At 55.5% G+C, this 57671-nt stretch carries 52 protein-coding genes and 1 pseudogene (2 of these 53 running past the window's edge); 23 read left to right on the forward strand and 30 right to left on the reverse strand.

Annotation, left to right across the window (positions count from 1 at the left end):
* From ACR3E4_RS03745 to ACR3E4_RS03765, 5 genes are all read right to left on the reverse strand, one after another.
* Positions 1–341 carry the 5' end (the start) of a GMC oxidoreductase gene (locus ACR3E4_RS03745; protein ID WP_480534107.1) on the reverse strand. 1165 nt of this gene lie to the left of the window's left edge, so 341 of the gene's 1506 nt are visible here — the first part of the coding sequence; the start codon lies at positions 339–341; its stop codon lies beyond the left edge, outside the window.
* A gap of 24 nt (positions 342–365) precedes the next feature.
* On the reverse strand, positions 366–1475 hold the full coding sequence (locus tag ACR3E4_RS03750) for an ABC transporter ATP-binding protein (protein ID WP_480534109.1): 1110 nt from the start codon (positions 1473–1475) through the stop codon (positions 366–368).
* A gap of 3 nt (positions 1476–1478) precedes the next feature.
* Positions 1479–2351, reverse strand: a complete 873-nt coding sequence (locus ACR3E4_RS03755) for a carbohydrate ABC transporter permease (RefSeq protein ID WP_480534111.1) — start codon at positions 2349–2351, stop codon at positions 1479–1481.
* The gene (locus ACR3E4_RS03760; protein WP_170381932.1) at positions 2348–3217 is read right to left on the reverse strand and encodes a carbohydrate ABC transporter permease; all 870 of its coding nucleotides are present in this window, start codon (positions 3215–3217) and stop codon (positions 2348–2350) included. Before ACR3E4_RS03760 ends, ACR3E4_RS03755 begins: the two co-directional genes overlap by 4 nt.
* A gap of 123 nt (positions 3218–3340) precedes the next feature.
* A complete protein-coding gene (locus ACR3E4_RS03765) occupies positions 3341–4591 on the reverse strand; it encodes an ABC transporter substrate-binding protein (RefSeq protein WP_170381931.1) in 1251 nt (416 codons plus the stop codon).
* 178 nt (positions 4592–4769) lie between these two features.
* Between ACR3E4_RS03765 and ACR3E4_RS03770 the strand changes: the two genes are divergently transcribed.
* Positions 4770–5561 (forward strand): helix-turn-helix domain-containing protein, encoded by a 792-nt coding sequence (locus tag ACR3E4_RS03770; RefSeq protein ID WP_170381930.1) that lies wholly within the window; start codon positions 4770–4772, stop codon positions 5559–5561.
* Here ACR3E4_RS03770 and hisD read toward each other — a convergent pair.
* Together hisD and ACR3E4_RS03780 are read right to left on the reverse strand one after the other, a co-directional pair.
* A complete protein-coding gene (gene hisD / locus ACR3E4_RS03775) occupies positions 5558–6874 on the reverse strand; it encodes a histidinol dehydrogenase (protein WP_480534114.1) in 1317 nt (438 codons plus the stop codon). The genes ACR3E4_RS03770 and hisD overlap by 4 nt on opposite strands.
* 65 nt (positions 6875–6939) lie before the next feature.
* Entirely contained in the window at positions 6940–8742 is a 1803-nt protein-coding gene (locus tag ACR3E4_RS03780; protein WP_480534116.1) for a thiamine pyrophosphate-binding protein, read from the reverse strand.
* Between the two features lie 250 nt (positions 8743–8992).
* Between ACR3E4_RS03780 and ACR3E4_RS03785 the strand changes: the two genes are divergently transcribed.
* The 4 genes from ACR3E4_RS03785 to ACR3E4_RS03800 are packed head-to-tail and all read left to right on the forward strand — an operon-like array spanning position 8993 to position 12832.
* On the forward strand, positions 8993–9694 hold the full coding sequence (locus tag ACR3E4_RS03785; RefSeq protein WP_480534118.1) for a hypothetical protein: 702 nt from the start codon (positions 8993–8995) through the stop codon (positions 9692–9694).
* Between the two features lie 41 nt (positions 9695–9735).
* Positions 9736–11109 (forward strand): aspartate ammonia-lyase, encoded by a 1374-nt coding sequence (locus tag ACR3E4_RS03790; protein ID WP_480534120.1) that lies wholly within the window; start codon positions 9736–9738, stop codon positions 11107–11109.
* A gap of 22 nt (positions 11110–11131) precedes the next feature.
* The gene (locus ACR3E4_RS03795; protein WP_480534122.1) at positions 11132–12151 is read left to right on the forward strand and encodes a glycoside hydrolase family 3 N-terminal domain-containing protein; all 1020 of its coding nucleotides are present in this window, start codon (positions 11132–11134) and stop codon (positions 12149–12151) included.
* Positions 12152–12199: 48 nt separating this feature from the next.
* Positions 12200–12832: an HAD family hydrolase gene (locus ACR3E4_RS03800; RefSeq protein WP_480534124.1), complete on the forward strand. Its 633-nt coding sequence runs from the start codon at positions 12200–12202 to the stop codon at positions 12830–12832.
* Positions 12833–12872: 40 nt separating this feature from the next.
* Here the strand turns inward: ACR3E4_RS03800 and ACR3E4_RS03805 are convergent, their stop codons facing one another.
* Positions 12873–13406, reverse strand: a complete 534-nt coding sequence (locus ACR3E4_RS03805) for a hypothetical protein (protein WP_480534126.1) — start codon at positions 13404–13406, stop codon at positions 12873–12875.
* Between the two features lie 749 nt (positions 13407–14155).
* On the opposite strand from ACR3E4_RS03805, the gene ACR3E4_RS03810 reads away from it, so the two are divergent.
* From ACR3E4_RS03810 to ACR3E4_RS03835, 6 genes and pseudogenes are all read left to right on the forward strand, one after another.
* Complete coding sequence (locus ACR3E4_RS03810) at positions 14156–21145, forward strand: GAF domain-containing protein (RefSeq protein ID WP_480534128.1); 6990 nt, start codon at positions 14156–14158, stop codon at positions 21143–21145.
* Between the two features lie 3 nt (positions 21146–21148).
* Positions 21149–21490 (forward strand): Hpt domain-containing protein, encoded by a 342-nt coding sequence (locus ACR3E4_RS03815; RefSeq protein WP_480534129.1) that lies wholly within the window; start codon positions 21149–21151, stop codon positions 21488–21490.
* On the forward strand, positions 21483–22508 hold the full coding sequence (locus tag ACR3E4_RS03820; RefSeq protein WP_480534131.1) for an adenylate/guanylate cyclase domain-containing protein: 1026 nt from the start codon (positions 21483–21485) through the stop codon (positions 22506–22508). The genes ACR3E4_RS03815 and ACR3E4_RS03820 overlap by 8 nt, the downstream gene beginning before the upstream one ends.
* A gap of 297 nt (positions 22509–22805) precedes the next feature.
* Positions 22806–23693 (forward strand): tyrosine-type recombinase/integrase, encoded by an 888-nt coding sequence (locus ACR3E4_RS03825; protein ID WP_480536669.1) that lies wholly within the window; start codon positions 22806–22808, stop codon positions 23691–23693.
* Between the two features lie 12 nt (positions 23694–23705).
* Positions 23706–24904: pseudogene (locus tag ACR3E4_RS03830) on the forward strand (IS91 family transposase).
* A gap of 494 nt (positions 24905–25398) precedes the next feature.
* Positions 25399–27312, forward strand: a complete 1914-nt coding sequence (locus ACR3E4_RS03835) for an adenylate/guanylate cyclase domain-containing protein (protein WP_480536642.1) — start codon at positions 25399–25401, stop codon at positions 27310–27312.
* Positions 27313–27363: 51 nt separating this feature from the next.
* On the opposite strand, the gene ACR3E4_RS03840 is transcribed toward ACR3E4_RS03835, so the two are convergent.
* Positions 27364–28998, reverse strand: a complete 1635-nt coding sequence (locus tag ACR3E4_RS03840) for a winged helix-turn-helix domain-containing tetratricopeptide repeat protein (RefSeq protein ID WP_480536643.1) — start codon at positions 28996–28998, stop codon at positions 27364–27366.
* Positions 28999–29164: 166 nt separating this feature from the next.
* Between ACR3E4_RS03840 and ACR3E4_RS03845 the strand changes: the two genes are divergently transcribed.
* From ACR3E4_RS03845 to ACR3E4_RS03860, 4 genes are all read left to right on the forward strand, one after another.
* Positions 29165–29581: a hypothetical protein gene (locus ACR3E4_RS03845; RefSeq protein WP_480536644.1), complete on the forward strand. Its 417-nt coding sequence runs from the start codon at positions 29165–29167 to the stop codon at positions 29579–29581.
* A gap of 409 nt (positions 29582–29990) precedes the next feature.
* Positions 29991–30878 (forward strand): tyrosine-type recombinase/integrase, encoded by an 888-nt coding sequence (locus tag ACR3E4_RS03850; protein WP_480536669.1) that lies wholly within the window; start codon positions 29991–29993, stop codon positions 30876–30878.
* Positions 30879–30890: 12 nt separating this feature from the next.
* A complete protein-coding gene (locus ACR3E4_RS03855; RefSeq protein WP_480567055.1) occupies positions 30891–32090 on the forward strand; it encodes an IS91 family transposase in 1200 nt (399 codons plus the stop codon).
* A gap of 647 nt (positions 32091–32737) precedes the next feature.
* Entirely contained in the window at positions 32738–33370 is a 633-nt protein-coding gene (locus ACR3E4_RS03860; RefSeq protein WP_480535675.1) for a glutathione S-transferase family protein, read from the forward strand.
* A gap of 513 nt (positions 33371–33883) precedes the next feature.
* Here the strand turns inward: ACR3E4_RS03860 and ACR3E4_RS03865 are convergent.
* The 8 genes from ACR3E4_RS03865 to ACR3E4_RS03900 form a co-directional block, all read right to left on the reverse strand.
* Entirely contained in the window at positions 33884–35581 is a 1698-nt protein-coding gene (locus tag ACR3E4_RS03865) for an adenylate/guanylate cyclase domain-containing protein (RefSeq protein WP_170694764.1), read from the reverse strand.
* A gap of 164 nt (positions 35582–35745) precedes the next feature.
* Positions 35746–36624: a CopD family protein gene (locus ACR3E4_RS03870; protein ID WP_480535674.1), complete on the reverse strand. Its 879-nt coding sequence runs from the start codon at positions 36622–36624 to the stop codon at positions 35746–35748.
* A complete protein-coding gene (locus tag ACR3E4_RS03875; protein WP_480535673.1) occupies positions 36621–36965 on the reverse strand; it encodes a copper resistance CopC family protein in 345 nt (114 codons plus the stop codon). Before ACR3E4_RS03875 ends, ACR3E4_RS03870 begins: the two co-directional genes overlap by 4 nt.
* Before the next feature lie 12 nt (positions 36966–36977).
* Positions 36978–37442: a c-type cytochrome gene (locus tag ACR3E4_RS03880; RefSeq protein WP_480535671.1), complete on the reverse strand. Its 465-nt coding sequence runs from the start codon at positions 37440–37442 to the stop codon at positions 36978–36980.
* Positions 37442–37777 (reverse strand): DUF411 domain-containing protein, encoded by a 336-nt coding sequence (locus tag ACR3E4_RS03885; protein WP_480535670.1) that lies wholly within the window; start codon positions 37775–37777, stop codon positions 37442–37444. The genes ACR3E4_RS03880 and ACR3E4_RS03885 overlap by 1 nt, the downstream gene beginning before the upstream one ends.
* A gap of 190 nt (positions 37778–37967) precedes the next feature.
* Positions 37968–38303 (reverse strand): hypothetical protein, encoded by a 336-nt coding sequence (locus ACR3E4_RS03890; RefSeq protein ID WP_480535669.1) that lies wholly within the window; start codon positions 38301–38303, stop codon positions 37968–37970.
* A gap of 210 nt (positions 38304–38513) precedes the next feature.
* Entirely contained in the window at positions 38514–39065 is a 552-nt protein-coding gene (locus ACR3E4_RS03895) for a luciferase domain-containing protein (protein ID WP_170494991.1), read from the reverse strand.
* Between the two features lie 53 nt (positions 39066–39118).
* On the reverse strand, positions 39119–39709 hold the full coding sequence (locus ACR3E4_RS03900) for a YceI family protein (protein WP_170494988.1): 591 nt from the start codon (positions 39707–39709) through the stop codon (positions 39119–39121).
* A 124-nt stretch (positions 39710–39833) separates the two neighbouring features.
* Here ACR3E4_RS03900 and ACR3E4_RS03905 point away from each other — a divergent pair, with 124 nt between their 5' ends.
* A complete protein-coding gene (locus ACR3E4_RS03905; protein WP_480535667.1) occupies positions 39834–40415 on the forward strand; it encodes a TetR-like C-terminal domain-containing protein in 582 nt (193 codons plus the stop codon).
* A 463-nt stretch (positions 40416–40878) separates the two neighbouring features.
* On the opposite strand, the gene ACR3E4_RS03910 is transcribed toward ACR3E4_RS03905, so the two are convergent.
* Positions 40879–41577: a hypothetical protein gene (locus ACR3E4_RS03910; RefSeq protein WP_480535666.1), complete on the reverse strand. Its 699-nt coding sequence runs from the start codon at positions 41575–41577 to the stop codon at positions 40879–40881.
* A gap of 223 nt (positions 41578–41800) precedes the next feature.
* Between ACR3E4_RS03910 and ACR3E4_RS03915 the strand changes: the two genes are divergently transcribed.
* Both ACR3E4_RS03915 and ACR3E4_RS03920 read left to right on the forward strand, forming a co-directional pair.
* On the forward strand, positions 41801–42682 hold the full coding sequence (locus tag ACR3E4_RS03915) for a cation diffusion facilitator family transporter (protein ID WP_480535665.1): 882 nt from the start codon (positions 41801–41803) through the stop codon (positions 42680–42682).
* Between the two features lie 160 nt (positions 42683–42842).
* A complete protein-coding gene (locus tag ACR3E4_RS03920; RefSeq protein ID WP_480535664.1) occupies positions 42843–43706 on the forward strand; it encodes a hypothetical protein in 864 nt (287 codons plus the stop codon).
* A gap of 75 nt (positions 43707–43781) precedes the next feature.
* Here the strand turns inward: ACR3E4_RS03920 and ACR3E4_RS03925 are convergent, their stop codons facing one another.
* The 3 genes from ACR3E4_RS03925 to ACR3E4_RS03935 form a co-directional block, all read right to left on the reverse strand.
* Positions 43782–44429: a response regulator gene (locus tag ACR3E4_RS03925; RefSeq protein WP_480535663.1), complete on the reverse strand. Its 648-nt coding sequence runs from the start codon at positions 44427–44429 to the stop codon at positions 43782–43784.
* Complete coding sequence (locus tag ACR3E4_RS03930) at positions 44426–45829, reverse strand: sensor histidine kinase (protein ID WP_480535661.1); 1404 nt, start codon at positions 45827–45829, stop codon at positions 44426–44428. The genes ACR3E4_RS03925 and ACR3E4_RS03930 overlap by 4 nt, the downstream gene beginning before the upstream one ends.
* Positions 45830–45932: 103 nt before the next feature.
* Entirely contained in the window at positions 45933–46331 is a 399-nt protein-coding gene (locus ACR3E4_RS03935; protein ID WP_480535659.1) for a MerR family transcriptional regulator, read from the reverse strand.
* Positions 46332–46430: 99 nt separating this feature from the next.
* Here ACR3E4_RS03935 and ACR3E4_RS03940 point away from each other — a divergent pair, with 99 nt between their 5' ends.
* Positions 46431–46754: a hypothetical protein gene (locus tag ACR3E4_RS03940; RefSeq protein ID WP_480535657.1), complete on the forward strand. Its 324-nt coding sequence runs from the start codon at positions 46431–46433 to the stop codon at positions 46752–46754.
* Between the two features lie 4 nt (positions 46755–46758).
* Positions 46759–46977 (forward strand): GDCCVxC domain-containing (seleno)protein, encoded by a 219-nt coding sequence (locus ACR3E4_RS03945; protein ID WP_254429233.1) that lies wholly within the window; start codon positions 46759–46761, stop codon positions 46975–46977.
* 22 nt (positions 46978–46999) lie between these two features.
* Here ACR3E4_RS03945 and ACR3E4_RS03950 read toward each other — a convergent pair whose 3' ends face one another.
* A complete protein-coding gene (locus ACR3E4_RS03950) occupies positions 47000–47398 on the reverse strand; it encodes a MerR family transcriptional regulator (RefSeq protein WP_480535655.1) in 399 nt (132 codons plus the stop codon).
* Positions 47399–47497: 99 nt separating this feature from the next.
* Between ACR3E4_RS03950 and ACR3E4_RS03955 the strand changes: the two genes are divergently transcribed.
* Positions 47498–48859: a UvrD-helicase domain-containing protein gene (locus ACR3E4_RS03955; RefSeq protein WP_480535653.1), complete on the forward strand. Its 1362-nt coding sequence runs from the start codon at positions 47498–47500 to the stop codon at positions 48857–48859.
* A 424-nt stretch (positions 48860–49283) separates the two neighbouring features.
* Here the strand turns inward: ACR3E4_RS03955 and ACR3E4_RS03960 are convergent, their stop codons facing one another.
* Positions 49284–51566, reverse strand: coding sequence for an adenosylcobalamin-dependent ribonucleoside-diphosphate reductase (locus ACR3E4_RS03960; RefSeq protein ID WP_480535652.1), 2283 nt, complete (start codon positions 51564–51566; stop codon positions 49284–49286).
* Positions 51567–51694: 128 nt separating this feature from the next.
* Between ACR3E4_RS03960 and ACR3E4_RS03965 the strand changes: the two genes are divergently transcribed.
* Positions 51695–52126 (forward strand): DUF1489 family protein, encoded by a 432-nt coding sequence (locus tag ACR3E4_RS03965; RefSeq protein WP_480535651.1) that lies wholly within the window; start codon positions 51695–51697, stop codon positions 52124–52126.
* Here the strand turns inward: ACR3E4_RS03965 and hisG are convergent, their stop codons facing one another.
* From hisG to hisS, 3 genes are read right to left on the reverse strand one after another with little or no spacing between them, the layout of a single operon-like run.
* Positions 52127–52816, reverse strand: coding sequence for an ATP phosphoribosyltransferase (gene hisG / locus ACR3E4_RS03970; protein WP_480535650.1), 690 nt, complete (start codon positions 52814–52816; stop codon positions 52127–52129).
* Complete coding sequence (locus tag ACR3E4_RS03975; RefSeq protein WP_480535649.1) at positions 52813–53901, reverse strand: ATP phosphoribosyltransferase regulatory subunit; 1089 nt, start codon at positions 53899–53901, stop codon at positions 52813–52815. Before ACR3E4_RS03975 ends, hisG begins: the two co-directional genes overlap by 4 nt.
* Positions 53902–53904: 3 nt before the next feature.
* Positions 53905–55392: a histidine--tRNA ligase gene (gene hisS, locus ACR3E4_RS03980; protein WP_480535648.1), complete on the reverse strand. Its 1488-nt coding sequence runs from the start codon at positions 55390–55392 to the stop codon at positions 53905–53907.
* Between the two features lie 128 nt (positions 55393–55520).
* Here hisS and ACR3E4_RS03985 point away from each other — a divergent pair, with 128 nt between their 5' ends.
* Positions 55521–55715, forward strand: a complete 195-nt coding sequence (locus ACR3E4_RS03985) for a SlyX family protein (RefSeq protein ID WP_480535647.1) — start codon at positions 55521–55523, stop codon at positions 55713–55715.
* Between the two features lie 10 nt (positions 55716–55725).
* Here ACR3E4_RS03985 and ACR3E4_RS03990 read toward each other — a convergent pair whose 3' ends face one another.
* From ACR3E4_RS03990 to dnaE, 4 genes are all read right to left on the reverse strand, one after another.
* The gene (locus tag ACR3E4_RS03990) at positions 55726–56631 is read right to left on the reverse strand and encodes a hypothetical protein (protein ID WP_480535646.1); all 906 of its coding nucleotides are present in this window, start codon (positions 56629–56631) and stop codon (positions 55726–55728) included.
* 125 nt (positions 56632–56756) lie between these two features.
* Positions 56757–57125 carry a hypothetical protein gene (locus tag ACR3E4_RS03995; RefSeq protein ID WP_480535644.1) on the reverse strand — a complete coding sequence of 123 codons (369 nt, stop codon included), beginning with the start codon at positions 57123–57125 and terminating at the stop codon, positions 56757–56759.
* Positions 57126–57130: 5 nt separating this feature from the next.
* The gene (locus tag ACR3E4_RS04000; protein WP_480535643.1) at positions 57131–57340 is read right to left on the reverse strand and encodes a YMGG-like glycine zipper-containing protein; all 210 of its coding nucleotides are present in this window, start codon (positions 57338–57340) and stop codon (positions 57131–57133) included.
* Positions 57341–57425: 85 nt separating this feature from the next.
* Positions 57426–57671: the 3' end of a DNA polymerase III subunit alpha gene (gene dnaE, locus ACR3E4_RS04005; protein WP_480535641.1), read on the reverse strand. 3255 nt of this gene lie beyond the right edge of the window; 246 of the gene's 3501 nt are visible here — the last part of the coding sequence; its start codon lies beyond the right edge, outside the window — the gene reads right to left on this strand; the stop codon is at positions 57426–57428.

The raw sequence follows: 57671 nt of genomic DNA on the forward strand, positions 1-57671 counted from the left end.
TAGCCAAAGGGCCATGCCACTGTTTCGCCTTCCGGCAATGCGCGAGCAGTGAAGTCGCTTTCGCGATATCGATACATCACGCAGCCAAAGAACTTCGAATTGCCTCCTACATTGTAGAAGTTGCCCGGAGAGAAGGACTGACCTTGTGCGTCAAACCACCTTTCATCCGAACGGAAGAATCCCTTCTTGAAGATCGCCGTCAAATCGCGCGCCTCTGGGCAATCTTTCAGGTGCTCACCTCGTTCAAGGATCACGATGTTCGCGCCGGAAGGCGCAAGGGCATAGGCAAGGGTCGCCCCACCTATGCCGGAACCGACAATGATATAGTCGAACGAGCTCATCTTGGATTCTCCAGCAAGTCAGGCTTAGCAGTCCAGCCTTGCACCGCTCTCTGGATCAAACACGCAAGCGGCGCCAACCTCAAAATGTAGTTCTACCTGATCGCCTGTATCAGCTTTTGACCCAGGCTTGAGTTTACAGATCGCCTCGAGCCCGCTCAGATCAATCGCGCCAAACGTATCCGCACCAGTTGGTTCAGTCAGGTCAAGCGTGCAGGTCGTCGTGTAATAGGCGTCCTCCGCGGCATCACGCGGGTACTCTTCGACAATCTGCTCAGGTCGCATGCCCAACGTCACAACCTTGTTGTCATAGCCGTCGGGCAGATTGCGGGGATACGGCAGAGTGATGGATTCCAACCCGTGGCTGATCGTCAGCTCCCACCCATCAGCACTTTTGCGTGCCCGCGCCTTCATAAGATTCATTGGAGGGGATCCCATGAAGCCCGCGACAAACGCATTTGCCGGATTGTTATAGATCTCGTCTGGGGTGCCCTGCTGCTGGATGTCGCCGCCTTCCAAGACACAGATGCGCGTCGCCATTGTCATGGCTTCGATCTGGTCGTGGGTCACGTAAACGATTGTCTTGCCGGTCTTCTTGTGCAGTTTTTTGATTTCGGTCCTCATCTCGACCCGCAGCTTGGCGTCGAGGTTGGATAACGGTTCGTCAAAGAGGAACAGTTTCGGATCACGAACCAGCGCTCGACCCATCGCAACGCGCTGGCGCTGACCGCCGGAAAGTTGGCTGGGCTTGCGGTCCAGCAGGTGGCCGATCTGCAGAAGATCAGCGACTTTGGCCACGGCTGCTTCACGCTCGGCTTTGGGAACACGGCGAATTTCCAGTCCGAAACTGATGTTTCCGGCGACGGTCATCGTCGGGTAAAGCGCGTAGGACTGGAACACCATCGCGATGTCACGCTCGGACGGTTCAAGATCGTTGACCACATTGCCTGCGATCGAAATCTCACCTTCCGAGATTTCCTCGAGCCCCGCGATCATGTTCAGCAGGGTGGATTTCCCGCAGCCTGAGGGGCCGACAAGAACAAGGAACTCGCCCTCGTCAATGTCGATATTGATATCTTGAAGGACGCGGACACTTCCATAAAGCTTGCCCGCCTTTTTGATAGAAAGACCAGTCATGATTTATCCTTTCACGGAGCCGCCCATAAGTCCGCGAACAAAGTAGCGGCCGGCGAAGATGTAGATGAGAAGTGTCGGAACAGCGGCGATGAATGCCCCTGCGAAGTGAACGTTATATTCCTTCACCCCGGTCGACGAGTTTACGAGGTTGTTCAGCGCAACGGTCATCGGGAAGCTGTCATAGTCAGCGAAAGACACACCAAACAGGAAGTCATTCCAGATGTTGGTGAACTGCCAGATGACGGTCACGATAATGATCGGCGTCGACGCTGGCAGCATGATCCGGAAGAAGATCCGGAAAAGACCCGCGCCATCCACTTTTGCGGCCTTCATCAGATCCGACGGAAAGGCGACATAGTAGTTGCGGAAGAACAGCGTGGTGAAGCCGATGCCATAAAGCGTGTGGACGACAACCAGCCCCGGAATAGTTCCAGCAAGTCCGAAGAAGCCAAGCATGCGCGCCATCGGGATCAAGATGATCTGGTGCGGGATGAACACCGCGCCAAGCATCATCAGGAAGATGATCTTGTGCCCGCGAAAGACCCATTGGGTCAGCACGTAGCCATTCACAGCGCCCAGCAGGGTGGACACGGTTACCGCAGGCACAACCATCAGAATCGAGTTCCAGAAGTAGGGCCGAAGACCTGTCGGCTCGACGCCGATCTGTGCTGTCGACCATGCTTTGAACCAGGGTTCAAAGGTCCATGTTTGCGGCAGGAACATCATTCCGCCTGATTGGATCTCTTCCAGCGGTTTGACCGAGTTCACCAGCATGACGTACATCGGCATGAGGAACAGGAATGCGAACATAAGCAGGCTTGCATACAGGACAATCTTGGGAAGCACTGCCGAGAAGGTTTTCTTTTTCCGGGTCATTTCTGTTTCCCCTGACTTTTGAGCTCCCACCAGAAATACGGGATCACGAAGACTGCAATCAGGGCGAGCATCATGATCGCGCTTGCCGCACCGATCCCCATCTGGTTTCGGGTGAACGTGTATTGGTACATGAAGACAGACGGCAGCCAGGTTGCACGGCCGGGACCGCCGTTGGTCATGACGACAATCAGGTCGTAGGTCCGGATCGCGTTGAACACGAGGATGACCATCACGCTGACAAAGGTGTAACCAAGCTGCGGGATGATGATGCGCCAATATACCTGAAACGTGTTTGCACCATCTACTCGAGCCGCCTTCAACATCTCGCTATCGATGCCGCGCAGACCTGCAAGGAACAGGGCCATAGCGAAACCAACGGTCTGCCATACGGCGGCGATCACGATGGTATAGAGCGCGAACTCGCGATCTTTGATCCACGAGAACTGGAAGCTTTCCCAACCGAACTGGTGCATAACGCTTTCCAGCCCAATGCCCGGATCCAGAAACCACTTCCACGCCGTCCCTGTCACGATGAAGCTCAGCGCCATCGGATACAGATAGATCGAGCGGAACGCCGATTCTGCGCGGATTTTCTGGTCGATCAGGATCGCCAGGAGCAGGCCGAGCGCGCAGCAGATGACGATGTAAAGAAGCGAATAGATGATCAGGTTCGAAACCGCGATATCCCAAGCTTTCAGCTTGAACAAGTTCTCGTAGTTGCGCAGCCCGACGAAGTTGTAGCTGGGCAGGATTTTGCTGTCCGTGAACGAGATTGCCGCTGTGAAGGCAATGAAGCCATATACGCCAGCAAGGACCAAAAGGGTTCCAGGGGTTATTACGATCTGCGGTAAATAGCGTTTCAACATTTCGCAGCCTTCCCGTTGGTTTAGTTATTCTTCAAGGGCCAAGCCAATTGCGCTTGGAGAGACGCAATTGGCTGGCCGGCTTTATGCCCCGCCTGGGAGGTCGCGGGGCATAGTTTGGTCTGCTTACTGCTGCGCGATGGCAACCGTATCGGCCATTTCCTCGGCTGCTTCTTCGGCGGTCAGTTCACCGTTGAAGAAGGCCGTGATGGCGTCAGAGAAGGCCGTCTTGACCGCCGGGCGGTTGGCGTGGCCCTGAGCTTGTGAACCAACCAGCGTACCGCCAGCGTTTGCAGCTTTCAGGTCGGCCATACCTTTCTTACCGCAGGCATCAAACTCGGCGTCAGACACGTCGATACGCGCCGGGGCAGAGCCTTTCACGATGTTGAAGGCGACCTGGAATTCAGGCGACATCACCGACGATGCCATTTCAGCCTGAGCGTTCTTGCGATCATCACCGACGTTGAACATGGCAAACTGGTCAGCGTTGAATGTTACGACGCCCTCGGTGCCTGGCACGCGCCAGCACTGGAAGTCTTCGCCAGCAACTTCACCAGCGTTCACGAACTCGCCTTTGGCCCAGTCGCCCATGATCTGGAATGCAGCCTGGTCATTGATGACCATCGCCGTCGCCAGGTTCCAGTCACGACCCGAGAAGTTGTCATCGACCAGAGCGCGGTATTCACCAAGGTTGTTCAGCGCCTCGATCATGGTCGGAGAGTTGATCGCGTCTTGGTCCAGCTCGACGAAGACTTTCTTGTACCAGTCCAGACCACCGGTTGCGATGGCTACCGAGTCGAACACGGTGGCTTCCTGCCACGGCTGACCGCCATGGGCGATACCAATATAACCAGCATCCTGAGCGCGTTTAGCGATGTCCAGCAGGCCCGCAAAGTCAGCAGGCGCTTCGGTAACGCCCAGCTCTTCCATGATCTTGCCCGAGGTCCAGACCCAGTTGGTCGAGTGCACGTTCACCGGAGCCGATACCCAGTGTCCGTCGCTTTTGGCGAAGAACTGCAGAGCTTGCGGAACAACGTCGTCCCAGCCCTCGGCTTTGGCGGTAGCGTCAAGGTTGCTCAGCGCGCCTTGGTCGGCCCATTCCAGAATATCATAGCCCAGCATTTGGACCGAGGTCGGCGGGTTGCCGGCCGTTACGCGCGAACGCACAACGGTCATGGCAGCTTCGCCGCTGCCGCCAGCAACCGGCATGTCATTCCAGGTTACGCCTTTGGCTTGCAGCGCATCTTTCAGAACTGAAACTGCGGCAGCTTCGCCACCCGAAGTCCACCAGTGCAGAACTTCAACCGAGTCCTCAGCCTTGGCCGGCGCAGTCAGTGCAGTCGCTGAAAGAAGTGCCAGTGTCATAAGCTTTTTCATTCATCTCTCTCCCTTTTTGGAATTGGCATCCCGAGGCCCGTTTGGGGTCAGGAATTTATTTGACGGGCTAATGTTGGGCCCAGTTGTCACAGGGGACAATTTCGCAACGGAGAATTCAGTTGCGCAATCTGACGCACATAATGCATAATGATGCGACATTTGATGGAGGGGGAACGCCGTGGATGACCAAAGCAGAGAGACTATCGCCATCAACATTGGTCGGCTCGTCAAAGCGCGCGGAAATATCTCCGCCGTGTGCCGTCGTCTTGGCATCAACAGACAGCAGTTCAACAAGTACCTGACCGGGCAACACATGCCGTCACAGGTGAACCTGAACGCAATCTGTGATTATTTCGGCGTCACTTTCTCGGACCTCATCACGCCAGATATGGAGATCCCCGAACGCAAGCACCCATCCGAGTTGCTTGCCGGGTATCAGGCGTTTACCAAGTCAAACTTGCTCCAAACCGTAATACGAACTTCGGAAACGGATCGGCTGAAGCAGTTTTGTGGAACCTACTACAAGTACCATTACTCTTCGATTTACCGTGGGGACATCGTTCGCGCTGTGACGTCAATCTATCCACTTGATGAGGACGTGTTTGGGTATACCAACCTTGAGCGGTTCCCGAACAAGAATAACCCCGAGAAACATGACTATGTTTTCAAGTATCACGGGTTTGTCTTCATGCTTGATGGACGCATGTTCATGGCTGATCTGGAGTCGCTTCAGCAAAATGAAATCACATTCTCGATCTATACGCCGATCGCGCGCAATCCCGTTAAGTTCTTCTTTGGGGTCACGTCAGGTGTCGCGTCCAACCTGTACCGCGAACCCTATACATCAAAGAGTGTGCTGGACTTTCGAGCTCCGACCAAACCAGCGAAGTCAGATTGGAAGGCGGCAACAGTGCTTCCACCGGACGACGAACGCCTGCCGGTGGAAGCAATGGAATACCTGGATAATTAACCTCGAACTGGTGCAGCGCCCGCGTAGGGGACATTCACTCCACCATACCGCCTGACGCGAATGTTGGCCTGCTCTCCATGTCCGACAAAACCTTCAAGCATGCATAGGCGAGATCCGTAGCTTCCGATCTCTGCCGACGCTTCATCGGTGGTGACGCGCTGATAGGTACATGTTTTCAGAAACTTCCCGACCCACAGCCCGCCAGTATAACGTGCGGCGCCGTTCGTAGGCAGCGTGTGGTTCGTGCCGATTACCTTGTCTCCATAGGCTACGTTGGTGCGCGGTCCGATGAACAACGCACCATAGTTCTTCATGTTGTCGACGAAGTAGTCATCATCGTCCGTCATGATCTGCACGTGCTCGGATGCGATCCGATCAGCTTCGGCGAGCATCTCTTCGCGACTTTCGCAGACGATGATCTCGCCATAGTCTTCCCAAGACGCCGACGCGATCTCGGCAGTGGGCAAGACCTTCAACAGCCGCTCAATCTCGGCAAGCGTGCCTCGTCCCAGCGCTTCTGAATCCGTGATCATAACGCATGGTGAGTTATACCCGTGTTCAGCCTGCCCAAGCAGGTCGGTCGCGCACATTTCACCATCGACGGTTTCGTCGGCAATCACGAGCGTTTCGGTAGGTCCGGCAAACAGGTCAATCCCAACCCGCCCGAAAAGCTGTCGTTTGGCTTCCGCCACAAACGCATTCCCCGGCCCCACGAGCATATCGACGGGATCAATAGTTTCCGTCCCGACCGCCATGGCCGCAATGCCCTGAACGCCACCCATGACATAGATTTCATCTGCGCCGTCAATGGCCTGCGCCGCGACGATGTATTGCGCCGGCACACCTTGGAACGGCGGGGCGCAGGTGATCACGCGGTCGCAACCAGCAACCTTCGCGGTCAAGACCGACATGTGGGCCGACGCAAGAAGGGGATACTTGCCACCGGGGACGTAACACCCGACGTTCCCAATCGGCAAATGCTTGTGGCCAAGCACCACACCCGGGCGTGTCTCGACTTCAAGCGGCAACATGGTTGCCAGCTGGTGCTCGGCAAAAACGCGCACCTGTTCGCTTGCGAACTCGATGTCGTGCCGTTCTTGCGCACTCAGCCCATCAAGGCAGGATTGGATTTCTGCCTTATCCAGGCGGTAGCTTTTGCGATCAAGCCCGTCAAACTTGATAGAATAGTCGCGCAACGCCGCATCACCACGTTTCTCCACATCAAGGATGATGTCAGAGACGGTTTTCTGAAGCGTTTCACTGGCAGCTTCGATCGCTGCCGACTTTCGGGCGGATTTGAGTTTCCAGGGCATTCGTTGAGCCTTCGAAAAAAGAAGCCGCACGCATTCTTAGACATGTGCGGCTCCTTAGTTGGGGATTACATGTGCTGTTCTTTGGCACGCATTTCGGCGTAGGCTTCCTGCTCTTTCTCGTAATAAGCAGGCGACGGGAAGTCCCACCAACCGGGAGTGAACGGGCCTGCAGCGTCACGCGATGTGATGACCTCGACCAGAGCGGGTTTGCCGAGGTTTAGCGCTTCTTCAAGCGCCGCACGCAGGTCTTCGCTCTTTTCGACTTTCACTGCGTGCATGCCAAAGCTCTTGGCCATGTCGGTGATGTCAGCCGAATAGGGTTCGCCATTGCCCGCATAGTTGTTGAACTCGGAAGCTACATGGCGACCTTGGAACTTACGCTGACCACCGCGGATCGACATGTAGCCGCTATTGTTCTGAACCAGAGCGACGACAGGGATGTTGTGCATCATGGCGACACCCATTTCCGGGGCGCACATCATGAAGTCACCGTCACCCATGATCGCAACAACTTGCTTGTCAGGACATGCAAGCTTCGCACCAAGCGCAGCAGGATACGCCCACCCCATCGGCGAGAACGAGCCCGAGGTCAGGTGTGTGCGCGGTTCATACACGGGGAAGGACTGCTTCACTGCACCTTGCGTGTTGCCGGACCCTACGGTCACGATGCCATCACGGTCCAAGACCTCGCGCAGAATCTTCAGCGGGTGCTGCGACGTGAAAGGCGTCTCAGTGGAATCCCGACGCGGCGCAAGCTGGGCTTCCCAGCGGTCCTTGGCATCCTGAACATCCTTCAGGAAGGCTTCGCGTTTGGTCAGCGCTTTCGAGGATTGCAGATCGGTAATCTGATCCAGCATGGCTTCCAACGTCACGCGCGCATCTGCGACGATACCAACCTCGGTCGGGTAGTTCTTACCAATCTCATGCGGGTCCAGATCGATGTGGATCAACTTGGCCGGTGGGAACGAGAAGGTCACGCCTTTGGCATAGGAAGAGGCCGACCAGTCGGTGAAACGGCATCCGACCGAGATCACAACGTCTGCACCGGCGGTGATTTCGTTGCCCGAGCTTGTACCCGTCTGCCCGATCGCGCCAACGCACATTTCGTGATCTTCCGAGATGGCGCCCTTACCGTTCCAGGTAAAGGACACAGCGGCACCGACACGTTCGGCAAGCTTGGTCAAAACTTTCGAGGCATTTGCAGTAATAGCACCACCACCGGCGACGATCACGGGGCGCTCGGCGCTCAGCAGCAGCTCGACGGCACGTTTGATCGATTCCGGATCCGGGTGAGCCACACCAACCGGCATGCGTTTGTCCAGATCGTGGATCTCGACCTCTGCCGTTTCACACTGAAGATCCATCGGCAGTTCCACATGCACCGGACCCGGACGGCCCGTCAGCATGGTGTTGAACGCGCGGTGCATCAGGAAGGGCACTTCCTCGACACGAATAGCCGAATACGAGCGCTTGGTGACTTCTTCCATGATCCGCGGAAACGCGTTGTCTTGCTGGCGCTCGATTTCTTGCATGACGCCGTGGCCCTTCATATGGGTCGAAGGCGAGCCGTTGATATAGAAGACCGAGGTGGAGTCCGCATAGCAGGTCGCAAGGCCAATTACGGTGTTCGTTGCACCCGGGCCAACCGACGTAGTGGCCGCCATTGGCTTTCCGGAAGCACGGAAATAGCCATCGGCCATGTGAATTGCGCTTTGCTCGTGCATGACTTGGATAACTTTGACGTTGCAGTCGTCCTGCAAGAACGCATCTGTCAGGCTCCAGTTCCCGTGACCCGGAATTCCGGCAATGTACTCAATGCCGTATTTCGTCAGGGCCTGCGCTACAATTTCGCCGCCAGTTAGTTTCATTCTTTCCTCCTGTCAGAAGCACACAGATGTGCATCAGTTCATTTATCCGGCGTGTCAGGTGACAAAGCGGGATAAGTCTGACTTCACGATCAGCGCTGGGATCGAATGAATCAATTTCGCAGACGCAGGAACGGCGTCGCGAATTTACGCTCTTATCGCGTCACAGTGCGTCAGCTTAAAAGAGCGGTGCGAAATTGTGGTTAGGTTTGTTTTCACAGAAACTCGAACGCGAAAACACATGGAGTGAGACATGACCGAGGCCACAAACACTCAGCGCGACCTTTGCTTTGCCGACGCATACATGTCCGCAATTCTTGTCGAGAACGTCGACAACTACATCGCAGACGGAATTGTCGTGAACTTATCCACCGACGTCATCTATGTCGAAGGCGAAGTTGATACACCGATCCAACCGTGGCGCTCGGCCACCTTGCGCGGCAAGGCTGTTCGCAAAGCGGACCGTATTGCGGTTTTGAAGATCGAAAACCTTGAACAGCTTGGCGGCGTCATGCTGCGTGGATGGGATTGGTTTGGTGACATCTATGATGGGTTCCCCCGCGAGACACCGTTGTTCATGTCTTCGATCGACTCCGTTGGCTTTGTCACCGAAGACCCGTTCGTTTTCACACGCGAGCGCACCGATGTTCGGAAACCGCAGCAGTTCGAGATCAAGCTGAAATGCTGGTGGTCGCCCAACGAAACGGATTGCTTCATCCACAATGAGCACCCGTTCCTTGAGGTTCACACCCAGATCCACGGATATGGCCGCATGCAGAAGTTCCGCGAGCGGGATGCTGCAACCGTCTATGAAGACGTGATCATGGCACCGGGCTTCACCCATGAACCGTTCTGCATCGTGACCGGCGAGAACAAGTGGACCTATCCGTGGCACCGTTATTACACGGATCTGGAAAGCATTTGGCTGGCCATCGAGCTACACCCGGTCAATTGACCGGAACCTCGCATTCCACCCCCCCCTCGAAGGCCTCACGCATGACCGATGCCAGAACTGAAACCGATTCAATTGGGGCGCTCGATATCCCCGCGAGCGCCCTTTTTGGGGTTCACACACAACGGGCTGTGAACAATTTCCCGATCACAGGAACGACGCTGTCTGCTTACCCCGAGCTGGTGCGCGGCATCGTGCAGGTGAAGAAGGCCGCCGCCCTCACCAATATGAAGCTTGGCAGTCTACCGGAAGAGATTGGCGCAGCGATCATAGATGCCTGCGACGAGATACTGTCCGGGAAGCACCTCGACAGCTTTGTCGTTGATATGGTGCAGGGCGGGGCAGGAACCTCGACCAACATGAATGCGAACGAGGTCATCGCCAATCTTGGCAATCTGAAGCTTGGCCACAAGGCTGGCGACACGCATGTCGTCCACCCGATCGACCACGTAAACCTATCTCAGTCGACCAACGACACCTACCCATCGGCCATTCGCCTGGCGATCCTTGATCAAGTTGAATCTTTGGTTTTGGCTCAGGGCCTACTAATCGAGTCCTTTCGCAACAAGGCCGATGCGTTCGCGACGATCCCCAAAGTTGGGCGAACTCAGCTACAAGACGCCGTTCCCATGACACTTGGCGCCGAGTTCAAAGCCTTTGCCACGACGATCAGCGAAGATGTGGGACGGATAAACGAGATCTCGCAATTACTGGTCGAGGTGAACATCGGCGGCACGGCAATTGGAACAGGCTTAAACACGCCCAACGGGTATCAAGAAACCGTTGCATCCGAGCTTGCCAAGATCTCCGGGTATCCTCTGGTCACCGCAGCGGACCTGATCGAAGCCTCTTCTGACACCGGTGCCTTGATGACGTTTTCGGGCATTCTGAAACGCGCCTCGGTCAAGCTTTCTAAGATCTGCAACGACCTGCGCTTGCTCAGCAGCGGTCCACGCGCCGGTATAGGAGAGATCAATCTGCCCGCCGTTCAGGCCGGTTCATCCATCATGCCCGGCAAAGTGAACCCGGTCATTCCCGAAGTCGTCAATCAAGTTGCCTATCTGGTGATCGGCAACGATTTGACGGTCACAATGGCCGCTGAATCTGGTCAGTTTCAGTTAAATGCAATGGAGCCGATCTTGGCCTTCAAGGTCTTGGAATCCATACGCGCTTTGACAAATGCGATGAATGTCCTTCGGACGCGTTGCATTGATGGCATCACAGCGAACGAAGACCGCTGTCGTGAATTTTTGTCAGATAGCCTTTGCCTGTCTGCTTCACTGGTTCCGCTCGTCGGGTACGAAAAGGCCGCGAAGATCGCCAAACAGGCAACGGCGGAAAATCGTCAGTTACGCGATGTCGCCAAAGAAATGAGCGGGCTTACCGACGAACAGCTCGCAACGATCTTCGCCTATTAAACACACCCAAAGAGGAAATCACATGTCCTACACGCTTCAGGAAGACGCAAACGCCATCATCTTCCCGGCCTTCGCCTCAACCGAGTTAAGCGATGCCTGCAAACGCTTCCTTGATGAAGGCGGCATTTCGATCCTCGTCGGGGAAAGCCGCGAAGAATATGTTGCACGGAAGATGACCGATGAGCGCCGTGCCAAAGAAACACCCGAGACATTCACATCACTGGTGGGCAGCGCGAAAGCGCTGACCAGCGATCTGCTGGTCGCGGTGGATCAAGAGCTGGGCGGGATCTGCCGAATGCACGATCTTGTTCCGCAGTTCCCCTCGAACAGTGCCCTCATTGAAATGAGCAGCGACGAGGTGGAAGAGAACGCCTATGAAGTTGCAAAAGCCAGCCAAGAGCTTGGCGTGAACGTCTTTCTGGCACCGATCGTTGACCTGCTGACGGGCGTGAACCCCTGGCTCGAAGGCCGCACTTACTCGACCGATCCAGAAATTGTTGGCCGTGTATCCGCCGCGTACGTGCGCGGCGTGCAGAGAGCAGGTGTCGCCGCGACGGCAAAACACTTCCCCGGCTTCCACAACATCACCGGCGATCCAGCCATTGATCCCGAGGCGATTGTCAAAGACGACGCGAACAGCTATCTGCCGGGCTTTGGTCCGTTCAACAACGTGATCGCTGCGGATGTGGAAATGATCATGGTTGGGCCCGCCATCAACAAAGCGCTCGATCCATCGCGCGCGGCTCTGCGGTCGAAGCCAGTGGTGGATATCCTCAAACTTGACCTTCGCTACAAAGGGATCGTGATGGCGGACGATCTGGATTCCAAGGCCACGATGCGCGGCGACAGCATTGAAGAGGTGGCCCTTGACGCCGTGAAGGCGGGCTGCGATTTCCTGCTTCTCGCAGACATCGACACGCAGCTAAGCGATGTGTCCAAAGCCTTGGTAAGCGCCGCAGAAACCGGTGAGATCTCGCGTGAGATGCTGGCAAGCTCTGCGCAGAAGATGCGTGATCTGGCGAACCGATACGCGACTGATTGATCTCGCTCTGGTGCCGCATTCAATAACTCATTGAGGAGCCTCGAGCCAATGGTAAAGCGCATTTCGTTCGATGATACATCCGTGGATTTCAGCTCGTTCGATGCCGCCATTTTCGATCTGGATGGAACGCTGGTGCATTCCGAACATGTGTGGGAACGCGCCAAGCGAGAGGTTCTTGCATCTTACGATATCCAGGTCGATCCATCCCTATTTCATGCACATATTGGCCGGGGCTTAAAGGGGTTTCTTGATGACGCATTTGGTCGGTCATTGAATGCTCAGGAGCACGAGGAAATCGGCAACAAAATTGGTGCCTGGGCAGATCTGCTTCTGCCTGGGCATCGCACGCCCGTTGAAGGTGCCGCAGATTTCCTACGATCCCTACACGACAGCGGCGTGCGTATTGCGATCTGTTCCTCATCACCGATGCGCCACATTCATAGCGCGATCGAGTTTCTGTCCATTCAGCAGCAAGTGGAGCTTTGCGTGTCGGGTGCAGATCTGCCACGAGGCAAACCTGATCCCCTCCCATACAATGAGACACTTCGAAGGCTTGACGTCGTAGCCAAACGTGCATGCGCCTTCGAAGATTCTGTTTCCGGTATTCAATCCGCCTTGTCGGCGAAATTGGCGGTGTTCGAAGTGGTTGAACCGTCGAGGATACAGAAAAAACCTGAGTGAATTATACCTCACCATGTGCTGACTACTATTCAGGTACCTTCTATGTCATTGGCAGCGAATGACCCCTCTCGTCTCGGGCCGCTTCCTCGACTGTAAAAGCGGCCTGTATCTCAGCGATTGCACACAGTACATCATCCGGGCTTGCCCTGAGTTCTGGGATGTTCGCCTCAATATCATGGGCTGATGCAGCATCTGAAAAAATCGTATCAACCCCAATTCTGATGGCGTTTCGGTGTTGCAGTAGGTGCTCAAAAAACCGCACGTAAATCATCTCCTCGTACGGAGAATGACCATCCGCTTCAGAGATCAAGCCCAATTCTGCGGCCTTGGTACACGTCAAACGCCAAGCCAGTTCCATTGTGGATGGTGGCGCGTCCCTGGCCTCATCAGGATGTCTGGGGTTCGCAAAGGTAGATCTTCGAATAGCTTCGAGATTGGCACGCAAGTTCTTTGTGGGAACCGGATAGATGAATGTGGTTTCCTCTGAAGCTAAGACTGGTTCAACCTGATCCGTCTGTGTCTGGATGAACTCGGAAAACCTGTTTCCGATGATGGGGACCTCACCTACAATCATGTCGTTGGGATCGGTATTCGCTGCCAGCCATCGCGCAAGGGCTCTCCGGCCCCACAATCCGGCTGCCTTTCGGACCAACGGATGAGTTCCATCCGAAACATCTGGATAACTTGCGAGTATGTCGTCGGTCTGAAACGAAGCGAGCCCTGTATCCCACCGGATGATATGTACGCGACGTCCCAACGAGACCGAAATGGATATATGCTGGCGCAACAGAAATGACTTTCCAGACGCTGGTAATCCAGTGAAGAAAACCATGCGGCAACGACGTGCAGCGTCGGCGAGGTGTGTTCCAATCTCGGTTTCCGCAAAACTGTCGATAGAAATTTCGTATCTCCTAATTTGGTGTCGGCCGCAGACCGGAGCGGCGAGCGTTCAAAACCTCCAAGATTGTTGCCCAAGAAATCCGGCGATTTCACAGATGAATTGTCAACCTAAATTGCCCTAAAGCCCAGTTTGAGAGCTTTCCATTGCAGATAGATGCTTCAGCGCTCGCAGCCCAAAGAAGACATACAACAGCGATGTTTGAGTGTTCCGGGAAGTTTAACACAGCTCCTATTTAGGACACCTTTTGGGCAAATAGGGCGGCTTACTTTATGACTCTGCGGATCTTCCCAAGGCCACACCATAACGGCATCGCCCGACCCGCATGGAACACAACCCACAAAGAATCTCTGTGACTTCTATCGTATGCCCTCTAAACTCCGGTCTTGTGTGTTTCATTAGTTTGCGTGGGGGCACGACCGCAGATGGGTGGAAAGAAGGCATCAAGAGAGACTGCTGATTCAGCGTCGTCATCCTCGCAAAGCAGAGGGCTCAGCGCGGATGATCAGCAGGCTCGGTTTGAAGCCACCGCGCGGGTTATGCAGGCGATCTCCGAGACCAAGGATGACATCCAGCCAGTATGCGACCTGATTGTAACGCTGGCAAAAGATCTCTGTGATGCCTTTTTTGCCGGTCTGGTACTCGGGCAAGAAGGGGATGCTCGTCAGCAACTGGTAGCCAGCGTTAATCTACACCCGGATATTCAACAACTCTGGCTCGACGGCAAATACACGATGGAGCCAGGCAACTCCATTGTGACTGACACTATTCTAAGTGGCGAGACAAAACGTGTTGTCGATATGGGCGACACTGATTTCCACAGATCGGGCGATGAGCGCTTTAAGCTCATTGTCGACACTCATGGGTGCAGGAGCAATCTGTTTGTTCCATTGAAAATGGGTGGCAGCGCAATCGGATGCCTGATGTTGGCGCGGGATGAGGTACGACCTTATTCCGACGATCAGGTGCAGCTGGTTGAAACTTTCGCCGCGCAGGCGGTCATTGCAATTGAAAATGTTCGACAGTTTAGCGAGTTGCAGCTGCGTCTGGCTCGTGAAGGTGCCACGCGTGATGTTCTGGAGACGATCAGTCGGTCTCGGGATGATGAAGCGCCGGTCTTTCAGACGATCCTGGAAAACACCGCACGGCTTTGCGAAACAGATGTAGCCACGTTGAGCCTGCTAAATGAGGCAGGAACTCATTTGGAATACGCGGCACATTTTGGCGATCAATTGGCGACTTACAAGGTCGGCGTGGATCGCTGGTCTCTGGACTCAAATTTACAGATCGCCGAGTCCGTGCGGGAAGCGCGCGTCATTCACAATGTCGATTTGCGCCAGACGGACCACTATATCAACGCGGATCCTTGGCGCCGGCAACTGGTTGATGAGGAAGGTGTCCGTTCGTTTCTGACGGTTCCTTTGATGTCAGCAAATGGTGACCCCGTAGGCGTCATTGGGATTTACCGGCGTGAAGTGCGGCCATTTACTGAAGATGAGATCTCTTTGGTTGAGGGCTTTGCGGCCCAGGCTGTGATTGCAATCGACAACACACGTCAAATGAAAGAGCTGCACACCCAGCTGGAACGCCAAGTGGCGACGCAAGAGGTCCTAAGCGTTATCAGCAAAAGCCGGGATAATGATGCGCGGGTCTTTGACGCGGTGCTTCAGCAGGCCACAAGGATATGTGGCGCAGATCAGGCTGCTCTGGTTTTGGTCAATGATGCAGGGACTCACGGGCGGTTGGCCGCGAATTGGGGGCATCAGAAAACTCAATTTGACATCGGGGACGAATGGCCTTTGGACGGTTCGGTAACCGTGGCCGCAGCGATCCGAACTGGCAAGGTTTTTCGCATCGACGATTTGATTGAAACGGATTTTTATCGTTCGGGCGACCCAACAGCGATCATGATGGTCGAAGTTGAAGGCATTCGATCACGCGTAACAGTCCCTTTAATACAAGGCGACCGGGCGATTGGTGCGATCGCGGTTAGCCGCCGCGAAGTCCGCCCGTTTTCTGACCCGGACGTGCAATTCATCGAAGAGTTCGCCAAACACGCAGTCATAGCAATAGAAAACACGCGCCAATTTCGAGAGGTTCAGGAACGACTTGAGCGCGAAAAAGCATCGCGGGAAATCCTCGAAGTCATAAGCCGCAGCCGCGACGACGAAAGACCTGTGTTCCAGAATATTCTCGAAAACTCCAGCCGTCTGTGCAAAGCGCCACTCGCCTTCTTGTGTATCGCTGATCACGAACGCGGGCTCGCAACGATCCCGGCCAATATTGGCGCAAGAACCGATTTTGACGAAGCGCTCAAAAACTTTGTAGAGCCCCTTACACGCACAGAATTAATTGCGATCAAACCAATGATCGATGGCGAAGTCATTCGCCAGGACGATATCGCGGACGATCCCCTTTACTTCAGGGATCGTGACCCGAAACGGGTTCAGATGGTTGAGATTGAAGGAGCCCGCTCGGTTCTGGCAGTTCCGTTGATGAAGGATGGCACCGGTCTAGGGGTGATCGTGCTCTACCGCCGTGAAGTTGCGCCATTCTCAGACGACGACGTGGCACTGGTCCAAACCTTCGCGGCTCAAGCCGTTATCGCAATGGAAAACGTCCGACAGTTTCGCGAAGTTCAGGATCGCACAGCGGAGGTTACGCAGGCTTTGGAATATCAGACCTCTACATCCGAAGTGCTGCGGGTTATTTCGGCGTCACCCAATGAACTGGCACCCGTTCTCGATGCTATCCTCAAAGAAGCGTCGCGCATCTGCGAATTGCAGGATGCCTATGTTGCAATGTTGAACCCCGACGATCAGCTTTTTCATGTTCTTGCAATACTTACGCAGGACACGACCTTTGCGGAATATGTCAAAGCGCATCCTATTTCGCCTGATGAAAGCGGCGTAAGCGGGCGTGCCATACTGTCGAAACGCACCATCTATATCGAAGATGTCGAAACCGAGACGTCTTATACTTGGATGGAGGATAGCGGCGTCGGGGAATATCGGTCCGTGCTCGGGGTCCCATTGGTCAAAAATGGCGACGTGGTAGGTGTAATTTCGGTCGGGTCAACCGAGGTTTCGGGATTTTCCACCAAGCAGATTCAGCTGTTAGAAACCTTCGCCGACCAAGCGATTATCGCCATTACAAATGCCAACCTGTTCCGGGAAGTGGAGGAACGCACTGCCGAGGTCGTGCAGTCACTAGAATACCAGACTGCCACGTCAGAGGTTTTAGATGTCATTTCTCGTTCGCCCAACGATCTTCCACGGGTGCTAGATGCAATCCTGGAAGTTTCCTCACGCATTTGCGATCCAGAATATGCATTCTTTGCAATGCGGGATGCTGACGATGGGTTGTACCGTGTGGCCATGTCCCACAACGTGAGTGATGCGTTTCTTGACTATTTGTCAGACAACCCAATTGCCCCAGAGGAAGGCTCGTGCATCGGCCGCACGGCCCTTCACGGCAAGACTGTTTACATAAAAGATACAAGTAAGGATCCATCTTACACATGGAAGGTGGCGGCGGAGATCGGTGATTACCTTACCACCCTCGGCGTCCCCTTAGTCAGCGAAGGCGTGACCGTTGGTGTTATCGTCATGGCGCACCGGAAGCCCGGGGCGTTTAGCAAAAAACAGGTCAACCTGTTAGAGACATTCGCCTCCCAGGCTGTGATCGCCATCAACAACACCCGGTTGTTCAAAGAAGTGCAGGCCCGCACTGCAGAAGTTGAAGAAGCGCTCGACTATCAAACAGCCACGTCTGAAGTGCTGGGAGTGATCTCGCGCTCGCCAAATGAACTCGATCCAGTTCTTAAAGCTATTTTGCAGGTGGCGGTTCGCATCTGCAAACCCGAAGCGTCTTACGTCGCACTTTTGAATGAAGACACTGGAATTTATGACATTGCTGCGACCCATAATTCCGCCGCAGCTCATTTCGACGTCATAACCCGTCAGGTGCTTGTTCCAGACAAGGGTACGACCACGGGACGCGCCGCGCTGACAGGCAAAACGGTGTATATTGAAGATTTTGAGCGCGACCCGGATTATGCTTGGAAAGAAGAAGCACTGGGTGCCGGATTTCGTTCAGCTTTAGGGGTCCCACTGGTAAAGGATGGGGTCACGCTCGGCGTGATTTCACTTGCTCATTCGAAAATTGGGGCGTTCTCGGACAAGCAGATAGCTCTGGTTGAAACGTTCGCCTCGCAAGCGGTAATTGCGCTTGGAAATGCGCACCTTTTCGACGAGGTGACAGCCCGAACTGAGGAAGTTGAGGAATCCTTAGCGTACCAGAAAGCCACAAGCGAGGTGCTCGAAGTTATCTCCCGATCTCCTGATGCATTGGAGCCTGTGCTAGAGGCGTTGCTAGCCGTTTCGTCCCGCATTTGTCGCCTGCAGGATGCCTTCGTGGCGCTTAAGGCATCCGAAGATGGGAAGTACCATTATTTTGCCGGGCACAATTTGTCGGGCAAATTCGCGGATTTTTTGAAGGCGCATCCTTTTGAGCCCGGGGAAACATCGGCCACGGCACGTGCGCTTCTGCATGGACGGGCCGACTATGTTGAAGATACGCAAGCTGACCCCAATTACGATCCGCTGCTCAAATCCAATCTCGAGGGCTATCGATCCGTCCTTTCCGTGCCACTGATCCGCGATGGTGACACAATCGGCGTTATCAGCATGGGGAGCCGAACCACTGCAGCTTTTGACAAAAAGCAAATCAAGCAGATGGAGACTTTTGCGTCACAGGCGATCATCGCCATTCAGAACTCGCAGCTTTTCAATGACACGCAGACCGCCCTCGCGCGCCAAACCGCAAGCGCGGACGTTCTAAGAGTAATCTCTGAATCCCCAACAGACACAAAGCCGGTTTTCGAGAAGATTGTCGCGCTGGCGACGACCCTCATAGATTGCGACCTGTCGATTGCTATTCAGGCGAACAAGACTGAACTTTGGCAAATCGCCGCTGCGACACCCGATGGCGTCGAAGAAATCACATGGACCGAGCGCCTGCCAATTGATCCCGAAGACAATTTGCCGTCCAAGGCAATCAAGAACGGCAAGACCTTGCATTTGCCCGAATGGCGGTACGATGAGCTACCCCCACGCGATCAAGAGATCATCCGCAGGAAAGGGTTCAAGTCTTCGCTGACAGTGCCTCTGATGCGCGGGACGGAATGCTTCGGCGCCTTGGTATTCATCCGAAAAACTGCCAAAGTTTTCAGCGAAGATGAAGTCGCCATTGCCGAGTCCTTCGCCGATCAGGCCATCATCGCGCTGGAAAATGTTCGCCTTTTCAATGAAACTCAGGCTTCCCTGGCACGTCAGACTGCGAGCGCTGATGTATTGCGGGTGATCAGCCAATCGCCCACGGATACAACGCCTGTTTTTGAGGTGATCGTAGATTCCGCGACACGGCTTGTTTCGTGCGACATGGCTGGTGCGGCGTTGTCGGATGAGAGTTTCTGGTGGCAAGTGGCTTTGGCCTCGCCCAAAGGGCTGATACGTGATTTCGGAAGAACCCGGCACCCGCTGGATCCGCACGACAATTTTCTGTCGTCTGTATTACTTTCTGGAAAAACCATGCATGTGCATGATTTGTCGTCGGGTGACCTGCCGCGGTTGGCAAAGAAGCTTCACGAAGAAAGCGGGTTTGAAGCTTTCCTTGGCGTGCCATTGATGCGCGGAGGCAAATGTCTGGGCGGCCTCTATTTCATCAGGAAATCCAAAACACCCTTCTCGGATGACGATATTGCAATGGCTGAGTCCTTTGCCGATCAATCTGTTATTGCGATCGAGAACGTACGCCTTTTCCGCGAAGCTGAAGAAGCGCGCGAGGCTGCTGAAACTGCCAACGAAGCAAAAAGCGCATTCCTGGCCACCATGTCACATGAGATCCGCACGCCCATGAATGCCGTAATCGGGATGAGCGGCCTTTTGATGGACACAGAGTTGGATGCAGAGCAAAGCGACTATGCAAACACCATCCGCGATAGTGGTGACGCGCTGTTGGGTATCATCAACGAGATCCTCGACTTCTCGAAAATTGAAGCCGGGCAGATGGATATCGAAAACCATCCGTTCGACCTGCGCGAATGCATAGAAAGCGCACTCGATTTGGTCAGCGGCAGAGCCGCCGAGAAACAGCTGGATTTAGCCTATGAGTACGATGACGCGCTACCGCTGGCGATTAACACGGATCTGACCAGATTGCGGCAAATTCTGCTGAACCTGCTTTCTAACGCAGTGAAGTTCACCGAAAGCGGCGAAGTGGTTCTGTCTGTTGAACAATCCGCCAAGGTACAGGGAACGCTCGAACTGACGTTTAAAGTCCGAGACACTGGAATCGGCCTATCCCAAAAGGGCATGAGCCGATTATTCCAGTCTTTCAGTCAGGCAGATAGTTCAACGACCAGAAAATATGGCGGCACTGGTCTGGGTCTTGCGATCTCGAAACGCCTAGCAGAACTCATGGGCGGGACCATGTGGGCTGAAAGTGATGGCGAGGGCAGCGGTTCCACCTTTGTTTTCAAGATCCAGGCCAAACCTGCAAAGCCAGTTAAATCGTCTTCTCGCAATCTTGTTGGCGTTCAGCCTGAACTTGAGGACAAGCGAATTTTGATGGTGGACGACAATGCCACCAATCGAAAAATCCTTTCGCTTCAAACCGAGAAGTGGGGCACACAGACCACGACGTGTGAATCTCCTTCAGAGGCGCTGAACTTACTTGAAGAAGGCGTCGAGTTCGATTTGGCAATTCTCGACATGCATATGCCTGACATGGATGGTGAAGAGCTTGCCAAAAGGGTTCGCGCCAAGAAACCGGGTTTGCCACTTATCCTTTTCAGTTCACTAGGCCCGCGCGACATAGACCTTGAGGATGGGCTCTTCGCCGCCAACCTTGCCAAACCTTTGCGCCAATCCCACCTGTTCGATACCCTGGTCACATTGTTCGCGACTGAAAAACTGCGCGTAGAGCCGTCCAAACCTCAGGGCAAGCCGCAAACAGATCCGAATATGGCAGCGCGACATCCGCTGCGGATTTTGCTGGCCGAGGATAATTTGGTGAACCAGAAACTTGCACTTCGTCTGCTGGAACAGATGGGCTATCGCGCTGATTTGGCCAGCAATGGTGTTGAAGCGGTCGAAAGCGTCAACCGGCAAACATACGATGTTGTTTTCATGGATGTGCAAATGCCCGAGATGGATGGGCTTGAAGCATCTCGTCGTATCAACAAAGCGCATCCGGATGGCAGCCGTCCTCGCATAGTTGCGATGACCGCGAACGCAATGCAGGGCGACCGTGAGATGTGCCTGAAAGCGGGGATGGACGACTACATCACCAAACCGATCCGCGTACCGGTCCTAATTGAATCCCTGTTAAATTCCCCCAGAATAAGAAGGTGATCCATGACAGACAGCCCAATTGATCATGAAATCTTAGCAGAGCTTAAAGACACCACAGGCGAAGAATTTGCAGCCGAGCTTGTGAACACCTTTCTCGACGAAGCGCCTAACATGATTGACGAATTGAAAGCGGCTGCGGGCACGGCTGATGCCGACCGATACCGTCGTGCTGCGCACTCCATCAAGTCGAATGCCAATACCTTTGGGGCGATCGCTCTCGCTGAACGGGCCAGGAAAATCGAGCTCGGAGAGCTGCCTGAAGCCGGGGACCTTACAGATGCAACAGCGCTGGAAACCGACCTTACCATTGCTGCAGCTGCTTTAAGGAGCCTGATCGATGTCTGACGCCCCCGGCCATTTGCTCATCGTCGATGACAACAAGGTGAACCGCTTGCTTTTGTCGCGCAGCGTAGAGCTTTTGGGTCACCAGGCATCGGTTGCGGAAAACGGCCGGGTGGCAATGGAGATGTTGTCTAGCCAGCCATTTGATTTGCTTCTGCTGGATATCGAAATGCCCGAAATGGACGGCTTTCAGGTTCTAGAGGCCGTCAAATCCGACACCGACCTGCGCGATCTGCCGGTGATCGTGACGTCATCTGTTGAGGGGCTCGACAATGTCGTGCGGTGCATTGAATTGGGCGCCGAAGACTACCTGCCAAAACCAGTCAATAAGACACTCCTCAGTGCGCGCGTCTCCAGCGGTCTTGAAAAGAAAAGGCTTCGGGACGAACAAAAGCGACTGTTAGAGCGCTTTGCGACAACGGAGGTCGCACAAGACTTGCAAGAATCCGGCTTTGCGATAGGTGGCAAACGTGCCAACGCTTCGGTCCTCTTCTGTGATATTCGCGGCTTCACGACCCTATCGGAAGATCTCGCTCCCGAGGAAACAATCGACCTGCTCAACACTTTCTACACGCTGATGTTCGAGGCTGTTACCAGCAATGGCGGGATTGTCAGCCTGATGTTGGGAGACGGTTTGATGGCTCTTTTCGGAGTTCCGCAGCCGCTGTCCAACTCCGCGCAAAGCGCAGTGGCGGCAGGGCATGAAATGCACAACATGATTGAGATGTTAAATCTCGAACGGCGCGCAGAAGGGAAAAGTGACCTAAAAATCGGCATCGGAATAGCGACTGGAGAAGTCGTCGCTGGTTATGCCGGCACAGACAACAGGGCGACGTATACTTGTATCGGATCGACCGTAAACCTTGCTGCTCGCCTGGAAGCAGAAACGCAGAAAACTGGAAGTCGAATTCTGGTTGATCAAGAAACCTGCGATCTGTTGGAAAGGGCTAATGTACTAGAGACATTTGTCGGCACTAGGATCAAAGGTTTCTCCGATCCGTTCGACATCCATGCGCTATGACCATTCATGCAACCTGGCGAGCGCAACTACATCGGGTGTAGTTGCGCTTGTGGCTTTGCTTTTAGCCCGATGATTTTCATATGTGGTTCAGTGATTGGAGACTAGATATTGTCAGACTTTGCAAAGTCAGCTTTCTGCGCTTCGCGACCTCGATCTCCTGCACCAAGGGCGGCAGGACGAAGCCGCTATCGCGGCAATGGCGCCTTTGGCCAGCGTTGAGCGCTGATCCGGCCGTTTTGGGATTTGGCGGACCTGTCTGACGATTGAGGTTTCTCAATTTGACGACAGGAGATTCCAATGAAGGAAAAGAAGACGACCCCGCTGCGTGAGCGGATGATCGAGGACATGCGCATTCGTGGCATGTCGCCGAAGACCCAGCAGGCTCATATCCGGGCGGTCAGGTATTTTGCCGAGTTCATCGGGCGGTCCCCTGACACAGCAACGCCGGACGAGCTGCGCGCGTATCAGCTTCACATGACCGACACCGGGGTCTCGACCGGCGTGTTCAATGCCAGGATCGTGTCTTTGCGGTTCTTCTTCGGCATGACCTGCGGTCGTGAGGAGATGAAGCGATACATGCAGTTCCGGCGCAAGCCGAAGAAGTTGCCCGTTGTTTTGAGTGTCGAAGAAGTGGGCGATCTGCTGGCGGCGGTTCCAGGGCCGGGGCTCAAATATCGTGCGGCTTTAGGCATCAGCTATGGTGCTGGGCTGAGGGCATCCGAGGTCTGCAATCTCAAGGTCTCGGACATCGACAGCGACCGGATGTTGATCCATGTGGATGAAGGTAAGAATGACAAGGACCGCAAGGCCATGTTGTCGCCTGCATTGCTTGATTTGCTCCGCGACTATTGGCGGGAAGCGCGGCCTGAGGGATGGTTGTTTCCGGGCAAACCCAAGATCATGGCTTTGTCACCGCGTCAGCTGAACCGTGCGTTCACGTCGGCCAAACACATGGCCGGTATCAACAAACCCGCTACGCTGCATACCCTGCGCCACAGCTTTGCAACGCACCTGCTCGAGGCCGGAACGGATGTTCGAGTGATCCAGGTGCTTTTGGGACATTCCAAGCTCAGCACGACGGCGCGCTATACGCATGTCGCGACCAAAACCATTCGCGGCACCGTCAGTCCCTATGAGATGTTGGAGAAACTGCAGGATCACACCGTCAGGCGAGGACTGGAGTAGCGGCGCGGGTGGATGCCGCGCCCACGGCTGGAGATCGCAGATATCTTTCGGAACTATGGGCCTGCGTATCGGCAGGCCAATGCCGGGCATGTCAGCTTCGGTCAACTGAAGGTGATGTCGGCGATTGAGGCTTGCCGAACCGAAGCGCTTGGCGGGCATGTGGCGGGATGCGCCAAATGCGGCCACCACCACATCGCCTATAACTCTTGTAAGAACCGGCATTGTCCGAAGTGCCAGGGCCCCGCCGCGCGAGACTGGATGGAGGCGCGTGCTGAAGACCTGCTGCCCGTCGAATACTTCCACGTCGTCTTCACGATGCCCGCCGAGATTGCACGCATCGCCTTTTGGAACCAGAAGGCGGTCTACGGCCTGCTGTTCCGCGCATCAGCGCAAACGGTGATGACCATCGCAGCCGATCCAAAGCGACTGGGGGCGAAGGTCGGCATGACCAGCGTTCTTCACACCTGGGGATCCGCGCTGACGCACCATCCGCACATCCACATGATCGTCCCAGGTGGCGGCTTGTCACCGGACGGCACCAAATGGGTGGCCTGCAAGCCCGGGTTCTTCCTGCATGTTCGGGTGCTGGCACTGCTGTTTAGACGCCTGTTCCTGAAAGGGCTGATGGAGTTGCATCGAGCGGGGCCCTTGTGTTCTTCGGTGACCGCGCAGGACTGGCGGATGCTGCTGCCTTCACCAATTGGATTGCCCCGTTCCGCAGGTCCGAATGGGTGGTCTACGCCAAACCGCCCTTGGGTGGCCCTGAAGCAGTTCTGGCCTATCTCAGCCGCTATACTCATCGGGTTGCAATCTCGAACCATCGACTGGTCAGTATGGATGCCGAGACCGTAGCTTTCCGCTGGAAGGATTACCGGATCAAATGTGGTGACCGCCAAAAGGTCATGCGCTTGGCTACACCCGAGTTCATCCGCCGCTTCCTGATCCACGTTCTGCCTGACGGGTTCCACCGCATCCGCCACTACGGCCTGCTGGCCAGTTCAGCGCGCAAGACGAACATCAAGAAGATCCGGACGTTGCTTGGTGTTCAACGCACCGACGAAATCACCGAGCCAGAGCAGGAGTCCGAGGTCACCCCGCTCACTTTGCGCGAGCCATGCCCCTGCTGCGGCGGTCCAATGCGCATCATCGAGATCTTCCGGCGTGGTCAGACACCGATGTCGCGTGCGCCACCACGGGAGCAGGCCGCATGATCCGATGCTTGACCACACACTTCGATATGCTCCGTTCGTCTTTGGCTGATCGGTCAAATCCACTTGCGGTCATCACTCAGAATGAATGCTGTGACTCACAGCACATGGGCTCAATCGGCAAAATGCCCGCGACCAAGGTGGCAGAAAATGACCGCAGCTGGCGCATCAAACACCGTCAGCTGCGCGTCTGTGGCAAAGTCAGCCTCATCCGTCTGCGCTCTTTCCCCATAGCATGATCCCAACCACCGCGGCTTCCTCCTTCCGAGGTTTGTCAACGCGGGCCGCCGAAAGCTCCTGACGGCAAAGTTGCACCTCGGCCCGCATCGAAAAACCTTCAGACAAGCGGAAGTTAGCTGCGGGTGCAAGCAGGTGATGCCTTTGAGGCTGAAGCGGACGTTCAGCCTTGGTTATGAAGCCAATTTAACTGGAATACCAGAAGGGCACACATTGTCGCGACTTCGTGACATCCGTTAGACTGTGAACAGGAGGGTCCTATGCAGCGCCGACTCGCCGCGATCATGGCTGCCGATGTCGTTGGGTATTCGTCGTTGATGGGCAGCGACGAGGCAGGGGTATTGTCCGCTCTCAAAACTCTGCGTTCAGAGATTTTTGATCCCACAATTGCACGACACCAAGGGCGCCTCGTCAAGTTGATGGGGGATGGTGCTCTTGTCGAATTTGCTTCGGTTGTCGATGCCGTAACTTGTGGCGTCGAGATCCAGCGGGCAATGGCTGAGGCTGCTCCGACCATCGCCAACGGGTCGCGATTGCAACTTCGGATCGGGATAAACCTCGGTGATGTCATGATCGCTGATGGGGACCTTTACGGTGACGGGGTGAATGTCGCCTCTCGCATTGAAGGTCTAGCGGACCCAGACGGCGTCGCGGTTTCTGAGAGTGTCGTCCAACAGGCCATGGGCAAGGTGGATGCCGGATTTGAGGATCTCGGACTGAACACCCTGAAGAACATCGCTGAACCGGTTCGCGTTTTTCGCGTCATGCCTGACAGAGCGCCCGCATCCAAACGGCGATCAAACAAACTTCCATTGATGATCGGTGCAGCGGTGCTGGTTGGTCTGGGCGTTGCGGGTTTGGTAACGTGGTGGATCAGCTTTGGTCCCGAGCCGCCCGACGCCCTGACCTTTGATGAAGCCGCTTTGTTGACAGAGCCAACAGGTCCGACCATTGCGGTTCTGCCATTTCAAAACCTTAGCAATACGGACGCCCGCGATTTATTGGCTGTAGGCATTGGTGAAGACATCATTGTTGAGCTGGGGAGCTACCAGGACCTCAACGTCCTATCTCGCCAATCCACTCATTCCGTCCGGCCCGAGGAAAGTGACCCGCGCAGTATCCGGCAGAAATTCGGTGCAGACTACGTACTGGAAGGTACTGTCCGGCAGGTTGCAGATCGTCTGCGTGTGACAGCGCGACTTATAGACACAAGCTCGGGGCTTCAGGTCTGGTCGGACGCGTATGACGATAGCCTCACGACTTCTAATATTCTGGACGTTCAGCTGAACATTACCGAAAAAGTGGCCTCGGCTGTGGGTGATGCGGGCGGGGCGATCAAGCGCATTCACGCAGGTCATGCGCGCGCGAAACCTCCGGAACATCTGTCGTCTTATGAATGTTCTCTGCTACGGGTTGGGTTTCTGAACCGGCGAGATATGCAAGAGCGCGTCCGCGGCTGTATCCTGCGGGTCGTCGAAGACGAACCCGAGTATTGGCGCGGGTGGGCGCAATTGGCCGAGGCACTGCTGACGGATGTGAAGCTTTTTACCGGGCTATATCCAGGGACGCAGGACGAGAAAATTCAACGCGCGGAAGAGGCGACGCGGAAGGCGGTGTCGCTGAACCCGTATTCTGCGCGCGCTCACTTTCTTCTGGCGCTTGTGCTGCAGATTCAGCGCGATCTTGACGGGTTCTTCTCGTCTGCTGAAACGGCGCTGGCATTGGGGACAGATCGGTATCTGCAAGGGCAGATCGGCTATGAGTTCATTTGGTCCGGGCGTCTGGAGTTGGGCGCTGCTCTTGTTGAGAACGCAATTGCGCTTGACCCAAATGCGGCAGATCCAAACTGGTACCAGGCGCTGGCCGAGTATCATTTCCTGAATGGAGATTACGAAACAGCGCTGAGCACCTATCGCAAGGGGGCGCAGCCGGACATTTGGTGGTCGGTTTCTATCGAGGTTGCAATTCTGGCTGAACTGGGTCCACACGAGGCCGCCATTGCCGCGCGAGACCGGCTTAACAGAATTCGACCGGGGATAAAAATTGCCGATATTGTCTGGATGTATCGGCGTTTTGCGCGCCCGGATGAACACATCCTGCCTTTCGTCGAAGCCTACAGGGCGGTGGACATGCCCGAGGGACGGTTTGCCCCGCTTCAGGATAGTGCAGGCTGACCGACGGGGCGCGGTACGGCACAGAGTAGTGTCAAGTCTGGTACCGATTTTTTATTCGGGTACGCCCGCCTTTTGCAAACTTGCCAACCAGATCCGCCGGTTTTCTGGATGGTTCTTCGATCCTGCGAATTGCCTGCGCATTGCGGATATTGACAGTTTGGGGTTAATCTCAAGCGCATCGTTAACAGCCTCTTGGGCATCGTCTTGCCTGCTCATCTCGGCAAGAGTGGCCGCGCTCAACAGGTGATGAAACAGCCGCCACGTATTGCTTGTTGCCACTGCGCCCAATTGCCGGGCTGCGTCCAGCGCCTCTTCGTAGCGTTCCAGGTGAAACAGGATATGGCCCTGGTAGAAGTACATGTTTTGCAACATCGGATCGCGTGGGCTTAACCGGATCGCCATCTCTATCTCGGGTAGGGCGCGGTCCTGCATGCGGAACCAGTCATAGGTATGCGCCAATTCCAGCCGTATACGCGCATCATTGGGGTTGAGCGCGACAGCGCGTTCGAGATTTGCGATGGCTGGATCGGCCTCTCCTGTAAAGCGGTAGATATAGCCAAGGGCCGCATGCGCCTGTGCGTCCTGATCGTCCAGTTCAATTGCCCGTTTGGCCGCCTCAGTAGCGGCAATCAACGTGTCCTGAGGAGTATCTGACCACTGAAAGAAGAATATCGTTCCCAGCGCGCGGGCTAACAGGCTGTATGCTGCCGCGAATTCCGGATCCGCTGCGATGGCGGACTGTGCAAACGTCACCGCGTCCTGCTGGGCCTCTTGCGAAAACACTGCCTGCCGCGCCCGGCCGCGCAAATACAGATCCCACGCACCCATGTCTTCGGTCGGTTTTTCCTGCGACCGTGCTTCGCCGGACTGATATATCTCAGGCAACAACTGGCCGGCGATGGCCCGGCTGATCTCGTCTTGAACATCAAAGACATCCGTTACCTGACGATCAAATACCTCGGCCCAGATGGTTTCGGCGCTGTCGACATCAATGAGTTCTCCGCTGATGCGCATCTGACCATCGGCCCTGCGGACGCTGCCGCGGACAACATAGCCAACCCCAAGGTCGCGCGCGATTTCTATCGGAGTTACCTGATCCTTCGCGTAAGAGAACATCGTTGCGCTGGATACAACGAACAGTTCCCGATTGCGCGAAAGATGCGCGATCAGATCGTCGGTGAGACCATCGACGAAATACTGACCAGTTCTTTCGTCCCCAATATTGTCAAACTGCACAACGGCCAAAGAGGGTTTTCCGGTGTCCGGCAATCGCTGCCGGTCGGCAAATATGGAGAAGGACAGCATGGCGATTGCCAAAGCCAACAGCACACCCGCAACAAGAACGCCGCGTTTGGGCGTCTTGGCGATACGCTCGGACGGGTCATCCGATGCAACCGGGGCCACAAACTGAAACCCGCGCTTAGGAAAGGTCTTGATGTAGTCCGAGCTTGCAGCCGTGTCGCCCAAGGCCTTGCGCACGGACCGGATGCGCGTATTCAGCGCCGCATCGGTGATCGCTGCGCCGGCCCAAATCTCGTCAATAATCTCTTGTTTGCTAACAATCCTGTCCCGGTTCCTGACAAGAAATTCCAGCAATTGCAGCGCCTGAGGTTCCAGAGCAACCGGTTCGCCAAGGCGGTTCAGCCCCTGTTTCGGATCAAGTTGGAACTCCAAGAAACGATACATACTGCAACCTACACTCTGCTATGTCACTGGCTCAACGAAGTTTGCGGATTGTCAGAGGAATGTCAGAAAAAATCAGATTCCGATCAAGCCCGGCGCGTTCGCCCAGCGTAACGTTTCCGGGGGTTAGCTTTTGGTAGCTTTACTCAAAATAATAAGGAGATTGGATATGGCCCAACTGAAAACACTTTGCATGGCGGCTGCGGTCGCTCTGGCGGGGAGCACTGCATTGGCTGAAACGGATCTTGAGGCGGCGTTAGATAACGGTGCCGAGCGCCTCAATGCCGATCAGATCGCTGAGCTTCTGATCGGAAATACTGTCACAGCCACGTCCGGAGAGAAGAGATTTCGCTTTTTCTATGGCCCGAACAATGTCGTGAGCGGAGAACTTACGAACGGTGGATGGAACGGTGCCGGCGCATTTGCCATCACCGATACAGATAAGGTTTGCGTTTCCATGGCGGCCGACAAGGGGCGCTATCGCTGCATGACAGTTCTGCGTGTCGGGGACTCGGTCCAGAAGTTCAGTGCCGACGGAAAGAGAACTTTCGAGCTGCACAGCTTTGAACCGTCTACTGGTCTCTGAGTTTCGGTTTCATTCTGGTTCTCACACTGGACCTGCCATTTTTCTGGCTGAGGAGAAATGGCAGGCAGGAATACAGCGGCCCTGTTTTCCATGCACGGTAGATGTCCGCAATGCGGGCCGCTGCAACATTGTGGACGGGTGCCAACTGGCTCTTTCGGACCGTACTAACCATAAACAATGGCGGTATTAGATGGTTCGCGCCCGTTCGTGCGTCGAGCAGCATTGGTCAAGATGGGCTCGATGCGGACGTTCCGTAAAATTCAGTGTAAGCCCGTTTTGCGGGCAAGGACGAAGCCGCTATCGCGGCAATGGCGCCTTTGGCCAGCGTTGAGCGCTGATCCGGCCGTTTTGGGATTTGGCGGACCTGTCTGACGATTGAGGTTTCTCAATTTGACGACAGGAGATTCCAATGAAGGAAAAGAAGACGACCCCGCTGCGTGAGCGGATGATCGAGGACATGCGCATTCGTGGCATGTCGCCGAAGACCCAGCAGGCTCATATCCGGGCGGTCAGGTATTTTGCCGAGTTCATCGGGCGGTCCCCTGACACAGCAACGCCGGACGAGCTGCGCGCGTATCAGCTTCACATGACCGACACCGGGGTCTCGACCGGCGTGTTCAATGCCAGGATCGTGTCTTTGCGGTTCTTCTTCGGCATGACCTGCGGTCGTGAGGAGATGAAGCGATACATGCAGTTCCGGCGCAAGCCGAAGAAGTTGCCCGTTGTTTTGAGTGTCGAAGAAGTGGGCGATCTGCTGGCGGCGGTTCCAGGGCCGGGGCTCAAATATCGTGCGGCTTTAGGCATCAGCTATGGTGCTGGGCTGAGGGCATCCGAGGTCTGCAATCTCAAGGTCTCGGACATCGACAGCGACCGGATGTTGATCCATGTGGATGAAGGTAAGAATGACAAGGACCGCAAGGCCATGTTGTCGCCTGCATTGCTTGATTTGCTCCGCGACTATTGGCGGGAAGCGCGGCCTGAGGGATGGTTGTTTCCGGGCAAACCCAAGATCATGGCTTTGTCACCGCGTCAGCTGAACCGTGCGTTCACGTCGGCCAAACACATGGCCGGTATCAACAAACCCGCTACGCTGCATACCCTGCGCCACAGCTTTGCAACGCACCTGCTCGAGGCCGGAACGGATGTTCGAGTGATCCAGGTGCTTTTGGGACATTCCAAGCTCAGCACGACGGCGCGCTATACGCATGTCGCGACCAAAACCATTCGCGGCACCGTCAGTCCCTATGAGATGTTGGAGAAACTGCAGGATCACACCGTCAGGCGAGGACTGGAGTAGCGGCGCGGGTGGATGCCGCGCCCACGGCTGGAGATCGCAGATATCTTTCGGAACTATGGGCCTGCGTATCGGCAGGCCAATGCCGGGCATGTCAGCTTCGGTCAACTGAAGGTGATGTCGGCGATTGAGGCTTGCCGAACCGAAGCGCTTGGCGGGCATGTGGCGGGATGCGCCAAATGCGGCCACCACCACATCGCCTATAACTCTTGTAAGAACCGGCATTGTCCGAAGTGCCAGGGCCCCGCCGCGCGAGACTGGATGGAGGCGCGTGCTGAAGACCTGCTGCCCGTCGAATACTTCCACGTCGTCTTCACGATGCCCGCCGAGATTGCACGCATCGCCTTTTGGAACCAGAAGGCGGTCTACGGCCTGCTGTTCCGCGCATCAGCGCAAACGGTGATGACCATCGCAGCCGATCCAAAGCGACTGGGGGCGAAGGTCGGCATGACCAGCGTTCTTCACACCTGGGGATCCGCGCTGACGCACCATCCGCACATCCACATGATCGTCCCAGGTGGCGGCTTGTCACCGGACGGCACCAAATGGGTGGCCTGCAAGCCCGGGTTCTTCCTGCATGTTCGGGCGCTGGCACTGCTGTTTAGACGCCTGTTCCTGAAAGGGCTGATGGAGTTGCATCGAGCGGGGGCCCTTGTGTTCTTCGGTGACCGCGCAGGACTGGCGGATGCTGCTGCCTTCACCAATTGGATTGCCCCGTTCCGCAGGTCCGAATGGGTGGTCTACGCCAAACCGCCCTTGGGTGGCCCTGAAGCAGTTCTGGCCTATCTCAGCCGCTATACTCATCGGGTTGCAATCTCGAACCATCGACTGGTCAGTATGGATGCCGAGACCGTAGCTTTCCGCTGGAAGGATTACCGGATCAAATGTGGTGACCGCCAAAAGGTCATGCGCTTGGCTACACCCGAGTTCATCCGCCGCTTCCTGATCCACGTTCTGCCTGACGGGTTCCACCGCATCCGCCACTACGGCCTGCTGGCCAGTTCAGCGCGCAAGACGAACATCAAGAAGATCCGGACGTTGCTTGGTGTTCAACGCACCGACGAAATCACCGAGCCAGAGCAGGAGTCCGAGGTCACCCCGCTCACTTTGCGCGAGCCATGCCCCTGCTGCGGCGGTCCAATGCGCATCATCGAGATCTTCCGGCGTGGTCAGACACCGATGTCGCGTGCGCCACCACGGGAGCAGGCCGCATGATCCGATGCTTGACCACACACTTCGATATGCTCCGTTCGTCTTTGGCTGATCGGTCAAATCCACTTGCGGTCATCACTCAGAATGAATGCTGTGACTCACAGCACATGGGCTCAATCGGCAAAATGCCCGCGACCAAGGTGGCAGAAAATGACCGCAGCTGGCGCATCAAACACCGTCAGCTGCGCGTCTGTGGCAAAGTCAGCCTCATCCGTCTGCGCTCTTTCCCCATAGCATGATCCCAACCACCGCGGCTTCCTCCTTCCGAGGTTTGTCAACGCGGGCCGCCGAAAGCTCCTGACGGCAAAGTTGCACCTCGGCCCGCATCGAAAAACCTTCAGAAAACCTGCCGTTGGCGCACGGGGCCTGAATGTCTGGTTCGGCCTCGATTGCTGCCTTAGGCGGTATATCGGCCTCGTGCCAAGAGTTGCCCGTACGACTGATGCGACCTGACGGCAGCTTTCTGCCCGTTTCCGGACACTCCAGTGGGCATCAGACGGCAGCGGGTTTAACCCCAAAACTCACCGTAAGCCAAGAGGCAGCTCTTGTGCTGAAGCGACTACACCCCGGACTCTTGCCCGAAAGCTTCACCGAAGCGATGCGTGCCAGTTGCAGCTGTGCTAGCTTTCTAACTCAGGGAGGAACGTCAAATGGCAAATCTGACTCTTTATGGACCAAGTTACAGCACATACACGCGCTCGGTACGCCTCGTGATGGAAGAAAAAGGGGTCGACTATGACCACGTCGAGGTTGATTTCATGGAAGGCATGCCAGCTGAACAGATTGCCAGGCAACCGTTCGGCAAAGTACCGGCATTTGAGCACAATGGATTTCACCTTTATGAGACCGGCGCGATTGAGCGTTACATCGACGAAGGGTTCGACGGCACAGCATTGCAGCCCGGTAGCTTGAAACAGCGCGCTCGCATGGCGCAGATGATAAGCATCGTCGACAACTATACATATGGCCCGGTCATTGGTTTGTGCGAGCAAAGAATTTTTGCACCGATGATGGGTGGCGAGACCGACGAAGCTGCCTGCCAAGCCCTTATGCCCGAGATCCAAAAAGCCCTCGGCACTCTTGAAGACTTGCAAGATGGAAATCCCTATTTGGCTGGGGACGATCTGAGCCTTGCCGATCTCCACTTGGCCCCCGTGTTCTGGTACTTTGTGCAAACGCCAGATGCAGAACCCATTCTTTCGGACAAACCTGGATTGCACACATGGTGGGAAAGCATGGTGTCGAGGGAAAGCATGTCTAAGACAGAGCCGAAGTTCGAATAGTTCGCGGCATGTGCAAACATGTGTGAGCAGACAAACGCGCTGTCACTTTAAACGCGAAACTGACACCACCTCTGTCATTCCAAGCCCTCTAACTATTGTCCGACGCGTTTGCCTGGCATGTGTTCGTTGCCGTGTCGCAAGTCCAAACCGGCACTTTTGCGAATCCCGAGTTGTTCCGCGGATTCCCCTTTGCCCTCGTCTCCGGACCCTCAATGCAGTCGAGGACAATGACCGGTCATAGCGCTAAACGGACCTACCGGAGATTCTGTCGAACCTCCGAGTAGGGTCAGAAGTTCACTTAGCGTGCACCCACGGAGCGTCCAGACGTCGCCCTAAAGCTGACATTCGAATGCGGTGCAGCATTTGGTTGATTGGGCTCGTTGCTGAAGTCTTCTGCACCCCGTATCAGCGACCGGTGGCAGCCTGGAGCCGACATTCAATTCCGAGCTTTGCAGTTACTGAGATACGCAACCAAGCCACCGATTTTACAAACTCAACTTGGTTCCGGCACCGCTATTCTGGCAACCCTGCGCGGCGAAGCGCCTCAAAGTAGCGTTCAGCGCCTTCAGAGCTACCATAGTCAACGTTGCTACGCCATTTCGAGATCGTTTCATCAGGTTCCATTTGCAGCATTTGCGCTAAAGCCTCAGACGCTTTTTCAGGTTCCCCAAGCATTGCGTGAGCAGCGGCCCTCGTGCTGTGAAGTGCGGCATAGTTCTTTGAAAAGCGCAAACCTGCCTCTGCGTAGGCGATGGCATCGCGGTCTCGACCCAGCATTACGCAAGAGGTGGCGGCACCTCCGGAAGCACCCACGAAAACGGCTCCATATCGGCCCAACCGAAGCGCTGTCTGAAAACAGCTTAGTGCCATTTCAGGAAAACCGGCCCAGTTGTACCCCCAACCCATAAACAAATGCAGGCGGGCATCTAATGGCGCTCGTTGCCGTATTTGCTCAAGCGCCACGGAAAGTCGATCCGCGTCCCCGTCAACATTGTAGTCAGCCACTGCAATACTCAGATCAAGCGTTGGGCTTTGACCTGCCATGTGTCGACCGGCCTCGATCCAGTGCGGCAGATTCTGGTAGTAGGATGACAGCTGGCGACGAAGATCATAGGTTCTCGCGCCATTCATTGTCCAAATAGCTTCGGCATAGGCGGCAGCGAGGGTTGGTTTGGCTTCGATGGCCCTGGCGTGGTACGACAACGTCTCTTCATAGCTGTCGATGCTGGCCTCCGACCATGTGATCATGCCCATCAGGACGCACTGTTCGGCAGTCAGTTCGTCTTCAGGCAAAGCCGAGAGCTTTGCGGTCAGCGACTGGATCAAGATCCCACTGACGGCATCCAACAGCTTTTCTACGACCTCGTCTTGCCAATCAAAGATTGCTTCGACCGAACCGTCGAACTTCTGGGTCCAGATTTCGGAACCAGAAGAGTCATTTAAGCGGGCTTCCAGGCGCAATCGGTCTCCGTGTCCACGCAGCACGCCACGAAGTGCATATCCCTCTGATGGTTCTGTGGAAGATATCGCTGCGTTTAACCAGTTGATCGTTCGAAAATAAGAACCGAAATCTGAAGTGAGAGCTGCGGCCATTTCTTGTAATTCAGTGCGTTGGTCGCTGCACATGACAGGATGGATGGATAGCTTTGGCAAGCTCGTCTCTGTGAAAGAAGGCGAACTTTGCGATACACCCAGGTGTGGTCCATCGTGAATCCACACATCCAAGCTGCGCTGGATGTTCTTGAGCTTCTTTTTCCCAACTGCTTTGAAAGCGTCTGCCAGAGTGTGTTCAAGGTTCAAATGTACGGGTTCAGAAATTGCGATGCCACCGGTTGGCGCAATGCTCTCAAGCCGTGCGGCAATGTTTACACCATCACCTAGGATGTCATCACCTTTTTCTGTGATGTCACCCACATGAACACCGATCCGCATGTTCATTAACGAGTGTTCAGCCAACTGCTCTTGTAGCTGCATTGCTGCGGTTACAGCTTGCGCCGCGCTGTCAAATTGCACCAACCAACCATCGCCCATGCTCTTCACAACACGACCTGACTGGCCTGCTATCGTTGGGGTGACGATGTCGCTTTCCAGGTGATCAAGCATGAGAATTGTGGCTTGCTCATCTTGGTGCATAAGCGCCGAATACCCAACGACATCCGCAGCTAGTATCGCCGCCAACCTTCGTTGCAACTGTTGTCCCTTGTCCGACATGCGTTCGACGATAGATGATGCGGCCCTCTACTCCAACTGCCTGAATACGAGGTTCGCTCAGGGCTCTTTCTGGCGCTCTCCGCCCTTGGCATCAGCGTCAGTTCGCAGCCCTTAACGGACACTCGCAACAAGGCTTTGCGTTTCCGGATTTGGACCAAAAGGCGTCAGAGATTGATGGGAGGTGTCGTCACACTGGTTAGCGTCGCCGTTGCAAGCAGGATCAGGACAACAGCCATCATCTCCATCGAAATCGACCGACGGAGCGCGATAGTCGCATCATGCTGCTCAGCCCTGAGAGCCGGAACAAATCTCAGCTTGTTCAGCGCCGCGAGGCCAAGAAGGGCAGAAACGATCACGACCTTGATCAAAAGCCCCAATCCATATGCCGTCCCAAACAAGGCGGCTACGGAGCCCGAAAGCAACCACGCGAGCGCTGCGCCCGCAACAATCAGGACGGCAACTCCATAAGCAGCGACATTGCCAAAGTGGTGGAGTAGATCGGCCCCAGTGGGAGTGAGTGCCGCTTTTCGCAAGGGCAGGAGAGCGCCAACCCAAAACGCGGCAGCCAGTAAATGCAGAACCAGCAAGACGGCGAGAGCCGCTCTAGGCTCTCCGAGCGAGTGCCCCACCTGGGCAAAGGAAATCGCAATGGCGAGGCAACCCACCAAAGCGACCCACTGCCCGACGCGGGGGAGCAGGATTGCCAATATCGCGAGTTCACCCACCCCTCGCCAAATCGCGGCGGTGCCAAGCGGACTATCCCAAACAAAACCAAGCATCATTGGGTCCGTCGCGCCCTCAAAGCCCATTCCGGATATCCGCGCAGCTCTGACGCCGAAACGTAGAGCAAGCACGGCGAGACCGACAATCGCCGCACCGACCGCAAGTTGCTGTGCAAGGCGCAGAACAGAAACCTCGGCGCGCGTGGAAAAGAGTACGATGAACAGGACGCTACCCATCGCCAGCAGCGCCGCGCCGTAGCCAAGTGCCTTCGCCAAAATGGCCAAGACAACAACACCGTCAATTGGGGCCAGTCCGGTCACTCAGCGACCGTGAAAGTAAGGCTGCCCTGCATCGGGTGACCGTCTGACGCCATACCTCGCCAGTCGAAGCGATAGCTTCCGGGTGCGAGCTCTTCCAAAGGCATAGCCCGGAACTCTGTGGCGGGGTCCATACCCGTTTCGCGTTCAATTTTAACGTCGCCATCTGGTGAGGTCAGCGTAACCGAAATGATGCGCATCGGATCATCGAACCGCATGGAAATCTCTGGCGCGTCCGTGACAGTCGCGCCGTCAGCCGGTGTCGTTGCTTCGGACTTTGAATGCGCAGTCGCAAGCATTGGAGCCATTGCTACGGCCAAACCCAAAAGAGTTCGTTTGATCATCTGAGTTGTCCCCTATTCGGACTGGGCATTCAGTTCGTCGTGGTACTCACGAAGTTTATCGGGCCAGGTTGATTTGATAAAGGACAGCACCGCAATGATTTCGTCATCGCTGAGCACACCGTCATAGACCGGCATGCCAGTTGCGGGCGCATTCTCCATCAGCCCGGCCACGCCAAATTTGGTCAAGGTGAAGAGCGTTTCGTCATCGTGGTGCCACGTGTGCCCTGTGGCGTCATGCGGCGGCGCCGGTAGTAAACCATCCTCGCCGCGCATCTGCCAGTTTGGCTGTCCTTCAAGGCTCACACCGTGGCAGGCAGCACATTGGTCCGCGTAAATATCTTGGCCAATAGCGACCGCTTCCGCGTCATAAGGTGTCAAAAGACCGACCGCTTCAGAGGCTTGGGCCAGAGCGAACGCTACGGAGAAACCGGCGAGCGCAAGCCCACCGGTGACCAAGAGTGTTGTGCGCCCTAGCATCAGGTGTCGAACGGCTGCGCGGTGCCTGCGCGGTAGTAAACCGTACCGGCCCCAGCCTCTCCCCCAAATGCAATGACGTCGTAACGGGCTGACGGATCGTCGCCCATACCAGGGGAACCCATTGGCATGCCAGGAACGGCAAGCCCTGTAATGTCAGGCCGATCCCTCAACACGGCTTCCAGTGCTTCAAACGGAACATGGCCTTCAAAGACATAACCATCGGCTTCTATCGTGTGACAGGATGCGAGGTTCAGCGGGATACCCCGCGCTGACTTCTGTGCCTCGGGGTCAGTCAGTTCCTCAACGGTGACGGCGTAGCCACGCGCGCGAGCCAAGTCGGCCCATGCGTGACAACATCCGCAACCTGGTGAGCTTAGCACGTGCATTGGGGTGCCTGCTCGGACGGGAAGAGCGGTAGCGATGAGAGCAGTTGCAGACAGTGTGGTGAATTGACGACGTGTGATCATGTCTGTCGGTCCTTTGATGTGAAAATTGAACGGAATGCGGGCGAGCGCCCGTTGCCATTCAGGTTTTCGGAGGACCGGTGGGAACACCCAGTGCGAGGCCCGAAAAATCGGCTCCAGCGTGCGTCACACCAACCACTGAGATGACCAATGGAGTAATCGGCGAAATCCCCACCGTGGCGACAAGATCACCAAAACAGGATGCTGAACCCATGCCGCTAGTGGCGTCGCAACAATCCGCAACAGCTTTCTCGGCATCAGCCAACGGATCGTCGTCCGCCATTTGTGCATGATGACCAGGATGATCCGATCCATGGGTCAAGCCATGCTTCACCGACGCTGCGGATGCGCTAGAGAATGCAACAACAAGAAGTATCGACAGGACCAAACGAAACATACCAAATACCTACTGGGGGCACGTGGTTTTGACAAGTTACGAGGATGGGTCGACACAATCGATCCTAGTTGCACCCATTATGGCTGCGCCACATCTCTGGATCATGTCCGTCCGGAACAGTGGAACATGAATCATCTGTATATCCGCGTGCGGCTGCATACTGGCTGACCTGCGTGTTAGTCAGCAACGGTAAGATCAGCAGGTAGGCGTTTAGCCCAAGGTGTTGCCGGTGATGAAGGTGTACGAACTTTCCACCAGATCGATGACGACATCCAGCTCTTCTGGTGTGGTCGGAGTATAGATCATGACAAAGCCGCTCCATCCGGGGCGTTGATCGGCCCAAGGGTGCGCTACGGCCCAGCCGGCCTCAATTGCCCGCCGCGCCATTGCCGGGTCGAGCGAGGCGTGCAAGCTGCCATCAGGATGCATATGCGCAAACTCAAACCCACCGACGATAGAGTTCGGTTGAGACAACAACATGTCAGGATCAAGCTGAAAACCAGTCGCGCCAGGTAATGATATGCGTGTTGGGCCAAGTGTGACCCCTGGGAATTGCGCAACTCGCTCCAGCAATAGCTGGGCCAAATCGGCATTAATTTCGACACCAATTTGAGTATGCGGTACGCCGCTTGTTGTTTCGGGACGGGGCGAGGAGCGCTCCGGCAAGGAGCGCTCTTGCGCGGACGCCATCGAGCACATCAATGCCACTACCGTCACGGCAACCGTCAATGTTCTCATGTGTACATTCATCGTGTTGACCATCCGCCAATCAAAAAGATTGAGTGCTGAGCACTGTATCGGTGCCCTTGCACACTTCACTCAGCCTTTAACGCTTCGATATTGATTAAGAGCTCTATCTCGTCGCTCACCGCTGGTGCAAACGCCCCAAGTCCGAATTCAGACCGCACGATAGTCGCCGTGGCTTCCAGCCCCAAGGTCGGCGTGCCCTCCTTTTCGCCAAACGGGTATGGCGCTGACTTGTTAAGCGTTGTTTCCAGAACAACAGGTTTGGTGACGCCATTCATGGTCAGGTCGCCAGAAATATTCGCGGTATTGTCACCGGTCACTTCAATGCTGGTTGAGGCGAAAGTGACAACGTCACCGTCACTCGCGCTAAAAAAGTCATCGGACATGAAGTGTTGCAGACGAGCGTCCCAGCCCGTGATCATGGATTTTACAGGCATAGACACTGTGACAGATGACGCAGACGGATCATCTTCATTGAACTCTATCTCGCCGCTAAAACCTGAGAACATTCCAAACGTTTCTGAGAACCCGATGTGGTTGTAGCTGAACAATACCTGACTATGTCCAGGATCCAGCTCGTAAGTGCCGCTCTCGGACAATGCTGTTGTCGCGCCCATCGATAAGAGTACCGCCAGCGGGGTTGCTGCCACTTTGAACATTGATACGCTCCCATTTTGACAAGACGTGTTTGTGGAATTGAGTTTTGGGATTTAGGTTTTGGCCGACCATACTTTTAGGACAAAATGTTCTACTATGCAACAAATTGTTCTATAGGAGGAGTGATTGAAAGAAGATCCCAGGCTGATCGCCACACGACAGACTGCGCTTGATGCTGCGCAAAAGATACTGATGGATGAAGGCGTGCTGCACGTAACTCATGGCGCAGTATCAAAGGCAACGCGCATTTCGCGCAGTACACTTTACAGGCACTGGCCAGATGCGCGCAGTCTGCGTGATGCAGCATTCCGGCGCATCGCAACACCGCCAAACATTCCGCCCAAAACCGATGGCCCGCTACGATCTGACTTGCGTTGGTTACTCGGTGTACTGATGGGAGCCTTGAATGACACACCGTGGGGCCAAATCGCGCCTCAGGTGGTCGCTGCTGCGTCCACCGACGAAGAAGCGCGGTTGGTGATCACTGAATTCATGAAAGACAGGTTCGCAAGTGTTGAAGCAGTATTTGCAGCAGCAATAGATCGTGGTGAGATCACCGCCGACGTTCCGGTTGACCAGCTCATAGAACTGGCAATCGCGGCACCTTATTTCCGCAAGCTCATTCGTTACGAGGCACTGGACGAGGATTGGTTGAATCGACATGTTGATCTGCTTTGCAGTATCGCGAAATCCAATCCTGGACGGTGAGAATCGCCTGAAATTGCAAACGAAGCGGCCAATAAACATAACAGTTTCCAAGATCGCAGTATGACTACGTTTGCCGCTTGACATCAGCACGTCGCAGGGTCAATTCGAAGCGTTCCCCACAACGTTGACGACTGCACCCTGATTTGTCGCTGCCGCTAATTCACAATGCAACATGAACACCTTTGAGTTCAGTGTCGCCCACGGCAATGTCGACTTTCGGGAACCGGCCAAACATTGCAATGTCCAGTATCCTCCTCGGATGCGCCTTTCGCTGACTTGCACATAAGTGACTTGAAGCAGCCCAAGCTGAACCTTCTCACCCAAGCATTGCAATTTAGTAAACTCGCAACGAAGCGGCATTTAGACTATTTCCGCCCAAAAACCGCTTCCAAAACGCGATCCCCCAAACTGACTTGGTAATGTCAGGTTCAATGCGGGCGTCAAGCGCACCAATGCTGCCCGATTAGTCCGTTGCGAAGCAATAAAACAGACCTGCCCCGCCTGAACGTGGCAGATGTTCCTCTCCGCAACCGCGCGAGCCGTGCGATGAGTTCCAGGACACCATGTTTCGGGCATCGTTAAGACCTACACGGTCATGGTGTCCGACAATCGCAGAGCCGTCCTCACTATTCGAAGTCCAGTTGCTGCATGTCGTATCGCCACCTGCCGTAGAGAAGTATCCCGCAGAATCGGAGCCGGTCAGAATGTCATGTTTGTTCGGCTGACTGCCACGCCCATTGATTGGGTTGCCATTTTCGTCGAGCGCGGTCTGTAGATTAATGTTCACGCTGTTGCTGTGCAGGTCCTCAACGTTGTTGGCGATGAGTTCTCCGTTGGCATTGTACCACGGACCCGATCCGATCCGGTCGCGAGCAGAAACGCCATTGGTGATTGTCATCGGGTCGGTGCTGCGATCAATGGACATTGAGGTGCTCAGATAGGCCGCAAAAGTTTTGGTAGAACCGGTAGCGGAAGCAAGCGCATTGCAATGAGCATCGGCACCTTCAAGGCCGCCTAGATTGGCACCATCCCCTTTGCTTACACTAGTGATGAAGAACGACATTTCCTCGCCTGCCGATTGCGCGTGTGCGGTCGCCGCGATGCAGCAGATTGAGAGTGCAGCAATCCCATGGACAGGTGTTCTTTTGGTGAACTTTGACATGTGTGTCTCCCTTTGTGCTGTGTAATCACTGATGCTAGTCGTATGTAACCATCGGGTCCGGATGTATGACACTATGGTGCTGGCGCCATTCACTACAACCGGTCGTGCATGACCGACCCTGTGGCCCTAATCATTACTACCCTACTCCGGTCTTACGTGTTAAGTACGGTCGCTCACCTGTTCCCAGGATCATTTGTAACGAGTGACTAAGGGTCGTGACGGAATGACACAAAAAATCGCTCTTTGGTCCATTCCGATATCCATTGCGGTATTGGCACTAAAACTGTTGGCTTGGTGGCTAACGGGCTCGGTGGCGTTGTTGTCGGACGCAATGGAAACTACCGTGAACGTTGTTGCGGCGCTGCTGGCGTATTTTGCGGTTCGGGTTGCCAATAAACCCCCTGACGAGAACCACCCCTTTGGTCATAAAAAGGCTGAGTATCTTTCCGCCGTCGTCGAGGGCGCACTGATTGTGCTGGCGGCATTCTTGATCATAAGAGAAGCCGTACTAGCGCTCCCAAACCCGCATCTTGAGGATGCGCCACTTCTCGGAATCGTCGTCAATGTCTTTGCAACTGGTGTGAATGTCGCATGGGCCTACCTGTTGCTCAAAATCGGACGACGCGAAGGGTCACCGGCATTGGAGGCAAGCTCCCGGCACATTTTTACAGATGTTATGACTTCAGTTGGTGTGATCGCAGGCCTGATACTTGCACTTGTCACCGGCTGGTTGATCCTCGACCCAATCCTGGCAATTCTTGTTGCGCTGAACATCTTATGGGAGGGATGGAAAGTTATTCGGGCTTCCGTCGATGGTCTGATGGATGTGACACTGTCGGAGCATGACTTGCAGACCGTTTCTAAAGCAATCGAAGCAAATCTCGGCGCAGCCTTAGAATACCACGACCTAAAAGGGCGCAGGTCTGCAAATGTCATCTTCGTGGAGTTTCACCTTGTTGTGGACGGCACAATGCCAGTCAGCGCGGCGCATGATATATGCAATGACATCGAGGAAGAATTGGATCGTTTGTATCCGGGTTCCGTCTTTGCCATTCACCTCGAACCTGATGACGAGTTTAAGGGTGACAGGATTAATGCCCATTAAAATTGTCACTTAGCTCTACAAAAAACACTATTCGTTTAACTGATCTGACTAAGACGTTCGGCTCAAAATTCGTCAGACCTAAGCCCGATGTGGGAAAACCGGACCAGAAGTAACCTGTCTCCAACGTCACGAAGCGTGGCGATCAGAATTGGAGGCGAAAATGAAAATCCAAAGAAAGCTGGGGCAACTTCTTAGTACCGCGGCGTTGGCTTCGTTGATTGCGGCGACGCCCTATGTGCCAGTGTTTGATGCCGATAGTCGCCTACATTTTGAACCGTCATATGCCTTTGCTAAGAGCGGCAAGGGGAAAGACGGGGATGGTCGTGACGATGATCGGGATGATGATCGTGACGACGACAGAGATGATGACCGGGACGACAACTCGGGGTCGGGTAATAGCGGCCGTGGTGGTGACCGGGACGATGATCGTGATGACGATAGAGACGATGATCGCGACGACGACAGAGATGATGACCGGGACGACAATTCGGGATCAGGAAAGGGTGGTCGCGACGATGATGACGATGATGACGACGATGACGATGATGATGACTCCAAACGCTCGAACAAAGGCAGCGGAAAGAAGGATCGGTCTCAAACAGAGGGAAAACCGTCGGGTTCGGCTGGGATAACAAAGGTCGAAACAAACGCCAACGGCATTGAAGTGCGGTACGCCGACGGAACCAAGGAGGAGATCGAAAACGGGCGTTATGAGAGGAAGAATGCTCAGAACCGAACTGTTGAAGAACGCCCCGCGACCGGCGCTGACGTCTCAAGGCTTCGGTCTTTGGCGAATGGTATCTCAATCGACAACGTGCGCTCTTCTGGGCAAAGCGGCACTGCTGGAAGTCGGCCCACGAAAATCGAACGCCAGGGCAATAATATCGAAGTGGACTATGCCAATGGTTGGAAAGAGGAGATCGAGTTTGGGCGCTACGAGTTGAAAGACCCGTACAACCGGACTGTTGTTGAAAGAAACGCAACGGCCTCTGATCGTCGGAGGTTGCAGTCGGTTGCCAACTGAACCGCAACTTTAGTCAATACTCCGTTGGCGGCGTCTCTTAGTGAGAGGCCGCCATCGCCGTCAAAGAGACCGATTTTAATCTCCCTTGTTCCAAACATCATGGGCAATAAGCGCGGCCTCTACCCGATTTCGCGCATGAAGCTTGGACAGGATTGCCGTCATGTAGTGCTTCACGGTCTTTTCCTGAAGGTCTAACTCATCAGCGATTTTACGATTACTCAGTCCTTTGGCCACACGTCGAAGTATTTCTTCCTCACGATGCGTAAGGTCATCGAGAATGCAGCTGTTATTAGACATGCCGGTGTCAGCATTGATTTGCAGCAATACTCGTGAAGCCAAGCCCGGAGAAACGAACCCTTCACCTGCGGCGATGCTGCGTAAGGAAGCGGTTAGTTCGCTTGCGGTTACTCCCTTCACAATGTACCCAATCGCGCCCGCCTCCAAGGCGTCCGCGACATCGCTGCTGTTCTCTGAGACCGTCAAGATTGCAATGACGGGTGGATTTTCCATCGCCGCAATTTTACGCGTCGCGCTTATCCCGCCACCGGGCATAGAGAGGTCAAGAACAGCTATGTCCGGCTGATGCGTGCCGACCAGCGATACTGCCTCTTCAGCGTTGGACCCAGCGGCCAAAACTTCGAAGCCATCAGCTTCATCCAACGTTCGTTGCAAGCCATCCCTGAATATCGGGTGATCATCAGCTATTACGACAGATGTAGTCATGATGTGCCTAACTTTCTGGGAAAGAGTGTCATAGCTATGGTGGTGCCTTCGCCCGGTCTTGATGCGACTTCGAACCTGCCACCAATACTCTCGACCCGATCTCGCAAGCCCATTAGCCCCTGGCCACCATCGTCTCGCAACGCGGTTTCTTCTGACCTGTCAAATCCAGGTCCGTCGTCTTTGACCTTTACAACTATGCGGTCGTTCTGCGCCTCAGAGATAACCGTGCACTTGGATGCTGGAGCATACCTCGCGGCATTGGAAAGCGTTTCCTGAAGGAACCGAAAAACGCACAGTTTGTCGGACAATGACAACTCTGGGGCCTGGCTACCCAAGAATGAAATATCCGGTCGCAATGGGCTGTGTTCGGCGTGATCTTCTACGGCTCTCTTCACGACATCGACGAGTGACAGACCATCGATATCCGGCGCGGACAGCCCTCGCGATATCGCGCGAATTTCAGCCAGAGATTTTTGCACAGATTGCTGAATTTCCACTGCCTCTTTTGGCATTTCGGACTCTTTGGCAAACGCCGCCTCCAATCTAAGGGCGGCGAGTGACAAGTATTGCGCAGGACCATCATGTAGCTCGGAGCCAAGTTTCTTGAGGAATCGATCTGTTTGCGTGGCATATCTTTCCGACGCTTCGACCACACGCGACCGCAGCAGGGCATTCTGCTCCGCCATCCTCTCACTTTCTGTCAGGCGTTGTTTAAGTAGAGACCCCTGTCGTCGAATTGTTTTGTCGCCAATTGCGACGATGGAATACAAAACAATCGTACTTGCTAGAAATGCGGAACCGACGACCAACCAGCTTGTTCGTCTGGCCTTGGCTAAGTCTAACTCCAGCTGATCAGCTCTTTCATAGAACTCCGCAACTGCGATGATCTCGCCAGACCAGAGTTCGCGGATCGGGCTGTAAACTTCAAGTAGTGGTATCCCCAATGCCGCCTCAGCGGCGCTTTCGGCATGATCAAGCTCTTCGAAAGAGCCGGAGATGTCACCGCTCCACGCTCGCCTTAGATCATCCGTTGGATTGAAACGGTTTCCAATGATGTCTGTATCCGAGGCGTGCGCAATCACACCGCCTTGCTTCCAGAATTTGTAGGAGACAATGCGGTCTCGCATGGGCTGGGTCATGAAAATCTCGTCCAGCGCCAGGCTCGCTTGCTCCGAAAGGCGGTCGCCATGTGCCAATTCCTGGCTGAGCGGGGATACTACACTTTCCATATACAGCGCCGCAGAGTTGGCAGAGTTTTGCACGACGGCGTTCTGGATTCGATTAGACACCCAGACCCCGACGATTGCGGTAGCAGTACCCATCACGAAAATGCTGGCCGCAAGGAAGACTCGCGACAACGACCAATTGCCAATCGTCAGGTCAGCTACTTTCGTTCTCATCGTGAAATCGACTATGAACTACAATCTGTTATCGCACCACAGACCTTGGTCTGACGTCATTTAGCTAAATCTCAGACCCTGAGCTTCCGCGCAGCGGCCACAGTCAGATATCATCCATCGTTCTCACTCTTTGCAGCATCGGGCAGTGAACCTTACCACTATCACAATTGGCTGTAAGCTCACTCAAGGCACGCTCCAGGCGTCTGAGCTCATTTATCTTGGTTCGAACGCTGGCAATGTGAGCCTCGGCCAATTCTTTAACTGATCGGCAGTCGTCGGCGCTTCCTTCTGACAGCTCCAAAAGCGCCTTTGCGTCTGAGAGAGAGAACCCCAGGTCGCGGCATTTCTTCAAAAATCGAAGTCTTCCCACATCGTTTGCCGAATAGAGGCGACGATTGTTCAGAGCTCGTGCGGGTCTTGGTACGAAACCTTCGCGTTCGTAGTAGCGGATAGTTTCTATGCCGACCCCGCTTTGCCGGGAAGCCTCACCTATCGCAATCATGTGAAGTGCCCCCTATTGATCCTGTAGTCGCTACAGGAGTTATACGTTCTGAATGCCGGTGCCTCGACACAATCAAATCGAGCACCTCGGGAGCGAAAGATGAAGAAATATGTGACCCTCAGCTACCTGGGATCGGTTTCCGCTCTGGGGGTCGCGACATGCTGTGTTCTTCCAATGGCCATGATGTTGCTCGGCTTGGGTGGCAGTTGGTTAGCGACATTCGGAAAAATAGCGGCAGCAAGCTACTATGTCCTCGCCATCTCAACAGCGCTGGTCGCGGTTTCATGGATCGTAGCGCATCGAAACGCGACGTTGGCAAACCTGAAATGGTGGCTTGTCGGAAGCACGGCGATCACCGCGCTGGCATGGGTCATCGTGTTCAATGAGGCTCAAATCAACGATTATCTAATCATGCAGATGTGAGACAATGACAAAACAAACTGTGGTGCTGGATAGCACTTTGACCTGCCCTCGGTGTGGGCACGTTGAAATCGAGAAAATGCCAACTGACTCGTGCCAGTGGTTTTATGAATGCAAATCATGCAAAGCAGTCTTGAAGCCTTTAGAAGGCGATTGCTGTGTTTTTTGTTCCTACGCAACTGTCCCGTGCCCGCCAATTCAAGTAGGCAGTTCGTGCTGCGGTTAAAGGCAAAATCAGCTTCCAAAGATCAGTGTTCGTGACGGCACAGATCATGGTCGGCGAGTGAAGCAAGCACGTAGCAGTGCTCTGAAACCCTATCTCCACTACAGCCTTTTGAAATCCGGTTCAGCTCTTTCTCAAGTGCGCGGAGCCTTTTGATTTTTGCCCGGACCTCCGAGAGCTGAGCGGCTGCTATATCGGTTGCGGCTTTGCACGAGCGATCCGGATGGCCTTGTAAATCGATCAGTTCAGATATCGCCTCCAGCGAGAACCCAAGGTCACGCGCGCGCTTGATGAAACTAAGGCGTTCCATTCCCGCCGCATCGTAACGCCGCTGATTGCCTTCGGTGCGTTCTGGCGCACTGAGCAGCCCCATTTCCTCATAGTAACGAATGGTCGGAATCTTGACCTTTGTGCGCTTGGACAAGTCACCGCTTTCATTACCTCAAATATTATCCGCCCCCATGGGCATCTCGCAATGAAGTGTGACAGAACGCCGTTCCTCGTACACGGTAGTGAGCCCTTCTTGGCAAGTTTCCAAGTTTGGATTGAGAACAGGCCACACCCAACAACTGACATTGAAATCAAGATTAAGGAGGGAGTGGGTCTTCAATATGAAATCGGACGTTCCAACACCGTGGTTGATAAGAAAACAGGCGAAGACGCCATAAGGAATCTGGCACAAGTTGGTGCCTATTCGCATGCACTTGGAAACCTGTGGGCTCTCAAAGTCCTTGTGCAACAGCCGCTGATCAAGCGCGCTCTGGCGCGCCGCTATCCGCACATCCTTGTTGATGAAGCGCAAGACATCGGTAAGCTGCACGAATTCATCCTTATGGCGCTGCAAGGTGCCGGTTCGCAAGTATCGCTTATTGGGGACGTCAACCAAGGTATCTATGAGTTCTCGGGTGCAACTGGCGCTTTTCTTAGTCACTACGCGGATCGTAAAGATGTCGAGGGCCGGATGCTCGAGACCAACTTTAGATCTGTCCCGAGCATCGTCTCGATTGCAAATGAGCTTTCAGGGCGCGAAGACAACCCTCAGCGGACGGAACCGGAAACTCTGTCGGGTGCATATTATTTTGCATACAAGAAGGCGGAAAAACACAGTGCGCTAAAATCCTTTGGAGCGCTTTTAAAAGAAGCAGGTATACCAATCAGCGATGCAGCTGTGCTCTGTCGGTCTGCAAGTTGGGCTGACGATTGGGCTGGAAGCGAAGAAAAACAAGGACAGGGCGTATTACGGAAATTCGTGGAAGCAGCGATCCAAAGAGACAAGTTCCGCCGATACGATGACGCTTTCAAGCATTGCTGCGGTGGCGTCGTCGGCTTGCTGGATCAGGATCATGGAGATCTACTCTCCGACCTTATCAGCCGCGGAAGCGATGATAAGAATTCCCAGATGCTGCGAAGGACGCTGTGGGCGTTCGTGAAAGACGCGACAAGCGGATTGCCGTCCGCATCTCTCGTGGCAGACACCGAGTGGCAGCCTGCTCTTCGCGAGAGAATGGAAGCCCTGCTCGCCACGCTTTCGGATGATTACGGTTTGAAAACTGGAGGCAGTTGGAAGGCTAAGTTGGCCAAACGGAAAATATTCCATCGGCCGCTTATTCGAGGGGCTGATTTAGGGGGTGAGGATCTGCCAGAACTCCGCGTCTCCACCGTTCACAAAGTCAAAGGGGAAAGCATCAGGGGGGTTATGTATATCTGCAACAACTCGCATCTTGATGAACTTCTCGCTGGAACAAAGACTGAGGTCGGCAAGATCGGGTACGTCGCACTCACCAGAGCGCGCGATCTTTTTGTCTTGGGTGTTCCTGCCGCCAAAATTGGAGATTACGCGCCCAAGCTTGATACACTTGGCTTTAAAAGAGCGGGTCAGAAATAGCTTCGCGATTAGACAGCCTAAGGAGGTTTTTGAGTCCGCATGCTCAGCTTTGTGGACAGGTTTAGTTACGAACTCTAGGTCGGGTGCGAACCTCCTCTTCTGTGTGTGCCGTCTTGCAACATTCGACTTGGAGCCGGTTGTAAGACTTTGCAAAATCCATTTCCTACGCAACTCGGACATTGACGGCAGTCGCAGTAGTCATCGCTTTCTGAATCTTTTTGCCATCAACTCTCGTAAGACTTCTGCATACACTCCCAATCTTGCAAATAACAAGGCGCCGTTGATCAACGATCCGGCGCCTTGTTTCCCTATAAATCCTTAGATTTGCGAGTTGTGGGCGCTAATGACTTTGTTAATGGGCGCCAAAACCGCCGAAATGGGTTGGTATTGCCTGGCGGTTCAACAAAAGGCAATACACGCCGCGTCAACCACACTTAGAATGCCCACAACTCCGGCAAGTCATGCAACCTTCGATCATCACCATGTCGAACTGACCGCAGGATGGGCAGGCCTTCCCTCGTGGGGCGTCCATGTTGACCACCTGCGCCTGCGGATCGGATTTCAGGCCCATGCCCTCACCTTCCAGAAAGCCGATATTGACCATGTGTTGTTCGATCACTCCGCCAATCGCGGCCAGGATCGAAGGGATGTACTTGCCCTTGACCCAGGCGCCGCCGCGCGGGTCGAATACCGCTTTCAATTCCTCGACCACAAAGGACACATCGCCACCGCGCCGGAACACCGCCGAAATCATCCGGGTCAGTGCCAGCGTCCAGGCGTAATGCTCCATGTTCTTCGAGTTGATGAACACTTCGAACGGACGACGTCGGCCGCCGATGACGATGTCGTTGATGGTCAGATAGATCGCATGCTCGCTGTCGGGCCATTTTAGCTTGTAGGTTGAACCCTCCAGAGATTGCGGGCGGTCCAGCGGTTCGGACATATAGACCACCTCGCCGCCATCAACCTCATGCGGCGCATCGGCACTTTCGCCCGGGGCCTTGTCGTCGCTTTCTGAGACGGTCAGGACCGAACCGGTCACATCGTTGGGCCGGTAGGTGGTACAGCCTTTGCAGCCCTGATCCCAGGCCTGCATGTAGACATCCTTGAAGGCGTCAAAGCTGATATCCTCGGGGCAGTTGATGGTCTTGGAAATCGAACTGTCGATCCATTTCTGCGCCGCCGCCTGCATTTTGACATGGTCCGAGGGTGACAAGGTCTGCGCGTTGACGAAGAAATCCGGCAGTTCGGTGTCGCCGAACTTGTCGCGCCACATCTGCACCGCGTAATCCACCACCTCTTCTTCGGTGCGCGAGCCGTCCTTTTGCAGCACCTTGCGGGTATAGGCATAGGCAAAGACCGGTTCGATCCCCGACGACACGTTCCCGGCATAGAGCGAGATCGTCCCCGTCGGTGCAATCGAAGTCAGCAGAGCGTTGCGGATGCCATGTTCACGGATCGCGTCGCGCACATCCTCGTCCATCTGCTGCATGGTACCGCTGGCCAGATATTTCTCGGCGTCGAACAGAGGAAAAGCCCCCTTCTCGCGCGCCAAATCCACCGACGCCAGATACGCGGCGCGGGCGATGGCGTGCAACCAGCGCTCGGTCTGACGCGCCGCCTCGTCCGAGCCATAGCGCAGGCCCATCATCAGCAGCGCATCGGCCAGACCGGTCACGCCCAACCCGATACGGCGCTTGTCCTGCGCTTCGGCCTCTTGTTCGGCCAGCGGGAATTTCGACGCATCCACCACGTTGTCCATCATGCGAACGGCAGTAGCGACCAGCTCTTTCAGGGCTTCTTCATCCAGATGCGCCGCATTCTCGAACGGTTCGGCAACCAGCCGCGCCAGGTTGATCGAGCCCAACAAGCAGGCGCCATAAGGCGGCAGCGGTTGCTCGCCGCAGGGGTTGGTCGCGGCGATGGTCTCGACATAGTTCAGGTTGTTGGCCTGATTGATCCGGTCGATGAAAATCACGCCGGGTTCGGCATAGTCATAGGTGGCCTGCATGATCTTGTTCCACAGATCGCGGGCCTGAACGGTGTGATAGACCTTGCCGTCAAACACCAGTTCCCACGGACCGTCGGCCTTGACAGCATCCATGAACGGATCGGTCACCAGCACCGACATGTTGAACATGCGCAGGCGGGCCGGATCGGACTTGGCGGTGATGAACTGTTCGATATCCGGATGGTCGCAACGCATGGTCGCCATCATCGCGCCCCGGCGCGAACCGGCGGACATGATCGTCCGGCACATCGCGTCCCAGACATCCATAAAGCTCAGCGGACCCGAGGCGTCTGCCGCGACCCCTTTCACATCCGCGCCACGAGGACGGATCGTCGAGAAATCGTACCCGATCCCCCCGCCCTGCTGCATGGTCAGCGCGGCCTCTTTCAGCATGTCGAAGATACCGCCCATGCTGTCGGGCACCGTGCCCATGACAAAGCAGTTGAACAGGGTCACCTGCCGCGCGGTGCCCGCGCCTGCGGTGATGCGCCCGGCTGGCAGGTATTTGAAATCCTCCAGCGCTTCGTAGAACTTCTGCTCCCAATGGGTCGGGTCTTTCTCTACCCGCGCCAAATCGCGGGCGATGCGCCGCCAGCTATCCTCGACCGTCTGGTCAATGGGCGTGCCATCCGCCTGCTTGAAGCGGTATTTCATGTCCCAGATCTGCTCGGCGATGGGGGCGGCAAAGCGGCTCATTGGTGATTCCCTGTTTTGAAAGAGGTATCCAGATTAGACATTTCACATCTCCACCACAACACCTTGATGATGGCAGATAGAGGGCTACAATATAAAGATCAGCCTCGGGACGACTCTGTGGGAAAGCTGTGGATAAGTACGTAAATCTCATAAAACTGTCCGTCGGATCGGAAAGCGTCGAAACGCTGATGGCCTGGCAGGACAGCCGCAAGGCGCTTTATCAGGACGGCTGCCCACGCCACGTCACCCGCATGTGGCCCAAACGCGAGGCCGAGATTCTGAATGGCGGGTCGATCTATTGGGTGATCAAGGGCGTGGTCCAATGCCGTCAGCGCATCCTTCGGCTGGATGAAGTGCGCGGCGAAGACGGTATTCGCCGCTGCGCCATCGTTCTGGACCCCGAGGTTCACCGCACCCAAACCGCCCTGAAACGCCCGTTCCAGGGCTGGCGCTATCTCAAGCCCGAGGACACGCCTGCCGATCTGCCACAAGGCCGTGAACAGGACGACGCGTTGCCTGATGATCTGAACCGGGCGCTGGCCGAGATCGGCGTGCTGTAGCTATCGCAGCCGGTCCAGAAGCTCTTTCAGCGCCTCCTTTTCACCCGCGCTGCATTTCGCCACGCGGCTGCGCCACAGCGTCGCCTGTGATTGCAGGATCAAGCCATCCGACAGAATCTTGAGGTGGTTCGCCCGCAGGGTTTCACCGGTCGAGGTGATGTCGGCAATCGCCTCGGCGGTTTCGTTCACCACCGTACCCTCGGTCGCGCCCTGGCTGTCGACCAGCGTGTAATCGGCCACGCCTGCCTCGGTCAGGAATTCCCGCACCAGACGGTGGTATTTGGTGGCGATACGCAGGCGGTGGCCATGGGCCTTGCGAAACCCAGCCGCCGCCGCATCCAGATCATCCAGCGTATCGACATCGACCCAGCAGGCAGGCGTTGCAATGATCAGGTCGGCCTTGCCGAACCCCAGTGGCGAGACCTCTTCCACCTGCTGCTCCCAGCGCGGCAGTTTTTCCTGCACCAGATCGGTGCCGGTGACGCCCAGATGGATACGCCCTGCCGCCAGTTCGCGCGGAATCTCTCCGGCCGACAGCAAGATCAGCGAGACACCGTCGATCCCGTCGACCTTGCCCGCATATTCCCGGTCGGACCCGCTGCGCGACAGGATGATGCCACGCTTTTCGAACCACGCGAAGGTCTTGTCCATCAACCGGCCCTTTGAGGGCACGCCTAGCTTCACACTCATTGCGCGGCCTCCTCAATCTCCAGCATCAGGTCGGGGCGGATCACGCCGCCGATGGCGGGGATTTCAGCCCCGTCGCCCAGCCGCCGTGTCAGCGCATCATAGCGCCCGCCGGTGGCAATGGGGGGCAGATCGGGGCGGCCTTCGGCGTAGAAACCAAAGACAAACCCGTCATAATATTCCATCGAGGTGCGGCCATAGGCAGCCTCGAAATCCAGCCGTTGGACATCGACACCCCGTGCCTGAAGGGCTGCGATCCGGGCTTCCAGCCGATCCAGAGCCGGGGTGATCTGCGGCAGGTCCACAGCCACGTCGCGCAGCTGCTCCAGCGCGAAGGGCATGGTTTCACGCACGTTCAGCAGCGTCTCCAGCCCGGCCAGTTCATTGTCCGAGATCGGAGGCGCGGCCCTGTCTTCGCGCAACGCCTCGATCCGTTCGAGTATCTCGGGTGCGCGGCGTTTGCCGATCATCGGCACGTCATTCACCAGTGGGTCGATTGCATCCAACAGCGCGTCACGCCCCTCAGGACCCGTTATACGCCCCGCATATCGGTCCAGCAGAATACGGAACCGGCGCGGTCGCCAGAGGTGTCGCATCAGCGCCGCTTTGCGACGATCCGTTGTCTTCAGGCCCGCAACGGCAGCGGTCAGAATGCCGATATCGCCAGTAGCTGCCCGCAGCGGCAGCCCGCGCAGTTGCAGCGCAAACAGCGAGAACACCTCGGCATCCGCCCCGGCAGGATCGTTACGGTCAAACACCTCATAGCCGACCTGAATATATTCATTGGCCCGGTCCGGGTCGAGTTCCTGACGGCGGAACACCTCACCGGAATAGGTATAGCGCGCAGGCTCGGCCCCTTCCGACATGTGCATCTGCACCACTGGCAGGGTGAAATCCGGGCGCAGCATTTGTTCGCCGCGCAGCGCGTCCGAGGTCACATAAGCGCGGGCGCGGATATCCTCGCCATACAAATCCAGCAGCGTTTCCGCCGGTTGCAGGAGCGGAGGGTCCACGACCTGCGCGCCCGCGGCCTCGAACCGGACACGCATCATCGCGGCGCGGGCCTGTATCTGAGAACGGTTGGCCATGGCTCAGTCCTGACTGTCCAGAATTTCGCGCACCTTGGAGACCAGATCGCCACGCGGCACTTCGAACTGGCTGGGGCGTTCTTTCCATTCCTCCAGCGTCGCGCTTTCAGCGATCTTCGCGCCCAGTATCAAATCCTTGATCTGCACGATGCCTCCCGCCTTTTCGTCACCGCCTTCGATCACTGCGATGGGCGAGTTCCGCTTGTCCGCATATTTCAACTGATTGCCGAAATTCTTGGGGTTGCCCAGATAGACCTCGGCCCGGATACCGGCATTGCGCAGCTCGGCCACCATGGCCTGATAGTCGGCCATGCGGTCACGGTCCATCACGGTGACGACCACCGGACCGGTTGCCTGCGCACTGAGGCGACCCTTTTCGCGCAGGGCGGCAAGCAAACGGTCGACACCGATGGAAACACCAGTTGCGGGCACTTCCTGTCCAGTGAAGCGCTTGACCAGATCGTCGTAACGTCCACCGCCCGATACCGAGCCGAACTGACGCTTACGGCCCTTCGCGTCAAAAATCTCGAAGGTCAGCTCGGCCTCATAGACCGGACCGGTATAGTAACCGAGACCGCGCACGACCGAGGGGTCGATCTCGATCCGGTCCGCGCCATAACCGCCCGCATCCATCAGGGCACCGATCTGTTCCAGCTCGGCAATGCCATCCGCGCCAATCTTGCTATCGCCTACGGCAGCGCGCAGGTTGGCCAGCGTTCCGGCAGTATCGGTAGCTTTCGAGGTCAGGAAGGCAATCACAGGCTCGGCCTGATCGTCGCTGAGGCCCACGCCGTCGATAAATGCGCCCGAGGCATCCAGACGGCCCTTGGTCAGTAACTCGCGCACACCGGCCTCGCCCACTTTGTCAAATTTGTCGATGGTGCGCAGGACGTTGTCGCGGGCGGCGGCGTCTTCACCCAGACCCATCGCCTCGAGCACGCCATTCAGAACCTTGCGGTTATTCACACGCACCAGATAGTCGCCGCGCGGGATTCCTACGGTCTCCAGCGTGTCCGACAGCATCGCACAAATCTCGGCATCCGCAGCCATTGACGCTGTGCCCACCGTATCTGCATCGCACTGATAAAACTGACGATACCGCCCCGGCCCCGGCTTTTCGTTGCGCCAGACCGGACCCATCGCATAGCGGCGATAAGGCGTCGGCAGATCGTTGCGGTGCTGCGCATAGACGCGGGCCAAAGGCGCGGTCAGGTCATAGCGCAGGGCCATCCAGTCGCCATTGCCGCCCTCGTCAAACTCCTGCCACGCAAAGACGCCTTCATTTGGGCGGTCCACGTCTGGCAGGAACTTGCCCAGCGCCTCGACGGTTTCGACCGCGCTGCTTTCCAAGGCGTCGAACCCGTAGCGATGATAGACACCCGCAATCGTCCGCAGCATCTCGGTGCGCTGCGAGACTTCCTGGCCAAAATAGTCGCGGAACCCTTTCGGCGTGACGGCCTTGGGGCGGGGCTGTTTCTTGGGCTTGGCCATGTCGGGCGTCCTTGGGCGTATACGTGTTCCGCGCGCGGTCTATCCCATGGCCTGCATCGGGGCAAGGCGGGGTTTCTCTGGCCATGGCGTCACAGGGTCGCTATGACCGGTCTCGAAGGAGACCCCATATGCAGCATCTGGAAGAACAGATCGCCCACCTGACCCGCACCGTGGACGAGTTGAACACGGTCGTGACCAAACAACAGGCCGAGATCGACCGCCTGACCCGGCGGGTCGAGATGCTGCTGCAGCGCGAGGCCGAACGGGCGCAGGAAGGATCAGGCGGGGTCGTATTCGGCGACGAACGTCCGCCGCATTATTGAGAGGTCTAAGTCAAGCCAAGCTTAGAATCTTGCGATGCTCCAACCCGGTCATTGACCAGTCGCGCCGACCACGCACCCTTGCGGCAAAGCCATCCAGCGCATCACCAAGTTGATCATCGAACCAAAGTGCCAGCGCGGTGCGCGGCAACATGGCCTTGTTGTGCTGATAAACGGTGACGAAAGTTCCGCCCTTGCCATCTGGCTCAAGCGTCACATCGAACTCTCCATCCGTGAGACGCCGGTTCTTAGGGTTTGAATTGCCAGAAAAGGAATAGCGGTATCGATTTGGCGCATCGCATTCCAGCACAGTTTGCCGCTGTTTTTGGAAAATGGATGGCCCCAAAAGGTAGGAAACATCGAGATTTGCAGGCTCTCCTGGAACGGGTTGCGCGTCATACAAAATCTGTTCCCAGCTCGAGCTTGAGCCACACTCGGCCAACGCAAAAGCAGGCCAGACCTCTTCGATCGGTCGCCGGACCCGCACACGGCGTCTGGATTTCCAATCCAGACCAAAGCGAAACCCATCCAACACAGTCCCGTATGTGATGGAGATAAAGGTCAGGAGCAAAACAAGTGAAATCACTCCAGTCGCAGCATCAGGCAAATTGAACAAATTTCGTAAATACTCTGCAGGCTTGAGTGCTTCATTGAGCAAAAGCCAGAACGATACCAATTCAACCATCATTCGCAGGCGGCGGAAGATCAGAACAAACAACGCAAGTCCGGCGAAAACAATTCCGCTGACAAGCGCAGTCGCCAGAGCGAAAACCAATAAAGTGATGAGGGGGCCAGAAACCGCAATCATCTCGACAATCTGGTCTTCAAATTGCTTCCAACGCTGCAATACGGCGTTCATTATCAGGAAAATGGTCCCAAACAGCAATCGGCGGCGTTGCCTGTAAATCAATCGAAACATGCTTTGCATACTCAAGTGGTAATTATTACAGATACTTGTCACTCAAGATGTTGGCTGGAATATGACGCGCAAGCACGGCCGAGAATAACTCGGCCATGGGACGGCAAATTCGATCTCGATTAGTCTTACAATCCCAGCGTCGACTTCACCGCGTTGTCGACCACGCCGCCCAGCAGGGCATCCTTATCCGCGGCACATCCTTCCGACAGTGCGGCGATAAAGGCTTCGCGCAGTTGGGCTTTTTCTTCGTCGGTGGTGGCGTGATCCTCGATATTGATCTGACGATTATAGAGAGACAGAGCTGTCATCTTGCCGACAACATCCACAACAAATTCTTCATCTCCGTCAGCCTCTTCCGCAATCGAGGCGCAGGTATAGTGCATCACAGGTAATGCGTCCTGTACCAGTTGCTCTGCTGCCTCATCCGCCACGGCAAATGTCGGAGCAACAACCAGAACGGCGCAAATGGCTGATTTGAAAGCGCTATGTATCATGACAGTCACTTCCAGTTATGTCCGATAATCGCACCGGCGACACCGCCGATTGCTGCCCCTTTGCCGTCTCCGATCAAAGCGCCGACACCCGCACCGACCAAAGCGCCCGTGATTGTCTTTTTCTTCTTGTCATCTGCCTGAGCAGCCGTGGCCAGCATCAGCGCGCATGTGGCCGCCAAGCCAAATGATCTGAAAACAATACCTGATTTCGCCATTTCGGAACCCTCCTGTGAAATGACCCCAAGGTTGTTTGATCAGACTAGCGGCGCACAACGCTTGTGGCAACAAATCGGGTGGGGATCAGATTTCCTCGACCGACATCACGCCTTCCAGCGATTTCAGGGCCCCCTTGATCTGCGGGTTGATCGGAAATTCTCGGCCCAGATCCATCTCGACATCACCGGGCAGGCCGGGGTCCAGCAGCAGCAGTTGGATCGGCCCGCGCGAAGCGCCTTTGGCGGCGGTCGCAGCGTCTTCGAGCACTTTGGCAACAGTGGGCAGCGCCTGCGCCTCGTCCACAAAAATGCGCAAACCGGTTGCGCCTGC

The sequence above is a fragment of the Ruegeria sp. AP11 genome, from assembly GCF_056535865.1.

Coding starts and splice junctions, on each gene's coding strand:
- ACR3E4_RS03750 (WP_480534109.1), bottom strand. CDS start 1,475: ATGACTGGTCTTTCTATCAAAAAGGCGGGCAAGCTTTATGGAAGTGTC.
- ACR3E4_RS03755 (WP_480534111.1), bottom strand. CDS start 2,351: ATGACCCGGAAAAAGAAAACCTTCTCGGCAGTGCTTCCCAAGATTGTC.
- ACR3E4_RS03760 (WP_170381932.1), bottom strand. CDS start 3,217: ATGTTGAAACGCTATTTACCGCAGATCGTAATAACCCCTGGAACCCTT.
- ACR3E4_RS03765 (WP_170381931.1), bottom strand. CDS start 4,591: ATGAAAAAGCTTATGACACTGGCACTTCTTTCAGCGACTGCACTGACT.
- hisD (WP_480534114.1), bottom strand. CDS start 6,874: ATGCCCTGGAAACTCAAATCCGCCCGAAAGTCGGCAGCGATCGAAGCT.
- ACR3E4_RS03780 (WP_480534116.1), bottom strand. CDS start 8,742: ATGAAACTAACTGGCGGCGAAATTGTAGCGCAGGCCCTGACGAAATAC.
- ACR3E4_RS03785 (WP_480534118.1), top strand. CDS start 8,993: ATGACCGAGGCCACAAACACTCAGCGCGACCTTTGCTTTGCCGACGCA.
- ACR3E4_RS03790 (WP_480534120.1), top strand. CDS start 9,736: ATGACCGATGCCAGAACTGAAACCGATTCAATTGGGGCGCTCGATATC.
- ACR3E4_RS03795 (WP_480534122.1), top strand. CDS start 11,132: ATGTCCTACACGCTTCAGGAAGACGCAAACGCCATCATCTTCCCGGCC.
- ACR3E4_RS03800 (WP_480534124.1), top strand. CDS start 12,200: ATGGTAAAGCGCATTTCGTTCGATGATACATCCGTGGATTTCAGCTCG.
- ACR3E4_RS03805 (WP_480534126.1), bottom strand. CDS start 13,406: ATGATTGTAGGTGAGGTCCCCATCATCGGAAACAGGTTTTCCGAGTTC.
- ACR3E4_RS03810 (WP_480534128.1), top strand. CDS start 14,156: ATGGGTGGAAAGAAGGCATCAAGAGAGACTGCTGATTCAGCGTCGTCA.
- ACR3E4_RS03815 (WP_480534129.1), top strand. CDS start 21,149: ATGACAGACAGCCCAATTGATCATGAAATCTTAGCAGAGCTTAAAGAC.
- ACR3E4_RS03820 (WP_480534131.1), top strand. CDS start 21,483: ATGTCTGACGCCCCCGGCCATTTGCTCATCGTCGATGACAACAAGGTG.
- ACR3E4_RS03825 (WP_480536669.1), top strand. CDS start 22,806: ATGAAGGAAAAGAAGACGACCCCGCTGCGTGAGCGGATGATCGAGGAC.
- ACR3E4_RS03835 (WP_480536642.1), top strand. CDS start 25,399: ATGCAGCGCCGACTCGCCGCGATCATGGCTGCCGATGTCGTTGGGTAT.
- ACR3E4_RS03840 (WP_480536643.1), bottom strand. CDS start 28,998: ATGTATCGTTTCTTGGAGTTCCAACTTGATCCGAAACAGGGGCTGAAC.
- ACR3E4_RS03845 (WP_480536644.1), top strand. CDS start 29,165: ATGGCCCAACTGAAAACACTTTGCATGGCGGCTGCGGTCGCTCTGGCG.
- ACR3E4_RS03850 (WP_480536669.1), top strand. CDS start 29,991: ATGAAGGAAAAGAAGACGACCCCGCTGCGTGAGCGGATGATCGAGGAC.
- ACR3E4_RS03855 (WP_480567055.1), top strand. CDS start 30,891: ATGCCGCGCCCACGGCTGGAGATCGCAGATATCTTTCGGAACTATGGG.
- ACR3E4_RS03860 (WP_480535675.1), top strand. CDS start 32,738: ATGGCAAATCTGACTCTTTATGGACCAAGTTACAGCACATACACGCGC.
- ACR3E4_RS03865 (WP_170694764.1), bottom strand. CDS start 35,581: ATGTCGGACAAGGGACAACAGTTGCAACGAAGGTTGGCGGCGATACTA.
- ACR3E4_RS03875 (WP_480535673.1), bottom strand. CDS start 36,965: ATGATCAAACGAACTCTTTTGGGTTTGGCCGTAGCAATGGCTCCAATG.
- ACR3E4_RS03880 (WP_480535671.1), bottom strand. CDS start 37,442: ATGCTAGGGCGCACAACACTCTTGGTCACCGGTGGGCTTGCGCTCGCC.
- ACR3E4_RS03890 (WP_480535669.1), bottom strand. CDS start 38,303: ATGTTTCGTTTGGTCCTGTCGATACTTCTTGTTGTTGCATTCTCTAGC.
- ACR3E4_RS03895 (WP_170494991.1), bottom strand. CDS start 39,065: ATGGTCAACACGATGAATGTACACATGAGAACATTGACGGTTGCCGTG.
- ACR3E4_RS03900 (WP_170494988.1), bottom strand. CDS start 39,709: ATGTTCAAAGTGGCAGCAACCCCGCTGGCGGTACTCTTATCGATGGGC.
- ACR3E4_RS03910 (WP_480535666.1), bottom strand. CDS start 41,577: ATGTCAAAGTTCACCAAAAGAACACCTGTCCATGGGATTGCTGCACTC.
- ACR3E4_RS03915 (WP_480535665.1), top strand. CDS start 41,801: ATGACACAAAAAATCGCTCTTTGGTCCATTCCGATATCCATTGCGGTA.
- ACR3E4_RS03920 (WP_480535664.1), top strand. CDS start 42,843: ATGAAAATCCAAAGAAAGCTGGGGCAACTTCTTAGTACCGCGGCGTTG.
- ACR3E4_RS03925 (WP_480535663.1), bottom strand. CDS start 44,429: ATGACTACATCTGTCGTAATAGCTGATGATCACCCGATATTCAGGGAT.
- ACR3E4_RS03930 (WP_480535661.1), bottom strand. CDS start 45,829: ATGAGAACGAAAGTAGCTGACCTGACGATTGGCAATTGGTCGTTGTCG.
- ACR3E4_RS03935 (WP_480535659.1), bottom strand. CDS start 46,331: ATGATTGCGATAGGTGAGGCTTCCCGGCAAAGCGGGGTCGGCATAGAA.
- ACR3E4_RS03940 (WP_480535657.1), top strand. CDS start 46,431: ATGAAGAAATATGTGACCCTCAGCTACCTGGGATCGGTTTCCGCTCTG.
- ACR3E4_RS03945 (WP_254429233.1), top strand. CDS start 46,759: ATGACAAAACAAACTGTGGTGCTGGATAGCACTTTGACCTGCCCTCGG.
- ACR3E4_RS03960 (WP_480535652.1), bottom strand. CDS start 51,566: ATGAGCCGCTTTGCCGCCCCCATCGCCGAGCAGATCTGGGACATGAAA.
- hisG (WP_480535650.1), bottom strand. CDS start 52,816: ATGAGTGTGAAGCTAGGCGTGCCCTCAAAGGGCCGGTTGATGGACAAG.
- ACR3E4_RS03975 (WP_480535649.1), bottom strand. CDS start 53,901: ATGGCCAACCGTTCTCAGATACAGGCCCGCGCCGCGATGATGCGTGTC.
- hisS (WP_480535648.1), bottom strand. CDS start 55,392: ATGGCCAAGCCCAAGAAACAGCCCCGCCCCAAGGCCGTCACGCCGAAA.
- ACR3E4_RS03985 (WP_480535647.1), top strand. CDS start 55,521: ATGCAGCATCTGGAAGAACAGATCGCCCACCTGACCCGCACCGTGGAC.
- ACR3E4_RS03990 (WP_480535646.1), bottom strand. CDS start 56,631: ATGTTTCGATTGATTTACAGGCAACGCCGCCGATTGCTGTTTGGGACC.
- ACR3E4_RS03995 (WP_480535644.1), bottom strand. CDS start 57,125: ATGATACATAGCGCTTTCAAATCAGCCATTTGCGCCGTTCTGGTTGTT.
- ACR3E4_RS04000 (WP_480535643.1), bottom strand. CDS start 57,340: ATGGCGAAATCAGGTATTGTTTTCAGATCATTTGGCTTGGCGGCCACA.